This window comes from Shewanella sp. SP2S2-4, assembly GCF_031932025.1.
Lineage (GTDB): Bacteria > Pseudomonadota > Gammaproteobacteria > Enterobacterales > Shewanellaceae > Shewanella > Shewanella baltica.
Map to the genome: position 1 here is coordinate 57,672 of NZ_JAUOER010000005.1, position 57,671 is coordinate 115,342.

Consider the following 57,671-nt stretch of genomic DNA (forward strand, 5'->3'; position numbering starts at 1 on the left):
AATTTTAATTTTTTATTTATTTACTGTGTTTGCAATAAAAATCACTATTTCTAAATCAAAAACAATCCCGCCAACATGTTACATTTTAGTAAACCCATAGTTTCCTCATTTTTAAAATTCTTTTTATTCATAATGTTATACAGCACTTTTTACTGTTGACGTTAACGTAAAGCAATTATGATTTGTGTATGAATCATGAATTAATACCCATGTTTTATGCAAATTTTTGGTTTGACCTTTATTGAATCTCAGGCTAATTTGGGTGGTTCGGGTGCATATCTATAGAAAGTCTTTACATTTTCTCCCCGAGTAGTAATCAGTTGAGGTCTAGGGAGGTTTTTGTATGAGCTTATATCATCCCAGTTTTGAGCGGGACAATTGTGGTTTTGGGTTGATAGCACAGATGGATGGCGAAGCCAGCCACCGTATAGTGCGCACGGCAATCCATGGTCTAGATCGCATGAAGCACCGCGGTGGCATTGCCTCCGACGGTCGCACTGGCGACGGCTGCGGTTTATTAATGCAATTGCCAGTGCAATTTTTTGAAGCGATTGCCGCGGAAAATGATTGGCATTTGAGCCGTAAATTTGCCGTAGGTATGCTGTTTTTAAGTCAAGATGATGAACTGGCCGAACAAGCCAAGTTTATTCTTGAGCGCGAACTCGAGCGTGAAACCTTAAGTATTGCAGGCTGGCGCAAAGTACCGGTCAATCCCGATGTGTTAGGTGAAATCGGCAAGGCTAGCCTGCCACAAATCTACCAAGTGCTGATCAACGCCCCCATTGGCTGGCGTGAAAAAGACTTGGAACGCCGCCTTTATATGGCGCGTCGCCGCTTAGAGCAGCAAATCACCGACGATAAGGACTTCTATGTCGCGAGTTTGTCTGGCCAAGTTATCGTCTATAAAGGCTTGATGATGCCTGTAGACTTGCCCGCGTTTTATCCCGATCTCGCGGACATTCGCTTAAAAAGCTCTATCTGCCTATTCCATCAACGTTTCTCAACGAATACTTCTCCTAAATGGCCATTAGCTCAGCCGTTTAGATATTTAGCCCATAACGGCGAAATCAATACGATTACGGGTAACCGTCAATGGGCCCGCGCCCGTGCCTATAAGTTTAATTCACCACTACTGCCAGATTTGCAGCAGGCCGCTCCCTTTGTGAATGAAACAGGCTCAGACTCTTCATCTTTAGATAACATGCTGGAAATGCTGTTATCCGGTGGCATGGACTTATACCGTGCCATGCGTCTATTGATCCCGCCTGCTTGGCAAAGTAATCCAGAAATGGATGACGAACTAAAAGCCTTCTACGACTTTAACTCCATGCACATGGAGCCTTGGGATGGTCCGGCAGGTATTGTGATGACCAACGGTCGCCATGCCGCCTGCGCCGTTGACCGTAATGGTCTGCGTCCATCGCGTTATGTGATCACAAAAGATCGTATTTTGACCTTGGCCTCCGAAGTCGGTATTTGGGATTACGCCGCCGATGAAGTGATTGAAAAAGGCCGCGTTGGACCTGGTGAGCTGCTGGTACTCGATACCTTGAACGGCCGCCTGTACCAATCCTTTGAAATTGATAACGACTTGAAACGTCGCCACCCTTATAAAGAGTGGATGGCGAAGAACAGCCGTACTTTAACGCCAGCGGAAGATTTAGCCTCTGAACAACATGGTGCCAGCGAGTTAAGCCCTGAGCTTTTGCTGCAATACCAAAAACAATTTGGCTATACCCGTGAGGAATTAGAACAAGTCATTTGGGTATTGGCGAAGCAAGGTGAAGAAGCCACAGGTTCTATGGGCGACGATACGCCTATGGCGGTATTGTCGAAAAAGTCGCGTTCACTGTATGACTATTTTAGGCAAAAATTCGCTCAAGTGACTAACCCACCCATAGACCCATTACGTGAAAAACACGTTATGTCGTTGACCACTTGTATTGGCCGTGAGCAGAACCTCTTTAATGAAACGACGGGTAATGCCTACCGCGTCATGTTCAACTCACCCATCTTATTGTTCAGTGATTTTAATCAGTTACTGGGATTAGATAGCACTTACTACCGCGCCAACATTGTGGATTTGAATTACGAGCCACAGGAAGGATTAGAAAGTGCCATCCGCCGTATTACAGCCGAAGCCGAGCGTTTAGCCCGCAGCGGCACGACTTTACTTATCCTCTCGGACAGAGCCATAGGGAAAACGGCGCAAGTGATCCCTGCGGCCATGGCGGTCGGTGCTGTGCAACAAATGCTGGTGAATAAGAGCCTGCGCTGCGACACCAACATCATTGTTGAAACCGCATCGGCGCGAGATCCACATCACTTTGCCGTCTTGCTTGGCTTTGGTGCCACCGCGATTTATCCGTATTTAGTGTATGAATCAATTTCTGAACTGGCGAAACGTCATCAGTTAACCGACACCACAGCACTGATGCTGAATTTCCGTTACGGCATCGAAAAAGGCCTGCGTAAGATCATGTCCAAAATGGGCATCAGCACTGTCGGTTCCTACCGTTGTAGCCAACAGTTTGAAGCCATCGGCATCGCCAGCGACGTGATTGAGCTGTGCTTTAAGGGCGTGATCAGCCGTATCGAAGGCGTCAGTTTTGCTGAAATCGCCCAAGACCAAGCGATTCTGCACAAAGCGGCCTACCGCGCCCATGTGCCATTGCCACAAGGTGGCCTGCTGAAATACGTTGAAGGGGGTGAGTATCACTGCTTCAACCCTGATGTTGTCAACACTTTGCAGGCGTCATTGATCGACAAAAACTTCGCAACCTATAAAAAGTTTGCCGACCTCGTCGACAATCGTCCAATAGCCACGCTACGTGACTTAATCGGTATCAAGGGGGCGCAGGCATCAATTGATGTCGCTAACGTCGAAGGCGCAGCGGGCTTATATCAACGTTTTGACAGCGCGGCCATGAGTATCGGTGCCTTGAGCCCCGAAGCCCATGAAGCGCTGGCTATCGCGATGAACCGCTTAGGCGGCCGCTCGAACTCAGGTGAAGGTGGTGAGGATGCTCGCCGCTTTAATACTGAACGCAACTCTGCGATTAAACAGATTGCCTCGGCGCGCTTTGGCGTTACGGCGCACTACTTAGTCAACGCCGATGTATTGCAGATTAAAGTCGCCCAAGGGGCAAAACCCGGTGAAGGTGGCCAGTTACCCGGCCATAAAGTGAGTGTTGAAATCGCCGGACTGCGTCATGCGCGCCCTGGTGTAACCTTGATTTCACCGCCGCCGCACCACGATATTTACTCTATCGAAGATTTAGCCCAGCTGATTTTCGACTTGAAGCAAATCAACACGAAAGCGCTGATTTCAGTCAAACTTGTGTCTGAACCCGGCGTGGGCACGATCGCCACCGGCGTAGCTAAAGCCTATGCGGATATGATCACGATTTCAGGGTATGACGGCGGCACAGGTGCCAGCCCAATCACCTCAGTGAAGTATGCGGGGAGTCCATGGGAGCTAGGTTTAGCCGAAGTGCATCAATCGCTAGTGGAAAATGGTCTACGCCATAAAATTCGCCTGCAAGTCGATGGAGGCTTAAAAACCGGCACCGATGTGATTAAAGCCGCGTTATTAGGCGCCGAAAGCTTTGGTTTTGGTACTGTGCCTATGATCGCCCTAGGTTGTAAATACCTGCGTATTTGCCACTTGAACAACTGCGCGACTGGCGTAGCAACGCAAGATAAAAACCTGCGCGACAACCATTACCATGGTCTGCCAGAGCGAGTGATGACTTACTTTGAGTTTGTTGCACAGGAAGTTCGTGAATGGATGGCGACCTTAGGGGTGAACAAGTTTGAAGACTTAGTCGGTCGCAGCGAATGGTTATATGCCCTCGAAGGCCAAACCGCGAAGCAACAAGGCTTAGATCTGTCACCGATTTTGTATCAACCCAAGGTGCCAGCAACCTCGTCACGCACTTGGCAAGAAACTAATCCACCAGCGGATTTAGGGCTGCTTAACCAGCATTTATTAAACGAATGCCAAAGTGCTGTCGATAAGGGCGAGAGTTTCGATGCAGCTTACAGCATCAACAACACAGACCGTTCCGTTGGCGCGACGATGTCAGGCTATATCGCGAGCACACTCGGCGTCAAAGGCACCAAAGCGCCGGTCAAACTGAGCTTTAACGGCAGTGCCGGCCAAAGCTTTGGCGTGTGGAACAGCCCAGGCCTTGAGTTAAAACTCTGCGGCGATGCCAACGACTATGTGGGTAAAGGCATGTCTGGCGGCCAAATCGTCATCTACCCGCCAATTGGCAGCCCGTTCCAAAGTGAGCGCAGCGCCATTGTCGGTAACACGTGTCTTTACGGCGCGACGGGCGGCAAGTTCTTCGCCGCAGGTCAAGCGGGCGAGCGTTTTGCAGTCCGTAACTCTGGGGCGATTGCTGTGGTTGAAGGGCTTGGCGATAACGGCTGCGAATACATGACCAGCGGCATTGTAGTTGTCCTTGGTAAAACAGGGGTGAACTTCGGCGCTGGGATGACAGGCGGTTTTGCCTATGTGTTCGATCAATTCGGCCGCTTCAATCGCCGTGTGAATACTGAGCTTGTCGATACTCAAAAACTCGAATCACCGATCCATCAACAACATTTAAAAGGTCTGATTGAAGCCCACGTGGCCGAAACGGGCAGCGAACATGCCAAGATGATCTTAAGTGATTTTGGTAACTGGTTAGATTGCTTCGTATTAGTAAAACCTAAAAATATTGCCGTGGCCGATCTGCTCAAGTTAGAGAAATCGAGCCCAGAATTAGTTGTAAAAGCGGGGTAATGGCGCATGAGTAACGATTTTCAATTTATTGAAGTGGGTCGTAAAGACCCCGCTAAACACCCTGCGGCTAAACGTGCGACTCAGTTTATTGAGATTTATCAGCCTTTTGCTCAGCCTCAAGTGGCTGAGCAAGCGGACCGCTGTTTAGATTGCGGCAATCCTTATTGTGAGTGGAAGTGCCCGCTACACAATTATATTCCAAACTGGCTCAAGCTAGCGGAACAAGGCCGCATCATGGAAGCGGCAGATTTAGTGCATGAGACCAACACTCTGCCCGAAATCTGCGGCCGTGTTTGTCCACAGGACAGACTCTGTGAAGGTGCTTGTACTCTGAACGACGACTTTGGCGCTGTCACTATCGGTAATGTCGAAAAATACATTACCGACACAGCGATCGCCCAAGGCTGGCGCCCCGATATGAGCAAGGTCACGCCACGCCCTGAACGAGTGGCGATTGTCGGTGCGGGTCCTGCAGGTTTAGGCTGCGCGGATATTCTGTCTCGCAACGGTGTTAAAGCCGTGGTCTTTGATAAATATCCACAAATTGGTGGCCTGCTCACCTACGGCATTCCGTCTTTTAAACTCGACAAAGCCGTCATGGCGACCCGTCGCAGTGTATTAGAAGGCATGGGCATTGAGTTCAAACTCGGGGTTACTGTCGGTAAAGACATCCCATTTACTAAACTGCTCGAAGAATACGATGCAGTATTCCTTGGTATGGGCACCTATACCGCGATGAAAGCAGGCCTTGAGGGTGAAGATGCCCAAGGCGTATACCAAGCCCTGCCCTATTTGATTGGTAATACCCACCATTTAATGGGCACTCAAGATGCACAAACGCCCTACCTGAACCTTGAAGGTAAACGTGTGGTGGTATTAGGCGGTGGTGATACTGCGATGGATTGCGTACGCACAGCCGTTAGACAAGGTGCCAGCAGCGTAGTCTGTGCTTACCGCCGTGATGAGGCCAACATGCCGGGTTCACGCCGCGAAGTACAAAATGCGCGGGAGGAAGGGGTTAACTTCCTGTTTAACCGTCAACCTGTGGCGATTAAGACCCAAGATGGCAAAGTAGTTGGCATTGAATGCGTCGAAACCGCCATGGGCAAGGCCGATGCAAGTGGTCGTCAACGCGCCGAAGCGATTGCGGGTAGTGAACAGTTGCTCGAAGCCGATGCGATAATTATTGCTTTCGGTTTCCAACCTAGTCCAGCACCTTGGTTTGCCGACCATGGCATCGAGCTCGATCAATGGGGCCGAGTTAAAGCGAGTAAGTTAGACGGAAATCCTTTCCAAACCACCAACCCAAAAGTGTTTGCTGGTGGTGATATGGTACGCGGTTCTGACTTAGTCGTGACAGCCATTGCCGAAGGTCGCGATGCTGCTCAAGGTATTCTTAACTACTTAGACTAAGCGCTACAGCTTACAACGCCAATGTGTTGGTTTTATCGCTAAAAAACTGTTTTATCGCTGTCATTTAACAAGCTTTGCAATGGCTGGACTTAGGCAAACAAGTCCAGCCATTTGTTTGTGACTTGTCGCTATCGGTTGATGGAGAAATAGATATAAGCGCGCATCTTATGAGCGTACTTTTCCGTTAACCCTCCCGCATTTTACCGCGCCATTATTAAGCAATCCCAATCTCACCATAACGACTGCATAAAACTGTGTGGTATATTAGCCAGCATTCTCGTGTCCCACTCTTAAGTGTTGAATCAAAAAGGTCTCCCATGAAAATTGGAATTATTGGCGCAATGGAGCCAGAAGTCGCTCACCTTATAGCCGCCATGACAAACGCGACATCGCAAACCATTGCTGGTATTGAATTTATTGCTGGTACACTCGCAGGTAAAGACGTAGTCGTGACTCGCTCAGGCATAGGTAAAGTCGCCGCAAGTATTGCGACCACACTGCTCATCGAAAAATATGCGCCAGATGCGGTGATCAACACAGGTTCTGCCGGTGGCTTTGTCGATACGTTGGCCATTGGTGATATCGTGATTTCTTCTGAAGTACGTCACCATGATGTGGATGTCACCGCCTTTGGTTATGAAATTGGCCAAATGGCACAGCAACCCGCTGCGTTTATTCCTGCCGCACATTTAGTTGAAGCCGCCAACAAGGCCATTGCTCAGCTGGGTGAAGTCAAAGCGATTGAAGGGTTGATCTGTACTGGCGACAGCTTTATTTGCGATCCTGTTCGCACCCAAGCCATGCTCAAAAACTTCCCGACTATGGCCGCCTGTGAGATGGAAGGCGCGGCAATTGCTCAAGTTTGTCATCAGTTTGGTGTGCCATTTGTGGTTATCCGCTCTTTATCGGATAACGCCAACAATGACTCGCCAGTGGATTTTGATTCTTATATTGTCAAAGCGGGTTACCACTCGGCGTTGATGGTGATGCTGCTACTTGAGCAACTGAATCCTGACTCAGTAAAATAATCACTTAAGCGGAAAGTACCGAATGCACACCTCTTTTTATCAACAACTTGTCGAGATAGATGGCGCTTTGTTTGAAGGCTTTTTGGTACTTTTTTTTGCTTTGTTATTGGCGCGCTTAGCACCATTGCCACGGGAAATGCAGCCGCTTATTTGGTTTAGCCATTTAGCCAAGCAACTCGCAGCCAAAGTGAATCGCCCTGAACGCTCTCCAAGCCAACAAGCCACAGCAGGCTTTTTAGCTATGTTGCTGTTACTGTTCCCGTTTTGGGCCATTATCACCTTTTTGCTCGAACTGGCCGCCTTTCCATGGTTTTTCGAATTTTTAGTGCTTTATCTGTGTTTAACCGATGCAGGGTTTAGCCAAGTCGCCGATGAAATCGCTAAGGCCTTAAAACGTGGAGACAATGCCAGCGCAAAAAAGCTGTTACAGCCTTGGGTGCTGCGCGATACCGATAGTTTGTCGGAAATCGGCCTAGCCAAAGCCACCATAGAAAAACTCGCCACAGCGCCTATTTACGGCACAGCATCGACCATTTTCTTTTTCGCTATCGCCGGAGCACCGCTAGTGCTGGCGGTGCGCATGCTCAAACAACTCGAATTAAGCTGGCCGCCCATTCAACCAAAGTATCAACATTTTTGCAGTACTGTGAATGGTGTATCCATTATCTTGCTGGCGATTCCGGCTTGGTTGTGGAGCCTGTCGCTCGCCATTCAAGGCGGGCCTAAGGCGTTTGCAAAACTTTTTAGAGCCCCTAAAAATCATCACGCTATTCGAGGTTATGTTCTCAGTGTGAATCTCGTGGCCAGTATTTTGAGAATCGAACTCGGTGGACCACAGAAGTTTGCTGGCGTGCGTATTAATGTGGACAAACTACGTTATGGTCCGCAGCCAACCAGTGATGACATCACGCCTGCAATCAAGCTGACCTCACGTGCCTGTGCTATCTGGTTTAGCTTTATCATTATACTGCCCTTGTTATGGGCAAGTTTACGTTGGTTACAAAGCCTGTGATATGATGCCGCATTATCTCAACGTGAAGTTAAAGGCTGACTATCTTGCTCGAAAACATGCATGTTTCATTAACAACACCTGCGTTGTTATTTCCTGCTATCTCATTGTTACTATTAGCTTATACTAATCGTTTTTTTGCCCTCGCGGCATTAATACGGAGCTTAAGCAGTGGTGAGAAACCCGTTCATAAAGATCAAATCAAAAACCTGAGTCAACGCATTTCCATTATTCGTCGTATGCAAGAAGCGGGCGTATCTAGCTTTGCCCTGTGCGTACTGTGCATGATTTTCATCTATGTCGGCTTTAATAAAACTGGCTCAGTGATTTTTGGCGCTAGCCTGCTATTACTGCTCTATTCACTGATTTTATCTGTGATTGAAATCCGCATCTCTGTGGACGCATTAAATATCCATATCAAAGAGATGAGTAAATGAGCCAGTGGATCTACTTTTTTGATTTATGGGGTACCGCTGTATTTGCACTTTCTGGCGCACTCGCCGCTGGACGCCATAGAATGGACCCCTTTGGTGTCATAGTGCTCGCCTCGGTTACCGCTGTGGGCGGTGGCAGTATTCGGGATGCCTTGATTGGCGCGACGCCTGTGTTTTGGATCCGCGATCCCAATTACATCATAGTGATCCTCGCAACTGTGCTCGCCTGTTTGCTGTTAGTGCGTCGACCTCGTAAGGTGCCCGAATATATTTTGCCGGTCGCCGATGCCTTTGGATTAGCCTTGTTTACTGTGATTGGTGCCGAAAAAGCCCTCAATATGGGCTTAAGTGGCATGATTGCCGTGGTTATGGGCTTGATCACAGGCGTGGGAGGAGGCATTATTCGAGACTTACTGTGCAGACAAGTTCCTATGGTGTTACGTACAGAAGTCTATGCCACAGCTTCAATCATTGGTGGTATCGGCTATACCGTGAGTTTAGCCTACGGTATGGGCGAGAAAACGGCGCTGTTTCTGGCGATGACCAGTGCCCTATTTATCCGCTTAAGCGCCATCAAGTGGCATCTGTCGTTACCGGCCTTTGATCTCAAAACCAAGAGGGAATAGTTTGCGAATATTGTGTCTTATTTTGTGCCTCATTTTTGTTCCAGCCCTCAATCCTGCAGCGGCGCAAGCCAACTCAGGTGAAATGCCGCAAGAACAGCTGTTAGCCGTAAAGTATATGAATGCACTAACCGAACACGACTATAAGACACTACGAAAATTCTATAACCGCGACAGTATCTTCTTCGACAAAACCGCTAACCGTAAATACACCGGCGGCCGCTTCATCATCGACTTTCTTGAGCGCGCCCATGAGGGCGTACTCGAGTACGACTTCAACATAGAACATATGTATAACGCTGGCTCTTTGGTAGTAATGATAGGTAACTATCACTTCAAAGGGCCGGGCGAGCAATTCGGCAAACCTGGCAAAATCATCGACATCGCTATTCCTGGCGTCACTAGCCTTAAACTCGATATGCTCAACCATAGGGTGACTGAGCATGTGGATCTTATCGATTACCAGACCATGTCTGATCAATTAGCGATGCAGTAGTCACAAAATTTCCCCGTCTTTGAAACTTGATCCCTAAAAACGGGTCGAAACTAACAATGAGTCAATACCACTGCGTATTTCACCTTAGCTAGGTTGACAGAGTCGTTTCGTTTCAATGAGGTTTGTATGAAGTTTTTTGGATTGATAGCCCTACTCGCCCTTAATGGCTTAATGCTGGCACCAAAAGCACAGGCCTTACAGCCCATTATCGTGTCCTACGCCGTTCAGCCCGTCAGTCATTTTAATCAGCAGCTGCGTGTCGCTCAGGCGCAACATCAACCTTGGTCGGAAGACCCAAGTCAGATCAGCAGCCAATACGCAGGCAACAAATTTACCTTAGTGCGAACCCAAACCAATAAAGACAGCATTTTGACCTATCAGGTGAGCGAGCTCTCCAAGCAACATCCACAAATGCTGTTGATTATTTCCTTAAAGCAGAATGCAAAACAATGGCAGGTGAGTTCGGCGCAACTGGCGTGGAAATGCAGCGATGGGCAACACTTTGGCACCGACAGATGTAATATCGCCGAGCATGAAGCCAACACAGCGCCTTAATCTTATGGGGTGAAACAGATTTAAAAACAAAGAGCGCCCTAAGGCGCTCTTTTTGTTCGATTAACGACTTTTCATTTAACAGACAATGTCTTAAACCAAAGTCACTTTGGCAAACTTGCGTTTACCGACTTGGAATACCGCGACAGTACCAGCAGACAAAGTCATACGGCTATCGTCCAGCTTTTCGCCGTCCATCTTCACCGCGCCTTGCTTGATCATCCGCATGGCTTCTGAAGTCGACGCCACTAAATCAGCATCTTTCAACAGATTTGCAATCGCAATACCTTCACCCGCCACTAACTCGATTTCTTCGATATCGTCGGGGATCATGCCCTTAGCACGGTCAACAAAAGCTTGATGCGCGCTTTCTGCAGACGCTTCATCGTGGAAACGTGTGATGATTTCTTTAGCCAAGGCAATTTTAATGTCGCGTGGGTTAGACCCATTGGCCACATCTTGCTTAAACTGCTCAATTTCAGCCAGTGGACGGAATGATAGCAGCTCAAAGTAGCGCCACATTAAATCGTCCGAAATCGACATCAGCTTGCCAAACATTTCGTTGGCAGGTTCGCTCACGCCAATATAGTTGTGCGCCGACTTAGACATTTTCTTCACGCCGTCTAAACCTTCGAGCAGCGGCATCATGATCACAGCTTGTGGCTTTTGGCCTTCCGCTTTTTGCAGTTCACGGCCCATTAATAGGTTGAACTTTTGATCTGTACCACCCAGCTCAACATCGGCCTGCAGCGCAACTGAGTCATAACCTTGCAGTAAAGGATACATAAACTCATGGATAGCAATAGATTGGCCCGAGGCATAACGCTTCTTAAAGTCATCGCGCTCCATCATACGAGCCACAGTTTGCTTGGAAGCAAGGCGGATCATCCCCGCTGCGCCCAATGGCTCTAGCCAGCTTGAGTTAAATTCGATACGGGTTTTAACTGGATCAAGTATCTTATAAACCTGTTCTTTATAGGTTTCGGCGTTCGCTAATACTTGCTCACGGGTTAACGGTGGACGCGTACTGTTTTTACCGCTTGGGTCACCCACCATACCAGTAAAGTCACCGATCAAGAAAATGACTTCATGACCTAACTCTTGGAATAACCTTAATTTATTTAAGATTACTGTGTGTCCAAGATGGATGTCCGGAGCGGTAGGATCGGCGCCTAACTTAATACGGAGTGGACGTCCTTCTTTGAGTTTTTCAAGCAGATCCGCTTCGAGTAAAATCTCATCGGTACCACGTCTAATTTCTGCTAATACTTGGTCTAAATCAGCCATCTCGGCAGGGACTCCTAAGGCCATGATCATAAAATGAAGAGACTTATGTTACTTGTTAGCCACCACAATTGAAAGTGTGTACACTAACGGGATTATTTAAGTCTCTGGTTATTGGTATCGGCGTCAATGGGAAAGGTTATAACGTTATTTAAATTGTTGCCTAAAAAGCATCAAATTCTCCTCAGCATTCTTTCAGTTATCACCATGATAACCATGCTACTCCCTTCTGAAGAAGCGCAAGCTTCAAGACAAACCACTAGCATTGATGACCAAGCTCAAATCAACACCCGTTATGATGTGCCTTTAGCGTTTCGCTCGCCTGAACGTCCTGAGTTATTAGAGGGCCAAACAGACAATGCGGCCACCAATGCTGCGCCATTATCGTCAACCGACGTGCTTGCCGCGGGTGATGCTAATAATCCAGCGACAGAATCCCTCGAAAGTGCCCATCACAGGGACGTCGAACATTTTAACGTGAAAAACGGTGACACCTTAGCCGCAGTATTTGATCGCGCAGGATTAACCAGTAAAGACGTGTATGAAATCACCCAACTCCCCTTGGCCAAACAAAACTTACTTAAGATTATGCCAGGCGAAGAAATCGTGATTTCAAAGGATGTTAATGGTGATTTGACCGAAGTGCGTTATCGCGTCAATGCAATTTCAACCTTAGTGATTACTAAGAATCAAGAGCAATACCAAGAAAAAATCTCTGAGAAGGATGTGGAAATTCGCAGCCATTTCACCAGCGCTAAGATTAAGAGCAACTTCTGGAACGCCGCCGTCGATGCAGGCATGAGTGCAAATCAGATCATGCAATTATCGACCGTATTTGGCTGGGACATCGACTTCGCCTTAGATTTACGCGAAGGCGACAACTTTGCCATTATTTATGAGCAAGAATATGCCGATGGTGAATTTTTGCGTAACGGCAATATCTTAGCCGCAGAATTTGTTAACCAAGATGAGCGCTATACCGCCATTCGCTATACCGACGGCAACTATTATTCCGAAAATGGCACTAGCATGCGTAAAGCCTTCTTACGCTCACCAGTCGATTTTAAATATGTCAGTTCCAACTTTAATCCAAGGCGTTTACACCCAGTAACGGGCCAAGTAAAAGCCCATCGTGGTGTGGATTATGTCGCCGCCATTGGCACACCCATTAAAGCGGCGGGGAGCGGACGCGTCATCGAAGCGGGCTACAATCAATTCAACGGTAACTATGTGTTTATCAAACACAACGATACCTATACCACCAAATATCTTCACCTCACGAAGCGCAACGTCAGCAAAGGAGCCAGCGTTAAGCAAGGGCAAATCATAGGTACATTAGGTAAAACGGGGCGCGTCACGGGTGCGCATTTGCATTACGAATTTATCGTCAATGGCGTCCACCGCAACCCAAGAACCATAACGCTACCTAAAGCCGAATCAATTGCGAGAAAAGAAAAACATCAATTTGATGCACTCAGCCAGCAATTGATGACTACACTTTCGCAAAACAAGCAAACGCAATTGGCAATGCAATAACGACGGACGGATTCCTCCCAATGAAAAACGCTTATTATATTGGACTGATGTCAGGCACCAGCATGGACGGTGTCGATGCCGTATTGGTCGACTTTTCTGGCGCGCAGCCGCAGCTTATCGCCAGCCATACCGAAGCCATACCGAGCCATTTGCTCAAAGGCCTACAGCGCCTTTGCTTACCCAGTACAGATGAAATTAACCGCCTCGGCCGTTTAGATCGTAATGTAGGTCAACTGTTTGCCTTAGCAGTCAATAATCTGCTGAGCAAATGCACCATTGCCAAAGAAGAGGTTATCGCCATTGGAAGCCATGGCCAAACCGTGCGCCACATGCCAAACCTTGAAGTGGGTTTTACCCTGCAAATTGGCGATCCAAACACTATAGCAACTGAAACCGGTATCGATGTGATTGCCGATTTTCGCCGTAAAGATATTGCCCTAGGTGGCCAAGGCGCGCCCTTAGTGCCCGCATTCCACCAGCAAACCTTTGCTGAAGTTGGCAAAAAACGCATTATTTTAAATATTGGCGGCATAGCTAACATTACTTATTTACCGGGCAACAGTGACCAAGTGCTGGGCTTCGACACGGGACCTGGCAATACCTTGGTAGACGCCTGGATCCAGCAGGTGAAAAGTGAGCCCTTCGATAGAGATGGCGAATGGGCGGCATCGGGCAAAACCGACCAAGGCCTGTTAATGCAACTGCTTTCGCACCCGTATTTCTCCCTTGCTTACCCTAAAAGCACTGGGCGAGAGCTATTTAACCAAGCTTGGTTAGAACAGCAATTATCGCCTTTTAATCATTTAGATGAAGAAGATATCCAATCGACGTTATTGGATTTAACCTGCCACAGCATAGCCCAAGACATTATTAAACTATCCAATGAAGGGGAATTGTTCGTCTGTGGTGGCGGCGCGTTCAATGGCCAACTGATGCAACGTCTTGCCGCCTTATTACCAGGTTATAAGCTGGATACTACCTCGGCCCTTGGCGTCGACCCTAAATGGGCCGAAGGCATCGCCTTCGCCTGGCTCGCCATGCGTAACCACTTAGGCTTACCCGCCAACCTCCCAGCTGTCACAGGCGCCTCCCGCGAAGCTGTACTCGGCGGAAGATTTAGCGCTAAGTAATCCTTAAAGCAACTTATTTAAGTAACTTATGCTTAAGCAAGATGATATCCCGTTGTGGGAAGCCATCGAGCGTCATCACTAAGCGGTTTGACTCTTGGATATACGTCATAGAGCCAAAACCGCTTAAGCTCGAACGGGGAACCCTTAGGAGTGATGTCAGCTGTTGATTGCTCGCCTCCCAAAAATTCAGCCGCTGCTCGTTACCATTACTCGATTTAAAATACACCCCGTTTGCCGTAAGCACCCAGTTATTACCTGCACGGAATACTTTGCTAGGAATTAACTCTCGAACCTGCTCAGGCTGCGTTAAATCAATCTGCCAGAGTCCATTCACCCCATAACGGCTAAATACAAATTCGTTAGCCGATTTCGCAAATCCCACAGCCATAGTCAGAGGACTGATCACTCTTGGTGTACTGTTATCTAAATAAAACTCCGTGATGCCATCGCTGGTCGATGCTAATACGGCAGTGCCCTGCCAATTCCAACTGGGGCGACCGTGATTGTGATAACTCGAGGCTAAGGCAGTAATATTTTTATTGGCTAAATCTAAAATAAAAATGCGATTACCTTCATTGCGATCATCGGGGGCGATAAAAGCTATTTTAGAGCCATCGGGAGACCAACGCGGGTAAGCTACGCGCGACTTGAGATGAGTATGTTGCTCAAGTTTTTTGCCGTTTATATCTGACGCCCAAATCTCGTTATAGCCAGTCTCACTAGAGACAAATACTATCCGTTTCGCCTCGGGGGAATAATCGGGATTTCGGTGGCTGATACTAGAATACAGGAGCGGAAACAAACTGCCAGATACCGACTCCCCAAGGGAAAAATACGCCATTTGGAATTGACGACGATACTGGTGATAAACAAGCTCACCTTCCGCTGATACACTGCTGGGATAACTCATTCCCTCTACATCGAGAGATTGAATATGCGTGGTTGCAATATCGATAGTAAAACCGTTGCGACTGCCGGAATCTTCGGTGGCAAAAACCAGCGACTGGCTATCAGGTGTCCAACTCAAGCCGCGAATATCTTCTAGTCCGTGGGTTAAGCGTTTCTCACTGGCACTGGCTAAATCCCGAATAAAAATATCTTCCGAGATATTACTAAAGCGTCTCGCTATTGCCAGCCAACGACCATCAGGACTGAAGGCTAAATCTCGGTCTTCATAGTTACAGTGCACTTCGCAGGATAATCTTTCAGCCTTAGCGTCAGGTTGCACCAAAGACAAACGGTAGATACCACCCACCTTACCCGCCTCAAGGGAGGAAACATACGCAAGATATTGGCCGTCAGCAGAAATATCTATTGCCGCCATATCGGTCGAGCAAGGCGCTAAGGCGAGGGTTTCATTGGTTGCAAGGGTTAACTGAGTAATTTGGCACTCTCCCGTTCCCTGAGTTCGGGAGGCAAAAAACAACTTAGTGTCATCTAAACTCCACACTGCGCGAAGCTCTGCCGATGTGGAAGGCGTTAACTGACGGGCGGGGATGTCTTCACGTTTAAAATCTTTAAGATACAGACTAGAAGTAACGCCAGGACGACTCGCACCATACACTAACCAACGCCTATCGTGGGATAACCTAGGATAACGCTCCGATCCCGGATCTCTGGTCAGCACTGTCATTTGGGTCTCTGTCATCCGCTGTTTATCTTGGTACAGGTGCACGCCAATCAATAGACCAACAGTCACAATGACCGCCCCCATCAATATCACCATAAAATGCAGTCGTCGCATCGTATGCTGTAACTTCGCCTCAGTGATTTGGAGTTTATCGATGTCGGTGTCATCAGAAATGTCGTAGACAGGGGGCAATAAGAGGCGGTACCCAGCCTTACGCACGGTTTCAATCACACCACCATCCTGTTCGAGTGGCGACAATTGCTGCCGTAAATGCCAAATCGCATTAGTGAGTGCCTTAGTTCCTACGTAAACATTGCCCTCCCACACTTTTTCGATCAACTCATCACGGGTCACCACATTAGGATGACGCAAGGCAAGATAGCTAAGCACTTCAATAAACTTAGGTTGAAGTGACACCTTAGCGGCTTCATGTTGGGACGTTTCATCCGCCTGCGTTTGAAATGAAATTGAGTTATCGGAAGGGTCGATGCGACAACTTCCTAAGCAAAAACTCAACTTATTCTTATCCTTCATTTTTCTCACACCTGAGTTATTGATCTTTTTATGGTTAGGGTAATGAGTGCATCATTCGGTTAGATACTACCTAAGACTTAGCCCAGTTAGCAAACGAATGAATTAAACTAACTATATAAAATTCAAAATATTAGCTCGTATAAAATCTAAAATAGAGATTTAAACAATATAGAATCGAGTCGAGGCGGGTTGCGACAAAGCAACAGATTGCTTACAACTGCATGACCAATAAAAACTTATGCGTCAACGTCTTACTCCTGTTACAAATTATCTGTGCGGGAGTTATGCACTTTGTTAGGGACCCAAACATGCTTCGTTTAGCCTTGATTTGCATCGGGATGATGTTATGTCCAATTTTTACCCCACAGACCTTAGCACAAGACTACCAAAAACCTTCCTCTGCATTGCAGCAAACCATTAACCACAGTACCAGCCTCACGACACGACTCTCAAACGATCATCAATGGCTGGCATTAATCAGCCCGATTTCGGCGCCGAGCATTGCCACGTTGGCCCAGCCAGAGCAAAAGCTGGCAGGATTACGTATCGCCGCCGAGCAATATTTACCCAGCCGTATTAGCAAACGCTACCACCAACTCAGGCTAATTAATATTCAAAACAATCAGCAGCGAATGATTAGCTTGCCCGGCGGCCATGATATTACTGAGCTGCAGTTTTCCCCCGACAGTCGCTATCTGTCCTATGTGAGCATAACGCCAGAGGGCGGTTACTTATATGTTTACAACCTCGCTCAAGATAGCCACAAGCGCCTGTCAGACAACAGATTGAATGGCACGATTAGCCTTGATTATCAGTGGGCTAACAATAACAGTCTACTCGCTCGCTTTGTGTTAGCCTCCAATGCCAACACAAGCATGGCTCAGGCCGTTTACGCACCGAAAACCAAGGAAACCTCAGGCAAACAAAGCCCGCAGCGCACCTATCAGGACTTATTGAAAACCAGCGCTGACAAACAACGCTTTAGCCAACTGACGACCAGTCAATTGGCCCGAGTGGATTTAGATGGCAAGCTGACAACTATCGCCGCGCCGGGTATTTTTGAGGACTTTTCGGTGTCACCCGATGGGCGCTATATTTTAACCCATCAGCTCACCGCGCCCTTCTCAACCCAAGTAAAGTATTATGATTTTCCAACCTTAACAGAGATTTATAATCTTGATGGCCAACGCATAACGCAACTGCACCAAAGCCAGAGTGGAGAATCTAAGCCCCAAGGAAGAGACTCAGTGCTCCCAGGCCCACGCCAGTTCCATTGGGTTCAAGGGCGAAGCGCAACCTTAGCCTTTACCGAGGCTCTAGATCAGGGCGATAGCCAGCTGGAGGCGCCGCTACGGGACAGTCTATGGCAACTCGACGCGCCCTTTACCCAAAAGGCCAAACTCATCGCCAAAACCCCTTGGCGGATCATCGATATCGACTGGGCGGAGAACAACATCGCCTTAGTGACCCAGCGCAATAGCAAAGCACAGTTACTGCGACTGAGTAGCCTAGATACCCGCCTTGGAGAAAGTAGGCTACAGACGTTGAACGAGCGTAATCTGCGCGATAAATATCAAGAACTTGGAATATTCTCCAGAGAATACACCCAAGGCAAAGGGCATGTGATCCGCCTGCAGCCGACGCAAACCGCAGGGCTTATTCACTACGGCCAAGGGGCATCGCCACAGGGGGATAAGCCTTTCTTAAAGCGCACCTCATTACTGACGGGTGAGTCGTCACTGCTTTGGCAATCGCCAGCCCAGCAATTAGAGTCGGTGCGCTACGTGCTCAGTCTTGAGCCCTTACAACTGATTATCAACCGTGAAAGCCCGACTGAAGCCCCAAGCCTTGTCTTAATCGATGGCGCCAAAGAAAGTGTGCTCTACCAACAGGCCGATGAACTGAGTGCGTATCGGGGAATGCAGAAGCAGCTTATCACCTACAAAAGAGCCGATGGCGTGCCCCTGTCTGGCACTCTCTACTTACCCGCCAATTACACCAAGGAGCAAGGCACCCTACCCGTGTTAATGTGGGCCTATCCGCGGGAATTTAACGATCCCGACATCGCGGGCCAAATTAACTTTAGCGCCAATCAATATCCCAGCATCAGCCCTATGGGCCCAATCCCATTAGTCGCCGAAGGCTTTGCGGTGTTTGATAAAGTCTCTATGCCCATCATCGCTCAAGGGGATAAAGAGCCCAATGACAGCTTTCGCGAGCAACTCATTGCCAACGCACAGGCGGCTGTCGATACCTTGGTGGATTTAGGCATTGCCGATCGTAAACAAATCGCCGTAGGCGGGCATTCCTACGGGGCATTTATGGTGGCAAATCTGCTAGCCCATACGGATTTATTCTACGCAGGTATCGCCCGTAGTGGGGCTTATAATCGCAGCCTAACGCCATTCGGTTTTCAAAATGAAGAACGCACCTACTGGCAAGCTAATGATATTTATCAGCAAATGTCACCATTTAATTATGCGGATAAGATCAAATCGCCTTTACTGCTTATGCATGGCGAAATGGATCAAAATTCAGGTACATTCCCGCTGCAATCTGAGCGCCTGTTTGATGCGATTCAAGGGGGGGGCGGCAAAGCGAGATTAGTCGTCCTTCCCTTTGAAGGACACAGTTATACAGCTAAGGAGTCCTTAGAACACTTATTATGGGAACAAAGCCAGTTCTTAAAGGCGAATTTACCCTCCAAGTAACTTGTCATTCAATGCTGTAATGAATCGATAAGTTCGCATTACCGCTTAACATATTGCCAAGATAGCTCCCAACGATACCCTAGCGGCATACATACTCGCCGCTAAGGGTAATATCAGTTCATACCATCAAGCCTGTAAAAACATTAGCTTAAAGTGTATTGTTGAACCTACACCATTTTGCCCCCAGCCCCAACTTAGCTGACCTGCCGAACTCGCTTAGCTAAAACTTTTGCGTAAACTCCCCGTTAAAACCGCTTAATACCAATCGAATTAAATATCTGTTCATTCAGCGGAAATTCAACGCGCTTTAGACAAGGCGAAGGCTTGAAGGCATAGTGGTGCTCTGTCGAAAGCCTTAAACGCAGTATAAATCGCGTTGCCATACAGTGAACATCAGCCGCCCTTTGGGAGCCACACAGGCATCCCACTCCGGTGTTGCATTGACTTAAAAGGGAATAACCATTTCTGCGTCAATGCGCCTTGGGTTGAAATGCCAGTGAGGCTCTGAACTGATTAGAGATTTAATGTGATTGGTATAACTATCTGAAGGAACCATAGCCAACAACTGTTCCTTTCTTGCTTAAGCCATTTAATTGCCAATAAAAAAACCGCATGCAGGGAGCCACATGCGGTTTAACCAACTTAAGTTAACTGACCTTTAGAACTTAAGCTCTGCACCTAGGTAGGCATAACGCCCTACACCACCGCCGTAGGCACTGCTGTAGTTACCATTACCAGTTTCAATTAAGTCGCCACCATCAGCCACCCAAGGTCCTTGGTTGTCGAAAATATTACGTACACCACTATATAAACGTAATTCAGCCTGACTCACGTCCATGGTGTAAGACACTGATAAATCATGGGTAATATACGAGCCATAGAACAGGAAGGCTGGCGTTTCAGGGTTTGCAACTGCACTGGCATCACCTGCATCGAGTTTGGCCTGGTTCTTGGCTTTCTCCACATTCCATTCTTCAACTCTATCGTGACTATCAACCATAGCGCTCTTATACTTCGCGCTCCAACGCACACGCCAATCATCGTTACTCCAGCTTAATGAAAGCGTGCCTCGGTCTTCAAAAATCCCGCTGGAAAGTTCACCAACATAATCATCTTCAACTAAACCATCGACGTTATAGTAGCTTGAACTGTATTCCAATACATGAGTCCAGTTGGTTTTTAAGCTGAGTTCACCGTATCCGTCCAATTGCCACTCGTAGGCCATAGCGAAATCGATACCACGAGTAACGATGTCATTCAGGTTCCGTTCCTGCTGAATAATCTGGGTGATTTGGCCCTCAGTATCGCGAGTGATAGCCTGACAGTACTCATTATCGGCTCCATAGGGATTACTCGAGTTATAACACTCAGCCAGAATATCCTCATTGCTTAATGAACCAATCGCATCAGCAACTTTAATATCGTAGTAATCAACCGCTAGGTTAAAACCTTCAAGGAAGGCTGGCGCCATGGTAAAGCCTAAGGTATAGGTATCTGCGGTTTCTTCGGTCAGGTTTTCATTACCCGCGTTAGGAGAATACTTTGAACCACTTACCGCTTTGAAAATGCCAGTGCTAGCAATGGCCGCTGCAATACCAGGATCGAGACGGCAGCTATCATGCCCAGCGCCTGTTGAGGTTGCCGTTACACCATTACAAATATCGCGAATACTGTCGTAATCACCACGGGGTGGAGAGATAAGTTCAGTGATATTCGGCGCACGTTGTGAACGTGAGTAGTTTGCTCGTAAAGCATAGTTGGCAATGGGTTCCCACAGTATGCCGGTACGGTAGCTCGACATTAAATCAATGTTTTTCTGACTGTAATCCGCAAGACGCAAGGACACATCCACATCCAGCTTATTAGCGAAGCTCATATCCCTTAACAAGGGTAGATTCGCCTCACCAAAGGCTTCCCATACGGTGACATCACCTTCGAAGGGAGGAACGTCGTTAAAGGTGATCGCATCGCCACGCATCGTCTTATCGGTATCCACAGCCTGCGTATCACGGCGATACTCCATACCGAATGCCGATTGCACGCCACCCGCAGGCAATTCAAACAATTCGCCGGAGATAAATCCTAGGGCATTAAATTGCGTGATATCCGTGTTGATGTAGGGATTGGCGCGGATATAGTCCGCCCCTTCTTTGCTGATTGAGCCTTCTCCAAAGATATTGACGGGCACACAGCCTTCAGCTCTGGCTTCTTCGCTGGCACATTGAATAGTCACACCATCGGCTGCATATTCGGCATCGAGCGCATATTTCAGGCGACGAATGCTGATCTCATTGCTACGGCGTTGACGCTGTTCGAACTGACCATAACCTACTGACGCATCCCAGGTCCAAGTTTCAAACAAATCTCCCTGTAAACCCGCCCAAGTACGCAGCGTAGTACGCTCGTTATCACTTTCAACAGGCCCTACTTCTTCGAAACGACGATCCCAACTAATACTCTTACCCGCTGTCGCGGCGATCTCTGCTGGTACATAAGGATTATTCGGTGAAATACTGCCCGCAGAAATTTTCCCTGGTAATCCGGTGATGGGATCGATGTACAACTCAGCATCGTTATAGTCTTGACCTTCAGCATCGGTACGACGAAACGCGGTGTTACGGCTAAATTGCACTTGCGCATTTGCGCGCACACTTTCACTAAGGTCATAGTTTACTTTGACTGCAGCAGCTAAAGTATCCTCAGGAACTTTTAATAAACCCGTGGTAAAGCCGTTATAACCATCACGCCCTTCTTTAAAGCCAGCTTTAAGTTCAGTGCCGTCGTACCACCAAGCATCAGAGTTAAAGCGGCCGCCAACGATGTCGTTGCTGCGTGATCGCCAATCGTCAGGAGTGATATCGCGCATACACTTATCACCATCGACTGTGTTCATGGCATTGCACATTTGCTTTAGATCGTAGGCAAAGTTTGATTCATACAGGGCTCGCTCCCTGTCTGTGGCGAATAACCCATGCTGTTTATCATAGGTAGCACTGGCGTAAATGTAACCTTTATCACTATTAAAATCAGCACCATAGCCAGCATCAACTGTGGTTTCTCGGCCACCACCTTCTGTCGTTTCACCACCACGGGCATTAATCTCAAACCCAGTCTTGTTTTGCTGGGTGATAATATTGACCACACCCGCAATCGCATCGGAACCATACACAGCCGACGCCCCACCGGTAATGATTTCGACCTTATCGACCATCGCCGCCGGAATCGTACTTAAACTGACGTAGTTACCACTGTAACTGTTAGAAACAACCCGACGACCATCAATCAGGGTTAAAGTACGATCCGTACCTAAGTTACGTAGGTCAATGGTTGATAGGCCGGTATTTTGCACACTCGATTGGCTATTGGTGCTGCTAACCCCTTCGGCCAAGGCCGGAATTTGGTCAACTAAAATATCCGCCAATGAGCCAATACCGCTATCGGCAATATCCTTGGCATCTAAGCCCTGTAAAGGCGTACTTAATGAAAAACTATCTCGCTTAATCCGCGACCCCGTTACAGTGACCTTTTCTATGCCATCATTTTTATCTGCGGCTGCGGTTTCAGTTCGAGTCGCATTTTCCTTAACTGCTTTCACTTCTATCGGTTCGGCAGCCCATGCTACCGAAGGAACAATACCAAACATTGATGCTTGTATTGCTAGGGTCAATAGTTTCTTCTTCATCCTTCCCACCTTCACTTTGAGACATCGCAAACCATTTTTGTTGTTGTTTGGCACTGTTACTTGAATTAATCCAAAAGCCTTAGTCAGCGATTTTTCTTCAAGGACTTTGGTCTAATCATGGCTAGCAACACAGAAACACATAATTAACATTCAAGTAACTCAACCCTTTTACTTTGCCTAGTAATGAGCGACAACGAAATACCCCTCGTTTATTTCCCCGTTTTATATCTATTAAATATCTATTTATTTATTTTCAATAACTTATAAGAACAACTCAACGGCTTGATACGCAAGAGGTGAGGGAAAAGCAATCCCTCAATCACCAGGTTGCCATCTATACAATCTATGCAGGTAAAAAAACAAAAATGGCTAATACCCCAGAAAATCCGCTCATTGACGCAATAAGCCATGATCAAAAATGCACAATATGAAAACCCATCTATGCTTGATCACAGTTATGCCATGTAAACGAACTAAAGTGATTGTTAACTAAGCAGTAAAGACACAACACTCTGATTGTGATGGCCAGCTTTGGCATGAACAATCTGGGCGTGCAAAACTTTAATTAAGGGAATGGTTATTTATCTAGCTAAACTTAACCAGCGAGATAAACAAGGGTTTATGTAATGGCGTCAAAAGCCACACAGACATAAATCGACTAAATAGGAAATCAATCAATGAATATGTCACAAAAAATGGCGGCGGAATTTCTTGGCACCTTATGGTTAGTCCTTGGAGGCTGTGGCAGTGCGGTAATTGCCGCTGCATTTCCCGAGGTGGGCATAGGCTTACTCGGTGTCGCGCTCGCATTTGGCTTAACAGTTCTCACTATGGCCTTTGCGATTGGCCATATTTCAGGTTGCCACCTTAACCCAGCGGTGTCATTCGGCCTTTGGGCTGGCGGACGTTTTCCAGCGGCAGAATTATTGCCCTATATCATAGCCCAAGTCGCGGGCGGGATTGCAGGCGCGGGTATCTTGTATCTTATTGCTTCTGGTCAGGAAGGATTTTCACTTGCGGGTGGATTTGCCTCTAACGGTTTTGGTGAACATTCACCGGGTGGCTACAGCATGCTGTCGGTCATGATTTGCGAAATCGTTATGACACTGTTCTTTTTGATCATTATTTTAGGTGCCACCGATGAACGCGCGCCAAAAGGGTTTGCCCCGATTGCCATAGGTCTAGGCTTAACCTTGATCCACCTTATCAGTATTCCAGTGTCCAATACTTCGGTAAATCCTGCGCGCAGTACAGGTCCTGCGTTATTTGTCGGTGACTGGGCGGTATCGCAGCTCTGGTTATTCTGGGTAGCCCCGATTGTCGGCGCCATTTTGGCAGGCTTTATCTATCGCTACTTCCGCGCGGCAGAATAAACATCGAAGATCTAACACAACAGCGCCCTCTTGGCGCTGTTGTTCTTTTTCTAATCCCGCTCTAATGTTACCATTTAGCCAACTGGTGAATTTGCTGTGCCCTAGGTTTTTACATTAGAGACACAACAGGCTTCGCCCTATTCAAGCAAAAGAGATATTTTTCATGAGCAAGACTGTTAAAACCCTCGCTGAGACAGCAGCAATGACACCAGAAGCCCGTTACGATTACCTCGTTGAGCAAGTCAAAGAACATAAAGTTCTTTGGACATTACAAGACCAAGACGGTTGCGTAATGCTGACCACTGAAGAAGAAGATTGCATTCCAATGTGGCCAACCGAAGAAGCGGCTGAATCTTGGGCTGTGGATGAATGGAGCGATTGCCAAACATTAGCGATCCCATTCGATGAATTTCACGAAAGATGGGTGCCAGGCATGGAAGATGACGACCTGTTCGTTGCCGTGTTCCCAGTATTAGATGATTTAGGTGTGGTTATCCCACCTTATGAGTTAGATCAACGATTAGCACCTAAGCAAAGCCATTAATCTCAATCGCTAAGCGAGAATGTCTATGAGCGAGCAAGAATCGGCTATACCGACACCTAAGGCTGACGCGGCCGTGAGTTCACGTTTACCCAAACGACTGATTGCCCTGCTGCTAGTGTATGTTGTTGCGTCCGTGAGCGGCTTAGTCGCTAAACAAGGCGTGTTATTTTGTCTACTGACACTCTTGATGGTGATTGCCATTATTGGTCGACAAAAGGCGGCGCTTATCATGCTGCGTGGCTACACAGTCGTGCAGCTTGGCTTGATTAGCATGCTGCCAGTGATCATGTACGATCCCGGCAATTTAGTGGTAGGCCCGACGACGGTGCATTTAGGTGAATGGCAGGGCAAACTGCCTGACTATGTGATTTTTATCGCGTTAATCATCTTGTCATTACTGCAAGTCTGGGTCGCTTTTGATAAAAAGGTAAAGGCGTGGTTTAAACCTAAGCTTAACCTGAACATCATGAGTTAAGTTCGTGGCATACTGAATTTTGCCCAACAAAAAGCCGTCATTGCGACGGCTTTTTTGATCTCACTTCACACCTTAAAGGCGCTAAGTGAGCAGTCTTTATAGAGAAACTCTTTACACAGAGAAACTGGCACCACAGCCACAAGTTGTGGTTGCGTTAGGGTTTTTCACAAAGAAGCGAGAACCTTCGAGTCCTGAAGTGTAATCCACTTCACCACCGACTAAATATTGTAGGCTCATAGGATCGACAACTAAGAGGACGCCTTGTTTTTCTATCGTAAAATCGCCATCATTGACCTTTTCATCAAAGGTAAAGCCGTACTGAAATCCAGAACAACCACCACCAGTCACATAGACTCGTAGCTTAAGTGCAGGATTTTGCTCTTCTTCCAGCAAACCTTTCACCTTAGCGGCTGCCGCATCGGTAAATTGGATTGGCATTGCTGTATCAGCTTGATCAGTCATTACTACCTCTTACATCAGTTTTCTGGGGCAAATTATCCTTTACCTGACTATTTTGTTCAAGTATTACCCGCGGTTCTTTTTCACCCTGTAATAACTCAGGGGCACTATAGACATGTTCTGTCTGCGAATTCTTGGTCCAGCGGCTCGAAGGCACCAGCACTTTGACTTTCACTTGCTGTAAACTAAAGCCTGCAGGAACAGTGACCTTAGTATCTATGACCTGAAAATAGCGAAAATCAAATTCCAACTTAGAACCCGTGAGTTTGTTCACACTCAAGCTAACGGATTTACCCTCCTGCACGCCAATTAATGTCAATTCGACTCGACCTTGAATCGCTTGCTTGCGCTTTTGCAGCTGAGTTAATACCAGTTTGAGATTGTACTCATCGGCTAAAACGCCCGGCGTCATTTCAAGTCCGTGGATGGCGACACCTTCGGCATTATCATCCGGTGTCATAATGCTACGGTAAAACGCCAACTCATGTTCCAATTCTTTTTGCTTTTTCATCTGCTGGCCAAACATATCTTGCATTTGGGCGTTAGCCTCACGCTCGACGGACAGCTCTAGATTTCGGGTCGCTAGTAATTGGGTCTGTGTTTCTAATTCAGCACTCAAGCGTTGGGCTTTGCTGCTGATGTGTTTAACCACGGGCTCATCACTGCTTAGTAGCAGAAAACTTATCCAAGCCCCAAAAAGAATAGAAACTAACACTAAAAGCGATAAATACACTGAAGATGGACGATACTTGAGATCCATCACTTGCAGCCGATCTAGCCAACGATGATAATTTGGCATTAGGTAACAGCCCCTTATATAAAATACAATCAACTCAAGAACGAGTTCGATACAATACAACTCAGGCCAATGCAGTGCAATTAACGATAAATAAAGTCGCTATTCAACATGCCATAGTCACAGCCAAAAAGTATTTAACCAATGAGCTACGTGACCATTTATCCCAAGCGAGGATCAGTGCACAACTGTGCATACTGGCACTGCTGTTTGCCATTTTCGCATCCTGCGTGATCTTACTGTTTCGACTCTTGCTCGTTTGGGCCAATCATTACACCCAAATACAGGCGCTGGATTTTACGGGGAACGTTGCCGACTGGCGAGCCCTGTTACCACTTTTAGGCGCAATATTAATTTGGATTGTGGCTAAGCTAGGCTCCAAACGTTATAAGCGTATGGGAATAGCCTATGTGTTACATAGAGTTAAACTGCACTACGGTAAAATTCCGTTGCAATCTGCCGTAGGGCAATTTTTTCAAGCATTATTCGCCCTCGGCACCAATTTCTCCGTCGGCCGTGAAGGCCCTGCTATTCATCTGGGCGCTGTCAGTGCCAGTTTTCTCGCCGAAAAATTCAATCTTCCCGATAATAGTGTGCGTATTATGTGCGCCAGTGGCATTGCCGCAGGGATTGCCGCGACCTTTAACGCGCCCTTGGCGGCAGTGATTTTTGTCCTCGAAGTGATTGTCCGCGAATATAAAGTCCATTACTTCTTCCCGATTATGCTCTCCGCAATTTGTGGCGCGGTTTCAAGCCAATTAGTGTTTGGTAATGTGCACGAATTTGACCGTATTCAAGTGATCCACATTCCCTTAGATCACTACCCTATTCTCGCCATCGGCGGCGTGGTATTGGGCTGCGCTGCGGCGCTGTTTAATTACTCACTCTTAAAAGTCACCGCGACGGGGCAAAACTGGCCACTCATCTACCGACTATTATTGGCGGGCAGCGTCACCACACTAATCGGTCTAGTATTACCGCAAGCCCTTGGCACGGGCGATCTCGCCATTAGCGAAGCCATTAGTCAACATCCAAGCCTATTGCTATTAATCGCCCTATTATTTGCCAAAATCATTGCCACTATTGCGGCGATTGGCTTAGGTATCCCCGGCGGTTTGATTGGTCCACTCTATGGTATCGGCGCGCTGCTCGGGGCGATTTTGGCGCTGATCAGTGCCATCTTATTCCCATCGATCGCCCCTTATGTAGGGCTTTACACTGTGATCGGCATGACGGCCATGATGGGCGTGTGCTTAAGCGCGCCGCTGGCGGCGTTAGTCGCCCTGCTAGAAATGACCAATGATGCCAGTATTATCCTGCCGGCGATGTTTGTGACTATTCCCGCATTTTTAATTGCCTATCAAGGTTTTAAGACTAACTCTATTTTCTTTAAACAATTAGAAATCATGGGGCTAGGCTATAAAGTTGCGCCAGTAAATTTAGCGCTGCAGAAAAAAGGCGTGCGAGCCTTGATGGATAAACGCTTTGTTATCGTCAATAACAACGATGAATTGTTACTCGAAGTGCTTAAACGGGCCGAAGGTCGACCTGTGCTAGTTCGCAATGCCGATGGCGTTATCGAAATGCTCAGCCTTGAAATGCAATCCTACGATGACAGTACCACGCTATCGCGCCATCCCATGCAAGGCTTAAGCGACAGCACTACGCTCAATGAAGCCTATTTACTCTTGTCACCCAAGCGCAGCGGTGAGGTGTTTATCTATCAAGATACGCCCGATAACGTGGTTGGAGTGATCAGTTGGTCGAACCTGCAACAGGAAATTCGCTTAGGCCAAGCCTAACGTCAATTTAAAATCTGATAGTGATGCAAAACCTAGTATTGATGCCAAACCTAAGGTGGCAGATTAAAAGCTTTGGGCTTCATCGCAAAAATCTAACACAGTGGCAATGTGGCTATTTCGTTGCCCCAGTGCTTCTGCTACAATCGCGCCTCAGCCACCCTACATAACATCAGGGCAGATAAGCGCGAGACCGCAGCTTAAAATGCCCCCTAGCAAATTGGAAAACAGGCTGATGAATCAGTTCGAAGGATCCCATATCCTCTCCGTAAACCAGTTAGATCTTGACTCAATCCAAACTATTTTTAATGTCGCTAGCCGCATGATGCCCTATGCACTTCGAGAGAAGCGCAATAATGTGCTCGATGGTGCCATTTTAGGTAACCTGTTTTTCGAACCTAGTACCCGTACCCGCGTGAGTTTTGGCTGTGCCTTTAACTTGCTCGGCGGCCATGTACGTGAAACCACAGGTATGGCGTCATCGTCTTTATCTAAGGGTGAGTCCCTGTACGATACGGCGCGGGTGTTATCTACTTATTCTGATGTGATTGCCATGCGCCATCCTGACTCTTATTCAGTAAAAGAGTTTGCCGAAGGCAGCCGTGTACCTGTGATCAACGGTGGCGATGGTTCGAACGAACATCCGACCCAAGCTTTACTCGATTTATACACTATCCAAAAAGAACTCAAGTGTGCCGGCCGCGGTATCGATGGCATGCACATAGCGATGGTCGGCGACTTAAAATTTGGCCGTACAGTGCATTCACTATCACGCTTACTCTGCATGTATAAGAACATCAGTTTCACGCTAATTTCACCCGCTGAATTAGCGATGCCTGATTATGTGATCTCCGACATTGAAAATGCTGGCCATAGCATCAAAATAACCGACCAGCTTGAAGGCCATTTAGATAAAGCAGATATTCTGTATCTCACTCGCATTCAGGAAGAGCGCTTCCCTTCGCAGGAAGAAGCAAATAAGTATCGCGGCAAGTTCCGCTTAAATCGCAGTATTTACACTCAGCATTGCAAATCTAACACTGTCATTATGCATCCGCTTCCAAGGGATTCACGCGCGCAAGCCAATGAGTTAGATAATGATTTGAACAGCCACCCTAATCTCGCCATCTTCAGACAGGCGGATAATGGGCTGTTAATTCGCATGGCTTTGTTTGCATTGACACTCGGCGTTGATCATCAACTCGAGAAATATGAGTGTCCGGTTAATTGGTATTCACGTAAAGCCGATCGCTAGTTGGCTACAGACTTTAAGGACTAAACATGACCCGTTCCGAAGCGCTATTTGAACAGGCTAAAAAAACCATCCCCGGCGGCGTTAACTCTCCGGTTCGTGCATTTAATGGTGTCGGCGGTTCGCCCCTGTTTATTGAAAAAGCAAACGGCGCTTATATCTACGATGCCGATGGCAAAGCCTATATCGACTATGTCGGTTCTTGGGGCCCGATGATCCTCGGCCACAATCACCCTAAAATCCGTGCTGCGGTATTAGCGGCAGTGGAAAATGGCCTGTCTTTTGGTGCGCCAACTGAGCTTGAAGTGCAAATGGCCGAGAAAGTCATCTCTATGGTGCCTTCTATCGAGCAAGTTCGTATGGTGAGCTCTGGTACAGAAGCTACGATGAGCGCCATTCGTTTAGCACGCGGTTTTACTAATCGTGACAAGATCTTAAAATTCGAAGGTTGTTACCACGGCCATGCGGATTGCCTGTTAGTTAAGGCTGGTTCTGGCGCACTAACTTTAGGCCAACCTAGCTCACCCGGTATTCCAGAAGATTTCGCCAAGCACACCTTAACGGCTGTGTATAACGACTTAGATTCTGTCAGAACCCTGTTCGAGCAGTATCCAACTGAGATTTCTTGCATCATTATCGAGCCCGTTGCTGGCAACATGAACTGTATTCCACCTATCCCAGGTTTCCTTCAAGGTCTGCGTGACATTTGTGACGAGTTCGGTGCCTTAATGATCATCGACGAAGTGATGACAGGGTTCCGCGTATCACAAAGCGGCGCTCAAGGTTACTACGGCGTCACACCTGACTTGACCACGCTTGGTAAAGTGATTGGTGGCGGTATGCCAGTGGGTGCCTTCGGTGGCCGTAAAGATGTGATGCAGTTTATCGCGCCTACGGGTCCGGTTTACCAAGCGGGAACGTTATCTGGTAACCCAATTGCGATGTCAGCAGGTTTGGCGCAAATGGACGCCCTATGTGAAGCAGGTCTATACGAAGAGTTGAGCGCGAAAACCAAACGTATCGCCGAAGGTTTTAAAGCGGCAGCTGACAAGCACGGTATTCCAATGGCGATCAACTATGTTGGCGGCATGTTCGGTTTCTTCTTCACAGAACAAGCGGAGATCACCCGTTTCGACCAAGTCACAAAATGCAATATCGAGCAGTTCCGTACTTTCTACCACGGCATGTTAGATGAAGGCGTGTACTTGGCCCCGAGCGCCTATGAAGCTGGTTTCTTGTCGATGGCCCATGGCGAAGAAGAACTGCGCTTGACCTTAGAAGCGGCTGACCGTGTATTAGCGAGCATGAAAGCGGCAAGCTAAACCTAGATTTTAGGGTTGCTACACCTTAAAAATAACCAAGGGACGCAATAGCGTCCCTTTGTTTTTATTAAATTTAATTAGCTTTACTTAGATTCAGTAAGCTTTATTTAGCGCTAGTAGCTATCGGACTTTTTAGAACCTAAAGCCGATTTAAATATGATCACCGCCACAACCAGCTGTATGGTCAAATTGATATGCTCAATGGCGAGCTCAGGCTGACTCATCACACCCAGCGCAATAAGCTGCTTGCCCGAATACGTTAACCAAACCAGTGAGCCTAAAAGCAAAAGGCTCCGAATAACAAATGTCATTTACCTCTACTCCAAAAACACAACATCCGGTGTTAACACAACATACTGTGCCTAGATAAGAAAACAGCCACAAGATAGCGCTCGCTTTGTATCCAGTCAAGATTTTGGCAAAGACATTTTTGTGACACGCTAATCGATTAAGCCATTAGAGTTCAGTAACAAAGGAAAGTGTGGAAAAGCAACACGACTCAGGCCGCTGCATTCATGAATATCTTGCTGAACAAAAATTAATTGAAGGATCGACAAACTGACTGCTTAGACTTTAATCGTAGATCTCACTTTTAACCTAGTAATCAAATCAAAAAATACAGTTAATAAAACTGATAAATATAAATATTGCGATATATAAAACCAGTTTACTACCAAAAAGCATGAGATAAACATCACAAAGCAGCAGCAAATTGAGTCACCGCTAACAGTTGCGTTCTTTAGCCCATTATGTTCTGATCCGCACGCGCTAACACGGCTGGCTTAATTCAGCCTTGATATGCTCAATCTTTAGGTTGACTCAAGTCGCCCTACGACATTAAAACAGCAGTTGGAATTGCAGTTATGTTAAATACCTTTCTCATCATACTGGCCGTGCTCGCATTGCTCAGTATTATTTTCGAAGAAGTGACCCACCTTAATAAAGCAAAAACCACCTTATTCTTTGGCTGTATTTCTTGGGTAGCGCTGTTTATGGCTGCTGGAGAACCGGCCCACGAGAAACTCGTTGCCCATCAACTCAATGAAAATTTGCTCGAAATTGCCACACTCTGGCTCTTTCTGATGTCGACCATGACCTTCGTAGCGTATTTGAACGCTAAAGGCATGATCCAAATCATGGTGCAAAAGCTGTTCCCGCAGAAAGTGTCGGTGCGCATGTTGATGATCCAAGTTGCCCTGTTTGCACTCGTGCTCTCGGCATTTTGTGATAACGTCACTGCGACGTTAGTGTCATTAGGTTTATTAACCACCTTTAAACTCGACAAACAAATGCGCCGCAGAATGGCAGTGTTGATTATCTTCGCAGTGAACTCAGGCGGTGTCGCTTTGATCACCGGCGATGTGACAACATTGATGATCTTCTTAGGCGGCCATGTGCATATGTCCGAACTGCTGATGTTGTTTATCCCATCGGCCGTGAGCGTGATTTTGTTGGCAACCCTGTTCTCACTCAAAGCCGAAGGCGTGGTGAGCACGACCCCAATCAAACACACCTATCAAACCGTTGATGTCATGATTGCCCTCGTGTTCTTCTGCACGATTTTGATGACCATGTTACTGAACATATTGTTTGGCATCCCGCCAGTGCTGACCTTCCTAACGGGTCTGTCAATCATGTTCCTGATTGGCCACACCACGCGTAGCGATAAAGAAGAAATTAAAATCCTTGAGTATATTCGCCAAGTTGAATACGACACCCTGTTGTTCTTCTTAGGTATTTTACTGCTCGTGGGTATGCTTAAAGAAATCGGCACCTTAGACATGCTGACCGAAGCTTATACTATGTTTAATCCAAACATCTCTAACTTCGTCACAGGTATCGGCTCAGCCTTGATTGATAACGTGCCATTAACAGCGGCATTGTTAAAAGCAAGCCCGGTCCTGAATACTCCAGAATGGCTTGGCTTAACCTATAGCGTTGGCGTAGGTGGCTCACTGCTGATTATCGGTTCAGCATCGGGTATTGTAGCCATGAGTAAAGTGAAAGAACTGACGTTTGTGAGTTACTTAAAATACGTTCCAGCACTTTTCCTTTGCTACAGTGTCGGTTACGCACTGACCCTATTCTTAGCCTACAGACTGTTTGATTAAGTTGAGATTCATTAAGATCAAAAAAGGCGCCTAGGGCGCCTTTTTCATTTTTACTCTTTAGCTATGGCTAGCACATTTTTAGCTATGGCTAGCACAAATAACCGCTAGCATGGCTCATAGTGCCAGAGTCAATTTCGTATAACCTGGTTAGATTGCAGGTACTTTAAACTGAGTACCTTGAATATCTAACACTATGTCACGTGGACGAATGGAGATAATCTTCAGCTTACCCGCAATCATATCCCCTTCCTGTAACTCTGCACCGTCCACATTCAGCCACCTTTGGGTCGGATCGCTGGAATAAACATGGGCGACAATATTAAATTCTGGCACTTGTAATTGCAGCCCGGCAGGTAGTTGACCGTATTTCGGGATATCATCTGCAGCCGTTTTAGGAATAGGATCTAATTTTGCTTCAGTGACATTCGTCTCCGCCGCATTGGTGTATTCCACATCCTTTAACGCACTTTGAAAGGAAGCCACTAACTTATCTTCATCGCGACTTTTGTTGGTTTCTAAACCGACATCTTCCGCCGCAGCACTCACTTGCTGACGCAGCGCCTCAAGACTCGCAAGACCCGACTCATTGGCATTAGCGCCCAACATCATAGGTTGCTGTGTTTGCGTGTCTGTAGACATAGACGCAACTTCGCGACTTGCTGCGTCCACTTGGGCTGACGTCGACATATAGTCTCCGTAGCTGGAATCACTATTACTCGGATCGCTGTTGTTAGGAACACTATTTTTAGGAACATTGTAACTGTGAGCAGCATTGCTGTTCATATTCGCGCTAGAAGCCTGAGGCGAGTTTGCTACAGCCCCGCCCTGATATTGCGATGATGCAGTCAACTCGGGCAAAGTCTGTGCCCGAGGCAGCGCCACTTTTCCTGCGAGCCGAACACCTGTATTAGCACTGCCCTCAGATTGCAACTGAGCAACCGATTCTGTCGAGGCAGTCTGAAGCTCAATTTTAGCCACTATCGAAGCTGGTAATGAAGATGCAGTTGGTGGCAATACCTTTGCCACTGCCATATTGTTAGTTGAAGCATGTTCGGTTGAAATGTGTCGAGTTTGATCCCAAACACTTAATCCCCAAGCGACGCCAATTCCGGCGGCGACTGCGACGACAAGTAAAGACAGTTTACCTATCGGCACGCCTGATTTACGTGGCTGCGGGTAATTAGCCCTTGGCGTCATCACCGCATCGGGTAAAGGCGATTGTTGCTGTTGTTTATTACGGGTCACGGCATCGAGTAAAATGGACATCAGCTGCGCGCCCCATTATCGGTTAAACGTGGACCTTGCTGACTTAAATACAAATTTAATCTCACTAATGTCTGATTTCCGGCAATACCATCGGCTTTTAAGCCATGCTGACTTTGGAAGCTTTTAAGATCATTTTCCAGTTGCACATCGAATTGATTGACCCTGCGAGTATTGCGATTATTCACATGGGCTAAGGCATTCTCTAACCATTGCAGTTGACCTGGACTCGATTTTTGACTGATATCCATCATAGGTAAATTAGGTGCTTGCCATAGGATTTCGAAGGTGCCACTGAAATGTTGATTGAACCAAGCTCTATCAACCCAAAGTTGTTGTTCACCTAACTGCATCAGCAACTGCTCGCCATCTACCGCAATCACAGCGCCATAAAAATCCTGTTGGTTATCATCAACCAAATACACCACGGCTGGATAATTAAGCCGAGTCAGTGACATCCAGTTACCCTGCTGCTGATAACAAGACAATCCTTGCTCAACCGCAGATTGGCAGGCGGTTAAACCTTTATACGGTACTTTGCCCCACACGCTAAACAAACCCGCAAAGGCGGTATCGATATCGCGACTCTGATTAATCGCATCATTAAGTAAGCGCTGATTGGGATCTGGAATAGACACCTGACTGCTTTGCTGATCTACGGGTTGTACTAACTTGCTGATCCCTTCGGTCGCACTCAAAGCTTGAATGTTTGATGCAGCAACATTTGCTGACGTTGACTCAAGGGCCATACTAGACGCTGACGCGGCATTGACAGGCTTATCGGTAAATAGCCAATAAGAAACACCAAAAGCGACAAATAACGCCGCTGCGGTCGCTGTCGGCCAAAGATATCGATTCTGAGTCGGCTCCTCTTCACCTAATACTTCAGCCGCAGCTTGTCTCACCATATGATGATCTATGGGCACCCGCGATTGCGCATAGCCCGCCATCAGCGAGCGTTCACATAAGAGGTTAATTAATCGAGGGATGCCGCCACTGTACTTCTGCAACACCTTAACAGCCTTGCGGGTAAACAAAGGTTCAAATCGTCCCGCGACTTGCAAGCGATGCAACACATAAAGCGCGATTTCATCTTCATTTAGCGGTAATAAATGGTAGCGAGCGGTGATCCGCTGGGCTAACTGACGCAGCTCTTGGCGCTTCAATAACAGCTGTAATTCTGGCTGACCGATTAAAATGACCTGCAATAACTTCTTAGTGTCCGTCTCAAGATTAGTCAGAAGGCGCAGTTGCTCCAGCACTTCAGGGCGTAAATGCTGCGCTTCATCGATGATGAGCACGGTATTACGACCTTTGCTGTGATTGTCCAATAAAAAACGACTCAAGTGGTCTGTCAACTGCTTGAGTGTGGGATTGTCCCCGTAGGAAATCTTAAGTTCATCGCAAAGCGTGGCGAGTAACTCGAGCTCTGTTAGCGACGGATTAAGGATAAATGCGGTGTCGGTATTATCGGGCAATTGCCCAAGTAAACAGCGAGATACCGTCGTTTTACCCGTGCCAACTTCCCCTGTTAACAACACAAAGCCGCCCGTTTCCCCTAACCCGTAGGTTAAATGGGCCAACGCCTCTCTGTGCCTATCACTCAAAAACAAATAATGGGGATTGGGTGCAATCGAAAAAGGGTTATCGCTGAGTCCGTAAAAGGCCTTGTACATACCACCAATCATCCTAATTTAAAAATAACGCCCCACGTTAAAGCGTCCCAATGTTATTGTCAAAATATCCGCAACATCAATGTGACACATAAGTGAGCAAATATCTCGCGACGACTTTATCTATCACCTTAATGGGCATGATAAGCTATGTTTATGACACATTAGCCGAATCTTGCCTGTGAAAATATATCTCGTCGGCGGAGCTGTGCGTGACAGCCTGCTCAATCTCCCTATCAAGGACAAAGATTACCTCGTCGTTGGTGCGACTCCAGAACAAATGTTGCAACTGGGATACCGTCAAGTCGGTAAAGATTTCCCAGTATTTCTGCATCCTAAAAACCAACAAGAATATGCGTTAGCCCGAACAGAACGAAAAATTGGACTAGGTTATGGTGGTTTTAGCTGCCATGCCAGTCCCGATGTGACTCTAGAACAAGACTTGTTACGCCGAGATCTGACCATCAATGCTATCGCCCAAGATGAAAAGGGCAACTTATACGATCCTTTTAATGGCATTGAGGATATTAACGCGCGCCTATTGCGCCATGTATCGGATGCTTTCGTTGAAGATCCACTTCGTGTATTGCGTGTCGCCCGTTTTGCCGCAAGGTTTCATGCCTTAGGATTTCACATTGCCGCAGAAACTCTGGCACTAATGCGCCAAATTAGCGCAAGCGATGAACTTAACGCGTTAACAGCAGAGCGAGTCTGGCAAGAAGTCGATAAAAGTTTAGGCGGACCTCATCCAGAGATCTTTTTTGAGGTCCTGCACCAATGTGGCGCCCTTGAAGTGCTCTTTCCCGAGATATTTGCCTTATTTGGCGTCCCTCAACCTGAGAAATGGCATCCTGAAATAGATACAGGCGTGCATACATTAATGGTCCTCGCCCAAGCTGCGCTTCTGACAGAGGACAAAAGCGTTCGGTTTGCCGCTCTCGTACATGATTTAGGAAAAGCCCTCAGCCCAAAAGAGCATTTACCTAAACATCACGGTCACGGCCAAAAGGGCTTGCCACTGATAAAAGCACTCTGTGCACGTTTACGAGTGCCGAACGAAACGCGCGATCTGGCGTTACTGGTCAGTGACCAACATCAGAGCGTCCATCAGGCCTTCGAGCTTAGAGCCGAAACTATCGTAAAAATATTCGATAAAGCTGACTTTTGGCGTAAGCCAGAGGGCTTAACACAACTTATATTAACTTGCACCGCAGATATGCGCGGCCGCACAGGATTTGAAAACACTACTTATCCTCAAGGCGAGTATTTATCTCAATGCTTCCTTGCCGCCAATAATGTCGATATCGCCGCTATCATTGCCGCAGGTTTTCAAGGCGCAGAGATAAAGCAGGCATTAAATTTACGGCGAATTGAAGCCGTCAGTCAGTTTAAGCTAAAAGTGCAAACTACATTGGGGAAGGATGGACGATAATTTGTAAAGACTTTGTAAGTGCCGCATCACTTTATAGTGAAAAATAGCCTTCTTTACGATTAGAAATGGCGATATAACATATAAAAAAAGCTTTTAAAAAAAATTTATATGCCTATAGTGGTTAAACACATTAATATTCGTAGCAAATTAAAATAGCTATGTCATAATTAGGCAGTTTCGCTTACAAAGTAACGAAACATTCAAATCCAACCTATTTTAAGGGATTTTTTACAATGAACAAAAAAGTACTGATGATTGCTGGTTTAGCAATGACTGCCCTACTAGGTGGTTGCGCGAACACTACTGCTCTGGAAGAAAGCGTTGCAACTCTGGGCAACAAAGTTGATCAATTGTCAGCTGATGTTGGTTCTCTGAAATCAGAGCAAAGCAAACTGTCTGCAGACGTTAAAGATGCAAAAGCAGCATCTATGGACGCACAAGCAGAAGCTAAACGCGCAAACGACCGTTTAGACAACGTTGCTTCTCGTTACAAGAAGTAATGAAAGGTAATTTAGCTTACTGTTTAGTAAGTTAAGACAAAAGGCTTAAGAAAGATGAAAGCGTTAAGCACATCAATCTAAGCCTTTTTTTATGCCTGTTATTCAAGGTATTGATACTCAAGATTACCAATCTACTAATACCCAAATACTAAATTGACTTTAAATCTCCAAACGCATCTTTAAAGATCCCCCCCAATCTCCTTAAAAAGTTAACTTTTGTATGCGCCTGTATAAACGGATCCCATTCGTCTTTTAATTAAAACCTTCGTTATTAATCTAAGCTTCTCATTTAAACTTTTAAGTATTCTTAAAAGTCAGTCTCGTTTATCTTAAAAATGGTTTTTTATAAAATAATAATATTTCTCTTTTAAAGAAAAGCTATTGACAAAAACCGAGGCTACATGGGAAACAAAGGCAATAAGAAGGTTGTATTTGTCACAGAACAAATAGGCCTAAAGTTAAAAATAATAACAGCTTCGGCCCATACAACATAAAAACAACATAAAAACGTCAAACAGAATCATAGACTTGAGTAATATAGCCTTTTAAAGCATCTAAAACCATCGAACTAAGCCTATGAATTGGCTTAAAATTAACCGCATCAACTGCAGATTTTAACCTATACCGATTCAACCACGCGTTTATGTGCTAAGACTAATACATAGTCAATTTCTAGCAACTCAAAATGATTAGCTTGAATATCGTGCTTCATCTTGTCAGTTGCACGCCACGCATAAGGCGCCATATCCAATAGCGTTAATGCTTGCTCACCGGTAACAGATAAAGTGAAGCTCAATGCCTGAGTGTCTTTTACCGATAATGCAGAGGGCAAATTCACTTTGAAAGGTTTTTCAGCCAAGTCAGGATAAATATATTCCCTGAGTTGCCATAGGTGTCGTGGCCCAGGCATAACCAGTAACATGGTCCCATCATCTTTCAATATCCTAACAGACTCTTTTCCCTTTAACGGCCGATCAATAACAGTAATAAAATCCACACAATTATCGATAAAGGGTAATTTCTTAGAAGAGCTTAAACACAAGATCCCAGGAGTCTGCGCCTTCGCTGCAGCAAAAATAGCATTTTCTGCGTCCGCTACGCCCACATACTGGACGTTTAGCGGATTTTCGACCTCAGCCAGCTTGGAAGCTAAAGCACGCAAGAAGAAGCCCTCAGCGCATTCATAATCCAATAAACAAGCATCAGGCTTGATAGATCCAGTGATTATCTCAGCCAGTTTATCGATCAAAGGCGAAAAGATGCCTGATTCGAGCAGAAAACGCTTAGCTCTAACTTGCTCGCGCGAATCACCAGTCGGCTTTTGGCGTTGTGGTTTAGTAAAAACCCAATAGCCTTGCTCATTCCGATCGAAGTGATGCTTATTGACACAATAAAAACCTTGGGAGGCTTTGTGTTGTTTTAACGCAAGTCCGCAGGTTGGACACTGATATTCGAGACCCATATAAAGCTCCAAAAATAAGTTAAGCTTCAGAAAATGAGGAAGCTCCAAAAACAAAAATCGGGTACATGACCCGATTCTATTATTTATTATCTCACTATGATGACTAAACTCGCGTGGCTAGAAGAAGATAAATCCACACAAGACTGCACCGAGTGCTAAACGATAGATCACAAACGGGGTCATTCCCATGCGGCTGATGATTTTTAAGAAGTAATGAATACAGGCATAAGCGGCAACAAACGAAATCAGAGTTCCTAGGATTAACGCTTGATAATCAATCGGAAGCTCACTTTTCGCCAGATCTTTACCCACTAAAATCGCCGCACCTAAACTCACAGGAACTGACATTAAGAATGAAAAGCGGGCCGCTGCATCACGACTTAAGCCTAACATTAGCGCCGCTGTCATAGTGGCACCAGAGCGCGAAGTCCCTGGGATCAAGGCCAATGCCTGCGCGAAACCAATTAACAAGGCTTTACGCCAGCCCGTCTGATAAACCGTTAAATCGCGGCGCGACATCTTATCGGCCCACCACAACAATAAACCAAATACGACGGTAGTGACCGCGATGACCTCAGCATTACGTAGGTGAGTCGCGATAAAATCCTTTGCCAGAAAACCAAAAAACACCGCTGGCAAGGTCGCCAGAATAATCCACCACGCCAGCTTGCTGTCTTCGGATTGTTGACCTCTGAAAATGCTCGCAATCCAAGCATTAAACATAGTCCATAACTCGTGTCTGAAATAAATTACCACAGCAAATAACGAACCTGTATTCACCGCCACATCGAAGGATAAACCTTGATCTTCCCAACCTAAAAGCTGTGCGGGTAAAATTAAGTGGGCAGAACTAGAAATAGGTAAAAACTCGGTTAGCCCTTGAATAAGCGCTAAAATAATGACCTGAAACGTATCCATGACAATCCTATCAATAAATTAAAACGTCAGCCCTGGGGGCCATTCAAACGTCACAGGCCAAAGTCGCTGTGAATCTTTGTCATACTCTTGCCACAAACTTGCATAGCTTTTATCTACCACGGGATGAATCAATTCCGGCGCTAACTCGGCTAATGGCCATAACACAAAGGCATTATTGACTATCTCAGCACGGGGCAGCACAACAGGCGTTTGGCATACCACATGGTCATAAAGCAGCAGATCCAAATCTAAGGTTCTTGGGCTAAATTTCTTTGCCCCGGCAAGCCGGCCGTGATTCTGCTCGATTTGCTTAAACTGTGCAACTACCGCCGCTATATTAAGATCCGTTTCAGCGCTAGCAACCATATTCAAAAAATTAGTGCCACTAAAACCTACCGCTTCACTTTCATACATAGAAGAGAGGCGCAGCGGCCCGAAACACGCTCGCAGCGATGTTAATCCTGCTTGCAGATGCTGTTCAGGCTCGATATTGCTACCCAGACTGATATAAATACGTGCCATGCTAATGTCCGATTTATCTGAAGATAAACACTATTTCTCAATCAACAGCGCAGTTGATCAAGTACTAATCTAACGTGAACGTTCAATCTCGACGCCAACCGAAGCTGCAGTTGCTACCGCGCCTGGCTTCATCACGACAACTTTCACCCAAGTCACGTTAAATTCTTGAAGTAGGCAATCGGCCACTCGCTCGGCAACCGTTTCGATTAACTCGATTGGATGCTCAGTAACAAGTTGGGTTAATCGATTGGAAACTGTCTCATAGCACAGCGCATATTGATAATCATCCGTCGCTGCGGCAGGTTTATTATCCCACGCCATGTCTAAGTCTAATAACAGGCTCTGATGGATTTTCTTTTCCCACTCATAGACACCAATCACAGTATCAATGCGCAATTGCCGTATAAGTACCTTATCCATGCTTTCTCCAACTAACTGACTACTATGAGGTCTGATAAGCTAAAAGCGATCCTAGCTGTATAATCCGCAATCTTCTGACAGATAACTAATTTACTTTCTACTCGAGCCAATCCACAGTAGGATAACTCCCTAAAAGGATTTGCTCATTCAGAAAATATCTCAGCCCCAACTAGGCGAGTTATCGCACAAACCTATAGCGGGATTGACAACTGAGTCAGCTTTTTAAATTGTTGCGCGATAATACCTTAAGACGCGTAAGGAAACCAATGTGAGTCCATTAACACAGACACTTTTGATGATTTTGGCCGCCTACTTGGCGGGTTCAATCTCAAGTGCCGTGCTGGTTTGTAGGATGAGAGGTCTACCCGATCCAAGATTGCAAGGTTCAGGTAATCCAGGCGCCACCAATGTACTAAGAATTGGCGGCGCGAGTTCGGCTGCCATGGTGCTGTTTTTCGACATGCTCAAAGGTGCCGTGCCTTCTTATTTAGCTTATCTCATGGGCATAGATGCAGTGTCACTCGGGCTTATCGCCATCGCCGCATGCCTTGGACATATTTATCCGGTATTTTTTGGCTTTAAAGGCGGTAAAGGTGTCGCAACCGCCTTTGGCGCTATGGCTCCCATCGGCGATGATTTAGCGATTTGCTTAATGGCATCTTGGGTTATCTTGCTGTTAATTAGCCGCTACTCGTCCCTTGCCGCGATTCTTACCGCTTTACTGGCGCCCCTTTATACTTGGTGGCTAGATGACAGATTTACTATTCCCGTTGCCATGTTGTCGACACTTATCATCATTCGCCATAAAGACAATATTCAGCGCTTACTCAAGGGTGAAGAATCTAAAGTGTCACGCAAGAAGCGCCCTAAAAAATCCTAAGATGACATTACGCCCAATAAAATTACCCCAATAAAAAACTGCGCTATAAGCGCAGCTTTTTTGTTTCAACATAACCTATCAACATCAAAGGCGTTTTATGCCACAGGCGGCAAGGTATCTAACGGCCATCTTGGCTGACCTTTTACCGCCAAATCTTCGTGCTGTCCCGCCTTTAAACGCTGCAATCCTGCAAAGGCAATCATGGCGCCGTTATCGGTACAAAACTCACCACGGGGATAAAACACTTGTCCACCAAGCGAGCTCATCATTTCAGCCAAGGTTTCTCTTAAGCGCGTATTCGCACTGACGCCACCGGCAATCACTAAGCGGTTATAGCCTGTTTGCTTCAGTGCACGGCGGCATTTAATCGCTAGCGTATCAACCACAGCTTCTTCAAAAGCACGAGCAATATTGGCTCGAGTCTGTTCATCGTCAGGTTCGGCAGCAATGGTATTAGCGGTAAAAGTTTTTAGACCCGAAAAGCTAAAATCGAGTCCAGGTCTATCGGTCATAGGCCGCGGAAACTTATACCCTGCAGGTAAACCTTTAGCAGCAAGCTTTGCTAAACGCGGACCGCCGGGATAATCCAGCCCCATTAGCTTAGCTGTTTTATCAAACGCTTCACCCGCAGCATCATCAACAGACTCGCCTAATACTTCATAGCGGCCAATTCCATCGACTTTAACCAACATAGAATGGCCACCAGAGACCAATAAGGCCACAAAGGGGAACTCGGGTGCGTCATCTTCAAGCATAGGCGCCAGTAGATGTCCTTCCATATGGTGAACACCGATTGCAGGCTTGCCCCAAGCAAACGCCAGTGACCGCCCCACACAGGCGCCGACAAGTAAAGCACCAATTAAACCTGGGCCCTTGGTGTAGGCAATCCCATCGAGATCAGCCATTTCAGTATTCGCATCTTTCAGCGCTTGACGAATAAGCGGCACAATTTTGCGCACATGGTCACGTGATGCCAGTTCAGGCACCACACCACCATAGTCAGCATGCAGCTTAACCTGACTGTATAAAGTGTGCGATAATAAGCCCAGTTCATCGTCATAGACGGCGATACCTGTCTCGTCACAAGATGTTTCAATACCTAGAACCCGCATGGTGTCTCATCAATTGCTAACTAAAAGGGCGCTAATTCTACCTGCAAGTGCTCGATTACTCCAGCCGCACAAGCCATATTGAGTACACTATAGGACTGAGCTCAGTTTTAGGGCTTTACAAGCCTAGGTGTCTCGGTATAAAATTCCGCACCATTTTAAATAGACTTGGTTCGAGCAATTGAACCAGAACAACCTACACCTAAGGGGTGATGGCGTATGCCAATTATTAAAGTACGTGAAAACGAACCATTCGACGTAGCTCTGCGTCGTTTCAAGCGCTCTTGTGAAAAAGCTGGTATTTTAGCCGACGTGCGTGCTCGTGAATTCTACGAGAAGCCAACTACTGCACGTAAGCGCGCAAAAGCAGCTGCAGTTAAACGTTTAGCTAAGAAGCTTTCTCGCGAAAACGCACGTCGCGTACGTTTATATTAATCTCATATGAGCCTAATTGATCAGCTAAAAGACCACATGAAGCAGGCCATGATCGCCAAAGAGAAGGCGCGCTTGAGCACTATTCGTATGGCATTAGCCGCCATCAAACAGATTGAAGTGGATACCCGCGAATCTCTGACTGATGAACAGGTTATAGCGGTCTTAACCAAAATGGTGAAACAACGTCGTGACTCGATTGCTCAGTTTGAAGCAGCGGGTCGTAACGAGTTGGCCGACGTGGAAGCAGCAGAGATTCAAGTTATTGAAGCTTTCCTGCCTACCCCTCTTACAGAGGCGGAAGTCGCGGCGCTCATCGATGCAACTATTGTAGAAGTAGGTGCATCCGCCATGGCGGATATGGGCAAAGTAATGGGAGCATTGAAATCTAAAGTGCAAGGACGTGCAGACATGGGCGCTATCGGCGCTATGATCCGTGCAAAATTGCAATAATTAGCGTTTCACTGTATGAACAAGCCGTGCCTATGCGCGGCTTGTTTGTTTAAATTCGCGCAAGGCGGGATTTTAAGCACTCAATGGCAATACCTCGTGATTTTATCAATGAGCTAATCGCTCGCACTGACATAGTCGAACTTATCGATCGTAAGGTGCCCTTGAAAAAGGCGGGTAAGAACTACTCGGCCTGTTGTCCTTTTCATAGCGAAAAATCACCTTCGTTTACCGTCAGCCGTGATAAACAGTTCTATCATTGCTTTGGCTGCGGTGCTCACGGCAACGCCATCGATTTTGTGATGGAGTATGACCGACTCGATTTTATTGATGCCATTGAAGATTTGGCGGGCCAGCTTGGATTAGAGGTTCCCAGAGAACAAGGCACAGGCAAGCGACATGATGACGGTTTAAGTCGTGACTTATACCAACTCATGGAAGAAGCGAGCCTTTACTTTCAAAACCAACTTAGACAACACCAAGATAAACAAAAAGTTATCGATTATCTTGCCTATCGCGGTTTATCCGATGATGTAGTGGAACATTTTGGTATTGGCTTTGCGCCAGACGGTTGGGACGGCTTATTGGGCCGCTATCGTCAGAATCAGGATGCGCAGGATAAATTACTCACTGCGGGTATGTTAATTAGTAACGACAGTGGTAAACGTTACGACAGATTTCGTGACCGCCTGATGTTTCCTATCCGCGAAAGGCGCGGACGAGTCATTGGTTTTGGCGGCAGAGTTTTAGGTGATGGCACACCCAAATACTTGAATTCTCCAGAAACGCCCATATTTCATAAGGGCAATGAGCTTTATGGTCTTTATGAACTAAAACAACGCCATCGCGATCCAGACAAAGTACTGATCGTTGAAGGCTATATGGATGTGGTGGCATTGGCGCAATTTGGTGTCGATTATGCCGTCGCGTCATTAGGCACTTCGACTACAGCGGAGCAATTTCAGCTTTTGCTGCGCAGCGCTAAAGAAGTGGTTTGCTGTTACGACGGTGACAGAGCGGGTACTGAAGCGGCTTGGCGCGCACTAGAAACGGCATTGCCATTATTAAAGCCAGGCGATCAAGTGCGATTTATGTTCCTGCCTCAGGCCGAAGATCCTGATTCTATGGTACGTAAAATTGGTAAAGATGCATTTGAAACCTTAATGGATTCAGCCATAGCACTACCTGAGTTTCTGTTTGATACATTAGCGACAAAATACGGTACAGATAAAGGCAACTTAGCGAAACAAGCTTTTATCTTAATTGAAAAAATTCAAGACACTGTGCTGCAAAACTTACTGCTTGAGAACTTAGCTCACAAGTTAGGAATGAACAGCTCAGAAGATATGAAAAAGAAGCTAGGCTTTAGCGTGAAACAAGCTAAACCAATGGCAAATAATGGATTAAAAGGACGCGGTACACCCTTGCGACTCGCCATCGCATTGCTAGTACAACATCCTAAACTGGGTATGGGTTTACCCCCACAACCCGCACTCGCCCACTTACAGATGCCAGGCATAGAATTGCTGCCACTGTTATTGGAGATGACTCGAGAGCAAACGTTAAACAGCGCACAACTACTTGAACAATTCAGAGAGCACCCTTATAGCGGCACTCTGCATAAATTGGCCCAATGGGACCATCAAGTGGCGGATGAAAACTTGCTCGAAAAGTTTAAACAAACCCTGGTTTGGTTGAACAATCAATATATTGAACAACGATATCAGGAATTGAGTCTAAAACAGACTCATACTAAAGAAGAGAAGATGCAGCTCTCGAAGCTGATCTCAGTCATGAAAGGGTTGAACTGAGGCAAAAATGTCCTCATTCACTGTCCCAGTGACTAGCACAGACATGTGCACACGGCTATAATTGACGATTTGCGCGGCACTTAGCTTATGCTAAGTGTCCGTCGTTGTAACAGTTTCCCAACTTGGATGATATCTATGGATCATACTCCGCAGTCGCAACTTAAGCTGTTGCTTGCCAAAGGTAAAGAGCAAGGTTACTTAACCTATGCAGAAGTGAACGATCACTTACCTGCAGACATGGTCGATTCTGACCAGATCGAAGATATTATCCAGATGATAAATGACATGGGTATCCGGGTATTCGAAGAAGCCCCAGATGCCGATGACATGATGATGTCGGAAGACAACACAGACGAAGATGCCGCTGAAGAAGCCGCTGCCGCACTCGCAACAGTAGAAAGCGAACTTGGCCGCACAACCGATCCAGTGCGCATGTACATGCGTGAAATGGGTACCGTTGAGCTTCTGACCCGCGAAGGCGAAATTGTTATCGCCAAACGCATCGAAGAAGGCATCAACACAGTTCAAAGTTCAGTCGCCGAGTACCCGCAAGCGATCGCGATGATCCTTGAGCAATTCGACCAATTTGAAGCCGACGAACTGCGCCTATCTGATATTATCTCTGGATTTGTTAACCCGGACGAAGAAGACGTCGCACCGACAGCAACTCACATCGGCTCAGAATTATCTGAAGAAGAGCTGGACGATGAAGATGACGAAGATGATGACGAAGACAGTGAAGATGAAGAAGAAGGCAACAAAGGGCCTGATCCTGAAGAAGCACGCGAAAGATTCGCTCAACTGAGAACCGCCTACGAAAGTGCACTGAAAATTATCGAAGCTAAGGGCCGTGAACACCCAGAATCGGTAAAAGCACTATTCGAAATTGGTGAAATCTTCAAAGAATTCCGCTTAGTACCTAAACAGTTTGACCGTTTAGTAAAAAGCATGCGCACTATGATGGATCGCGTGCGTGTTCAAGAACGTTTAGTGTTAAAACTATGCGTTGAACAAGCCAAAATGCCGAAGAAAAATTTTGTTAAATTCTTCACTGGCAACGAAACCAACCTCGATTGGTTCAACACTGAAAAAGCCTCAACTAAACCTTATGCCGAAGGCCTAAGAATGGTTGAAGACGACGTGATCCGTTGTCGTACTAAGCTTGCAGCAGTTGAAGAAGAAACTGGCTTAGCGATTTCAGCCATTAAAGACATCAACCGTCGTATGTCAATCGGTGAAGCTAAAGCCCGCCGTGCGAAGAAAGAAATGGTTGAAGCAAACTTACGTCTGGTAATTTCTATCGCGAAGAAATACACCAACCGTGGTCTGCAATTCTTGGACTTAATCCAAGAAGGTAACATTGGCTTGATGAAGGCCGTGGATAAATTCGAATACCGTCGTGGTTACAAGTTCTCGACCTATGCAACTTGGTGGATCCGTCAGGCGATTACTCGTTCTATTGCCGACCAAGCGCGTACCATTCGAATTCCAGTACACATGATCGAAACGATCAACAAGCTGAACCGTATATCTCGCCAAATGCTACAGGAAATGGGCCGCGAGCCTTCACCTGAAGAACTGGCTGAGCGTATGATGATGCCGGAAGATAAGATCCGTAAGGTACTGAAAATCGCCAAAGAACCTATCTCCATGGAAACTCCAATCGGTGACGATGAAGATTCGCATTTAGGTGATTTTATCGAGGATACGACCCTCGAACTACCACTGGACTCAGCGACCAGCGAAAGCTTGAAAAACGCCACACACGAAGTGTTAGCAGGTCTAACCGCCCGTGAAGCGAAAGTACTGCGTATGCGTTTTGGTATCGATATGAACACTGACCACACTCTTGAAGAAGTGGGTAAGCAGTTCGACGTAACCCGTGAACGTATTCGTCAGATTGAAGCTAAGGCACTGCGCAAACTGCGTCACCCTTCACGCTCAGAAATCTTAAAATCATTCCTAGATGAATAGGCCGTTAGCAGCCTAAAGTCAGCTAAGTAAGATTTGAAGCCCTGCCTATTCAGGGCTTTTTATTGCCTCTCATACGCTAATATCGACATCAGCACAGTATCGAAGCCCTAAATTTAGGCGACGATTACATTTAAGTTGATTAACAGATAACCAATTGAATCAGTTGTGTGTATTTCAAGCCAAAACACGGGTGACAAGCGTAAGTAAGCTTAGTATACTTCCACCCGCTTCAGGTAATGACGATTACCTTAAGTCGGCCCCTTAGCTCAGTTGGTTAGAGCACACGACTCATAATCGTTAGGTCCACGGTTCAAGTCCGTGAGGGGCCACCACCCGATTCAACGAAAAAGCCCATTGAAAAATGGGCTTTTTTGTATCTAAAAAATTTATCCTGCTAATCACAGTATAATCACCATGCATATACAGCTGGCTCGCTGACTATTTTATGGCTTCTGCCTATGTATTGTTAGTTAACATCACCATAAAGATAGGCCCTTTGGTCAGTGTTTAACCAGCAACACAATCAAAGAGCCTAATTAAAATCAATGCGCTAATTCAGTAAACCTCTGCGTGCTAGGTTTTTAACTTACCTAACTGCTCATGCTGCTGCTTCACTAAGTTTGCTAAAACTACACTGCTTTGCTGTGCTTCACCCGCAAGACGTGCAAGTTCAGAAGCCGAATCAGAAATCCCGGTGATATTGCGATTAACCTCTTCAGTCACCGCACTCTGCTCTTCTGCGGCGGCGGCAATATGGGTCACTTGGCCCGAAATTTCCCCAATCTGACTCACCATTGAATTCAATGAGTTTAACGCTTGCTCAGTTTGAGATACGGCCATTTGTGCCCGCTCAGCGCCTTTATCTATGATGCCAGAAGCGCTTTGGACCTCTTTTTGCAGTGCGTCGATAAGGGTACTAATGTCGTTCGTCGAGCTCTGAGTCTTAGATGCTAGCGCGCGGACTTCGTCAGCAACCACAGCAAAGCCTCGTCCCTGCTCACCCGCCCTTGCAGCTTCAATCGCCGCATTGAGTGCCAACAGGTTAGTCTGTGCGGCAATGGAGCTTATCACCTCAAGGATACGACTGATGTTCATACTGCTTTCAGCCACTTTACTCACCGCCAGCTTAGCCTCCATAGACTCCTGAGACATAGTCGCGACAAAACCCATTGCCTTAGTCAGGCTCTCTTCGCTATGACGAATATTGCGCGACATAGCTTCAGTTTCAGCCGCCGTTTGCTCTGATGCCTTAGCAACCTCAAGTGCAGTAGCACTCATTTGGTTCACAGCCGTTACTACACTCTCAATTTCACCGTACTGGCGATTCACGCTGTCACGGGTGAGCTGCGCAATTTTGGCAGAGGCTTGGCTTTCCTCCTGAGAGCGGCTCGCAAGCGTTTTCAGTTCGGCAATCAAATTTTTAAGTTTATAAATAAAGGAATTGAAACCTTTCGCTAGCGCAATCAATTCAGCATGGGAATCAACCTCAATCGATTGCGTTAAATCGCCATCGGCACTCGCAAGGTGCTCTACCCGGCCTTGGATCATTCTCAATGGTGAGATAATGCTACGGATCACTAAGCTAATGGTAATTACAGCGGCAATCGATACCACAATACCCACGATCAGCAGCAAACTGCCTAAGGAAGTCGCCATTTCATCCATATCATTATTAAGCTCAATCGAGCTTTTATACGCCTGTGCAGTCGGTACTTGGATAACCAAGGACCACTCGGCATTCGCTAGCGGGATCTTAATGGGGTAGGCAACAATAATTTCATCATCGTTAACCATGTAGCCGGAATTCTTGTGCAACGAGATAATTTGCGAGGCGAGAGTTGGATTTATCGACTCAGCTAATGGACGCGCCTTTTTACTGTAATGACTTGCCGCGACCACTAAACCACGGGTACTCAGCAAAGTGACTTTTGCTTGTCCATCGTAGAGGCTTTTGGATAACTTATCGATAAGGGTTTGAAACACTGGCAAGTTTACATCTACACCGACTATGCCGATAAATTGCTTATGTTTAAGCACGGGCACAGTCAACGAGGTCATTAATGCTTTGTTGCCTGGAGTGATCTCGTATAAGTACGGCTCCATTAAACAGGGCTTTAAGGTTTCTTTACCACATAAATACCATTCAGCATCACGGATCCCAAACTCATTTAAGCTAGTGAGGTACTTTTCTGCCGAATCTTCAACTTGGTTATGCTCCACAGTGCCATCGTCGTTACGGGTGTAATAGACCTCTAGAGCGCCAGATGTCGCCACACTGTGACTGACATTAACATTCAAAAACTCACTGTCGAGCCCATCATAACCATTAGGTTCGAACTGGGCATACATGGAAGAGACTTGCGCATTTTTCTTCAGCACTGCCGCTACTGCGAGTTCTAAGCGGTCACGTTTTAAGGGTAATTCCTCGGCAGTACTTTCAAGCATACCCGCAAAAGAAAAAGGGATACGATAAGCTTCATTAATAAATCCGGCGACCATTTCGCCATATTCACCTGCGCGGGCTTCGAGTTTATCCCGCGTTTCCGTTTGTAGGGTATTTTGAACTTGATCCGACAATTGTGCGTTTTGAGCCGACAGCGTCCACCATAAACTGATAGATAAAATAGCCACTATCGATAAAAATAATGCTGATGTAATCCACAACAACTTAGTACTGATGGACAAATGCTTCATCTAGTAAACTCCCAAGAGAACGACAATAGCGTAATTATTATGATCTAATTCATTTTTATACTTTCTACCCAGCATTAAAAATAGCACTTAGCGTAAGAATTACCAGCACTTAAGATAAAGAGTTGCTAATGAAATGTAAAACTTTAGAATGACAAAATCAAAAAAAGGCCAAATTCAAATAAATGAATTCGGCCTTAAATATCAAACACTATTTCAAATTAAGGTTAAAGTTAGCGTCCCCACAACCAAGCGGCACCACGTACGCCCGATGAAGCCCCATAACAGTTTTTAACAACCGGAGTGTGACACTCACGGCCAACCACATATAGCGGTAAAACTTTTGGCAATTCAGTGTAAATGGCATCGATGTTGGACACTCCGCCGCCAAGGACGATTACATCAGGATCCATCATATTGATCACATGGGCCAATGAGCGGGCTAAACGATCGATAAAGCGATCAAAAGCTTGAGTTGCCAGCGGATCGCCCGCTTGCATCATTTGAGCGATTTCAATACCGCTGTCAGCAACGCCACCTGCTGCGCGAAAATCGCGTACAAAACCCGTCCCTGAGATAAACGTCTCGATGCAGTCTCTGTTACCACAAAAACACGTCGTGGTATTAAATTCATCGGCTTTCATCCAAGGTAAAGGATTATGACCCCACTCACCACCTATACCATTACCACCATCATGCACTTGGCCTTTGATGGCGATACCTGCACCACATCCAGTACCAATAATGGCGCCAAAGACCACTGACTTGCCAGCAGCTGCGCCATCGACCGCTTCTGATACGGCAAAACAGTTAGCATCATTAGCGATTTTCACCTTACGGTTTAATCGAGCGCCTAGATCCACATCGAGGGGATGGCCATTGATCCACGTTGAATTAGCATTTTTAACTAGGCCAGTAAAAGGAGAAATCACCCCAGGAATACCTATGCCTATTGTGGCGGTTTGTTGCAGGCTCTCTTCGACTTCTGTCACGAGTGCGACTAATGCATCGACTGTTGCAACATATTCTCTTGGCGTTGGGATGCGTTTACGAAACACTTCTTTACCATCGTCATCCAATGCGACTAACTCGATTTTTGTGCCGCCAAGATCGATACCAATTCGTAACATCAACTTACTCCATCTCAATATATTTAACGCAAAGCGGCTCAGTGAAGCTCGGCTCTACTGCCTGATGCCATACACTGTAATTGAAAACTGCCTCAGGTCAAAAACAACATTAGCCCCTGTCAAAGTAAAGGCTGTTTATTACAACAAACAATGAAGGCGCAGTCGTCATGTAAACGAGCCAACTGCGCCTTGGGATTTTACATTACGGACACTCGACTGACGCCATACTCGCCGTTTTTGGCTTTAAGGTGATATCGCTAAAACTGATATCCACAGCGCCCGATGATGACAATATGAAAGGCGAGATAATTTTACCAAAATCAATCCCCTGCCCCTGATAGCAAGTGAGATCTATGTTTAGTTCACTCCAAGTATCAAGGCTTAACGCGCTTAGCTGAGTGCTGATGTCCACATTGGCTCGACAATCGCCTTCGCAGGTCATGCCAACATTAACAGGCGCTTTAATCGATGAACCGACTTTGACCTGCATACTCAACACTGACTCGCTCGCCAGATAAGCCCGTAAGTCTTCAGGGAAGTTCCCCTGCAAACTCACAAAACCAAGCGCCTTACCGTTGAAGCTGACATGGCGAGCATCTTCTTGTACTTGTTTATCAAAGGTTTTGATCGTGACAACATCATTCGACTGCACGCTGCTGGCGATAGGTTCCATCGAAACCTTTTCACCTTCAACACTGCCAATCAGCATCTTCCAAGGCGCCTTAACGGCACGCTCGAATAACGGCTTCTGGCTGAGTTGCACTTGTTCACTGAAATTATCTTCAGACAAACTATTCGATAATATCGCAGGCGCAGTACTATTTGCCTTATCCGCATAGCTCAGGCCATAGCCATAGGGAAGTAATGGCGAATAATCACTGTCGTGAACATTCACTTGAGTTTGCTGCGGTGTCGACGGCCATGAGAAAGACAATTTACCAGTAAAGTCATACTGAACATCACCATTAGCTTGAGTGAATAACACTTCACTAATCCCTGCCCCTTCAGTACCAGGCAACCAAGCGGCGACAAAGGCGTCAGAGGCATTAAGCTCAGGATTGACCCACAAAGGTCTGCCGCTAATAAACACAGAGACCACAGGAACCCCTGCGGCTTTGAGCTTTTGTAATAAAGCTAAGTCACGCTTATTCCCCCTTTGATATTCAAGATTATCGATATCTCCATTGCCCTCGGCATAGGGCTCTTCACCAAATACCACAATCGCCACATCGGGTTTATTCGCAGTATCAAACTGACCATCAATACTCAGCACAGCGTTACCACCACTGGCAGAAACCGCTTTTGCTATGCCGGCATAAATCGATGTCGCTCCAGGGAAATCTGCATTTTGATTATCTGTACCCTGCCAAGTAATAGACCAACCACCCGATTGCTTGCCAATATTATCGGCGGCATCACCCGCGACGAGTACTTTAGCTTTGGGCGATAGCGGCAGTAAATGCTGATTATTTTTCAATAATACCAATGATTCACGCACCGCTTGGCGCGCAACGTCTCTGTGGCTAGCTTGTCCAATTAACTCGGTTTTACCCGATAAAGGACGCTTAGCTGGACTTGGCTTTTCAAATAATCCCGCCCGAATTTTAACGCGCAGGATACGACTCACGGCATCATCAATCCGCGCTTGGCTGATCAAACCCGACTTAACTTGCGCGATAGTGTTTTCATATAAGGGTTTCCATGCGGCCGTAGGCACCATAAATACATCTAAGCCCGCATTAACGGCCTGAGGACAGGATTCGTTACTGCAACCTTCAACCTGCCCATGACCATTCCAATCGCCAACGACAAAGCCATCAAAGCCCATGCGAGTCTTAAGTACATCGGTCAATAAATAAGGATTACCGTGATTTTTAGCGCCGTGCCAGCTATTAAATGAGGCCATTACCGTTTGCGCGCCCGCAGTTAACCCGCCGACATAACCTTGGGCATGAATGTCAAACAAGGCTTGTTCGGATGCGATATTATCGCCCTGATCATCCCCGCCTTCGGTCCCACCATCCCCTAAGAAATGTTTTACCGTAGCGATAACATGCTGATCTGATAAGAAGTCTTTATCATTGCCCCCTTGTAATCCTTCGACAATTGCGTGCGAATAGGATTTAACGATGACAGGATCTTCTGAATACCCCTCGTAGGTTCGTCCCCAGCGGTCATCACGCACCACAGCGACAGTCGGCGCAAATACCCAATCAATTCCCGTCACCATGACTTCTTTGGCAGTAATCGCAGCAATTTGCTGAATAAGCTCAGGATGATGGGCCGCACCTAACCCTATGTTATGTGGGAACAGTGTTGCGCCAATCACATTGTTGTGACCATGAACCGCATCCGTGCCCCACATGGTTGGAATACTGATGCCATCGAGCGAGTCATCCATTGAAGCTTGAAACATAGCGTCGGCTAAGGCAATCCAATCTGCCGGCGTCGCATGTTTATCTTGGTTCGGGTAAGAACCGCCACCATTCAAATAAGAGCCGAAACCGTATTTGCGCATATCTTCGACCGTGATATCGCGGATCTCAGGTTGGATCATCTGCGCAACTTTCTGCTCTAGCGTCATTTTTGCCAATAAATCTGCGACGCGTTTTTCAACATCTTCTTGATTTTTATGGGGGATAGTTAACTGCGGCCAAATATTAATATCGGTAGACTTACCATTGATACTGTAACCATTGGGGCTATTAGGTGAGCTAGATGCGGCCACATCACTAGGCTTAACAGACTGACTGTCAGCTGCTTTTATCTGCTCTGTTTTGCTGCATCCGCTTAAACTGGCGCAGGTCAGCACAGCCAATAAACTCAAACTAAAGATTTTAGGTCTCAATGCGATAACGCTCATAATTCTCGCCCTCAAAAAATAAAATGTCTTAATACACACGCCGTGTGCGCATCCATGTGTTTAATCGTCGTGTTTTAATTAATTTAAAATCTTGGTCTTGGGGCATCAGAGCCCTTAGCCCCGTAATAGGCGATAAAACCATAACAAAGTAGCGGTAAGATAAAGGCCAATTGGATACCAAAATGATCGGCTAACATACCTTGAAATAAGGGCACAATCGCGCCGCCCACAATCGCCAAACATAAAATGCCTGAACCTTGGCTAGTGTGTTGTTCAAGATCTTGTAATGCCAGGCTGAAAATGGTCGGGAACATAATAGAGTTACATAACCCAACTAACAGTAAGGCCCACATCGCCATCGCCCCGGTACTGAACATGGCTAAAGCCACCAGCAGGCAAGCACAAATCGCATTAAAGGCTAATACTTTGCCGGCTTTGATTTTTTGCATCACAGCCGCGCCGATAAAGCGCCCAACCATAGCGCCACCAAAATAGTAAGCAATATAGTGCGCGGCTTCGGCGTGGGTGTAACCGCCAATATCGGGCTGAACTAAAAAGCTAATCAGAAAACTGCCAATGGCGACTTCTGCGCCCACATACACAAAAATCCCCACGCTACCGAGAACAAGATGCGGAAATTGCCATGCACTGCCCAGCACTTTAGCACTGCTCGCAGGCAGTTTTTTACCTAAAAAAGGCAGCTTTAACAGTATAAAAATCACCGCCAGCACAAATAAACTGGCCGCTAAAATCAAATAGGGAACTTGTACTGTGCTCGCTTGGGCCGCAGCGCTGACTACAAGGTCAGGAGCAGCCTTACCCGTCATTTGATGTGAAGTCGATAAAATCAACCAACTACCAAAAAACGGAGCAACTGTGGTGCCAAAGGAATTAAACGCTTGGGTCAGAGTGAGTCTCGATGAGGCGGTTTTCGCAGGTCCCAGCACGCTGACGTAGGGATTAGCTGCCACTTGTAGAATGGTAATGCCAGAGGCTAAAACAAAAAAAGCGCCTAGGAACATCCAATACGAAGCGAAACTCGCCGAAGGATAGAACAATAAGCAGCCTAAACACGCAATACCAAGCCCAGTGACTATGCCTTTTTGATAACCAATCTTACCCACAAGTGCACCCGCTGGGATTGAGACAATAAAGTAAGCCCCAAAAAAACAAAACTGCACCAACATGGCTTGGGCGTAATTCAGCTCAAACATGTTTTTTAAATAAGGTATTAAGATATCGTTAAGACAAGTAATGAATCCCCACATGAAAAACAACGATGTTAATGCCACTAAAGCGAACTTAAAGTTGCCACTCTGGTGCACACTCCTTGTTGCCTCACTCACTGCACTCGCCTCAGTTTCATTTGCAATAGCCATGTTTGCCCTATTCTCCCCAACCGATTATCTAGATAAAAACGTTTAATCTTCTTAGTCAAAATGGCGTGATTAATTTATCCAAATCTCATATTGACCTTTGTATGATTAGTCACTAACCTCGATGTAAGCGCTTTCATTGTTAACATGTCGATAACCAAAGTCAATATTTTTAGTGACAGTCGGCAAGCATCTTTACTCTCTTTATCTTGAACTCTGTGTTTTAAATCGCAGGCATGAATTCAAAAATATAATTAAGTGACTGAATATATGAAAATATCTTTACCCAAAAACTCAAGACTCCAAAGCGAAGCGTTTACTTTTGGTGTTGCGACCGCTTCCTTTCAAATCGAAGGTGGCGTGGACTCTCGCCAAACCTGTATTTGGGATACCTTTTGTGCAAAACCAGATAAAATCCGTGATGCCTCCAATGGCGATGTCGCCTGCAACCACCTGAATCTATGGCAAGAAGATATCGCCTTAATCGCGTCACTCGGGGTTGATGCTTATCGCTTTTCCATCGCATGGGGACGGGTCTTAAATCAAGATGGCAGCATTAATCAGCAGGGAGTTGATTTCTACCTTGGCATTCTAGATGAACTAAAACGTAGAAATATCAAAGCATTTGTCACGCTTTACCATTGGGATCTTCCTCAACATATTGAGGATCAAGGCGGCTGGTTAAACCGAGATACCGCTTACCTTTTCAAAGACTATGCTGACAAAATAAGCCAAGCCTTCGGCGACCGAGTGTATTCCTACGCCACTTTAAACGAACCCTTCTGCAGCTCATATTTAGGCTATGAGGCAGGCATTCACGCCCCTGGTTTAATGAAAAAAGCCTATGGCCGTCAATCGGCTCACCACTTATTGCTCGCCCACGGCTTAGCGATGCAAGTGCTGCAAAAGAACAGCCCTAACAGCATGAATGGCATAGTTCTTAACTTCACGCCTTGCTACGCATTAACCCAAAGTGCTGTCGATATTCAGGCCGCAAAGCAAGCCGATGATTACTTTAACCAGTGGTATATCAAGCCCATTTTCGATGCGGCATACCCAGACCTTCTCACAGCATTAGCACCAGAAGACAGACCGGAAATTCACGACGGCGACCTTGAGCTTATCAGTCAACCAATTGATTTTTTAGGGGTTAACTTTTATACCCGCGCCGTATATCAGGCCGATGCAGAACAAGGATTTGTGCAAGTTGATTTACCTGGGGTACCTAAAACCGACATAGGCTGGGAGATCCATCCACAGGCCTTTACCGATTTACTGGTTTCTTTAAATCAAACCTATGATTTACCGCCTATTTTCATCACAGAAAATGGCGCCGCTATGGACGATAAATGCATTGATGGGCGTGTCGATGACTTCGATAGGCTCAGCTATTACCAGCACCATTTAACCGCAGTAGACAATGCCATAGTACAAGGTGTTAACATTCAGGGTTACTTTGCCTGGAGCTTGATGGATAATTTTGAGTGGGCGGAAGGCTACTTAAAACGTTTTGGCATTGTCTATGTGGATTATGCCAGTCAAACCCGAACGATAAAGGCCAGTGGTCACGCTTACAGCGACTTGATTCGCTCAAGGGCCCACTTAACCAATAACAATAATAAATAAGGCTAAAGCCATGATTAGCATAAAAGAAAAAATAGCCTATGGGCTTGGCGACACCGCCAGCAACATCGTTTTTCAAACCGTTATGCTGTTTCTTACCTTTTTTTACACCGACATCTTTGGCATTTCACCCGCCTTTGTCGGCACCATGTTTCTA

General features: G+C 46.4%; 44 protein-coding genes and 1 tRNA gene (1 of these 45 only partly in view). 28 read left to right on the forward strand and 17 right to left on the reverse strand.

Features of this window, described 5'->3' with window-relative positions; translation table 11 throughout:
- Nucleotides 1-343 precede the first annotated feature (343 nt).
- The 8 genes from gltB to Q4Q54_RS06005 all read left to right on the forward strand — a co-directional run bounded on the left by gltB (nucleotide 344) and on the right by Q4Q54_RS06005 (nucleotide 10,350).
- Entirely contained in the window at nucleotides 344-4,792 is a 4,449-nt protein-coding gene (gltB, locus tag Q4Q54_RS05970; protein ID WP_311987964.1) for a glutamate synthase large subunit, read from the forward strand.
- A gap of 6 nt (nucleotides 4,793-4,798) precedes the next feature.
- The gene (locus Q4Q54_RS05975) at nucleotides 4,799-6,205 is read left to right on the forward strand and encodes an FAD-dependent oxidoreductase (protein WP_311987965.1); all 1,407 of its coding nucleotides are present in this window, start codon (nucleotides 4,799-4,801) and stop codon (nucleotides 6,203-6,205) included.
- Nucleotides 6,206-6,522: 317 nt separating this feature from the next.
- Nucleotides 6,523-7,233: a 5'-methylthioadenosine/adenosylhomocysteine nucleosidase gene (locus Q4Q54_RS05980; protein WP_259582913.1), complete on the forward strand. Its 711-nt coding sequence runs from the start codon at nucleotides 6,523-6,525 to the stop codon at nucleotides 7,231-7,233.
- 22 nt (nucleotides 7,234-7,255) lie between these two features.
- Entirely contained in the window at nucleotides 7,256-8,245 is a 990-nt protein-coding gene (locus tag Q4Q54_RS05985) for a cobalamin biosynthesis protein (RefSeq protein ID WP_106649835.1), read from the forward strand.
- A gap of 56 nt (nucleotides 8,246-8,301) precedes the next feature.
- Nucleotides 8,302-8,679, forward strand: a complete 378-nt coding sequence (locus Q4Q54_RS05990) for a DUF2721 domain-containing protein (RefSeq protein WP_126493519.1) — start codon at nucleotides 8,302-8,304, stop codon at nucleotides 8,677-8,679.
- Entirely contained in the window at nucleotides 8,676-9,302 is a 627-nt protein-coding gene (locus Q4Q54_RS05995; RefSeq protein WP_006080751.1) for a trimeric intracellular cation channel family protein, read from the forward strand. Before Q4Q54_RS05990 ends, Q4Q54_RS05995 begins: the two co-directional genes overlap by 4 nt.
- Nucleotide 9,303: 1 nt before the next feature.
- A complete protein-coding gene (locus Q4Q54_RS06000) occupies nucleotides 9,304-9,795 on the forward strand; it encodes a nuclear transport factor 2 family protein (protein WP_012088589.1) in 492 nt (163 codons plus the stop codon).
- A gap of 126 nt (nucleotides 9,796-9,921) precedes the next feature.
- Nucleotides 9,922-10,350 carry a hypothetical protein gene (locus Q4Q54_RS06005; RefSeq protein WP_012088588.1) on the forward strand — a complete coding sequence of 143 codons (429 nt, stop codon included), beginning with the start codon at nucleotides 9,922-9,924 and terminating at the stop codon, nucleotides 10,348-10,350.
- Between the two features lie 90 nt (nucleotides 10,351-10,440).
- Here Q4Q54_RS06005 and tyrS read toward each other — a convergent pair whose 3' ends face one another.
- Nucleotides 10,441-11,634: a tyrosine--tRNA ligase gene (gene tyrS / locus Q4Q54_RS06010; RefSeq protein ID WP_012088587.1), complete on the reverse strand. Its 1,194-nt coding sequence runs from the start codon at nucleotides 11,632-11,634 to the stop codon at nucleotides 10,441-10,443.
- A gap of 126 nt (nucleotides 11,635-11,760) precedes the next feature.
- On the opposite strand from tyrS, the gene Q4Q54_RS06015 reads away from it, so the two are divergent.
- A complete protein-coding gene (locus tag Q4Q54_RS06015) occupies nucleotides 11,761-13,167 on the forward strand; it encodes a peptidoglycan DD-metalloendopeptidase family protein (RefSeq protein WP_311987966.1) in 1,407 nt (468 codons plus the stop codon).
- 20 nt (nucleotides 13,168-13,187) lie between these two features.
- The gene (locus tag Q4Q54_RS06020) at nucleotides 13,188-14,297 is read left to right on the forward strand and encodes an anhydro-N-acetylmuramic acid kinase (protein ID WP_012088585.1); all 1,110 of its coding nucleotides are present in this window, start codon (nucleotides 13,188-13,190) and stop codon (nucleotides 14,295-14,297) included.
- 13 nt (nucleotides 14,298-14,310) lie between these two features.
- Here the strand turns inward: Q4Q54_RS06020 and Q4Q54_RS06025 are convergent, their stop codons facing one another.
- On the reverse strand, nucleotides 14,311-16,461 hold the full coding sequence (locus Q4Q54_RS06025; RefSeq protein ID WP_311889467.1) for a winged helix-turn-helix domain-containing protein: 2,151 nt from the start codon (nucleotides 16,459-16,461) through the stop codon (nucleotides 14,311-14,313).
- 308 nt (nucleotides 16,462-16,769) lie between these two features.
- Here Q4Q54_RS06025 and Q4Q54_RS06030 point away from each other — a divergent pair, with 308 nt between their 5' ends.
- Nucleotides 16,770-19,172 carry a prolyl oligopeptidase family serine peptidase gene (locus tag Q4Q54_RS06030; protein ID WP_311987967.1) on the forward strand — a complete coding sequence of 801 codons (2,403 nt, stop codon included), beginning with the start codon at nucleotides 16,770-16,772 and terminating at the stop codon, nucleotides 19,170-19,172.
- 658 nt (nucleotides 19,173-19,830) lie between these two features.
- On the opposite strand, the gene Q4Q54_RS06035 is transcribed toward Q4Q54_RS06030, so the two are convergent.
- The gene (locus tag Q4Q54_RS06035; protein WP_311987968.1) at nucleotides 19,831-22,854 is read right to left on the reverse strand and encodes a TonB-dependent receptor domain-containing protein; all 3,024 of its coding nucleotides are present in this window, start codon (nucleotides 22,852-22,854) and stop codon (nucleotides 19,831-19,833) included.
- Nucleotides 22,855-23,531: 677 nt separating this feature from the next.
- On the opposite strand from Q4Q54_RS06035, the gene aqpZ reads away from it, so the two are divergent.
- The 3 genes from aqpZ to Q4Q54_RS06050 all read left to right on the forward strand — a co-directional run bounded on the left by aqpZ (nucleotide 23,532) and on the right by Q4Q54_RS06050 (nucleotide 25,246).
- Entirely contained in the window at nucleotides 23,532-24,227 is a 696-nt protein-coding gene (aqpZ, locus tag Q4Q54_RS06040) for an aquaporin Z (RefSeq protein ID WP_006080745.1), read from the forward strand.
- A 163-nt stretch (nucleotides 24,228-24,390) separates the two neighbouring features.
- Entirely contained in the window at nucleotides 24,391-24,771 is a 381-nt protein-coding gene (locus tag Q4Q54_RS06045; protein WP_006080744.1) for a DUF2750 domain-containing protein, read from the forward strand.
- 25 nt (nucleotides 24,772-24,796) lie between these two features.
- Entirely contained in the window at nucleotides 24,797-25,246 is a 450-nt protein-coding gene (locus tag Q4Q54_RS06050; protein WP_006080743.1) for a hypothetical protein, read from the forward strand.
- A gap of 111 nt (nucleotides 25,247-25,357) precedes the next feature.
- Here Q4Q54_RS06050 and erpA read toward each other — a convergent pair whose 3' ends face one another.
- Together erpA and Q4Q54_RS06060 are read right to left on the reverse strand one after the other, a co-directional pair.
- Nucleotides 25,358-25,708, reverse strand: coding sequence for an iron-sulfur cluster insertion protein ErpA (erpA, locus tag Q4Q54_RS06055; protein WP_006080742.1), 351 nt, complete (start codon nucleotides 25,706-25,708; stop codon nucleotides 25,358-25,360).
- Nucleotides 25,701-26,504, reverse strand: a complete 804-nt coding sequence (locus tag Q4Q54_RS06060; protein WP_011846148.1) for a DUF6776 family protein — start codon at nucleotides 26,502-26,504, stop codon at nucleotides 25,701-25,703. Before Q4Q54_RS06060 ends, erpA begins: the two co-directional genes overlap by 8 nt.
- Before the next feature lie 74 nt (nucleotides 26,505-26,578).
- Here Q4Q54_RS06060 and Q4Q54_RS06065 point away from each other — a divergent pair, with 74 nt between their 5' ends.
- The 3 genes from Q4Q54_RS06065 (at nucleotide 26,579) to hemL (ending at nucleotide 30,874) form a co-directional block, all read left to right on the forward strand.
- On the forward strand, nucleotides 26,579-28,303 hold the full coding sequence (locus tag Q4Q54_RS06065) for a chloride channel protein (RefSeq protein WP_006080740.1): 1,725 nt from the start codon (nucleotides 26,579-26,581) through the stop codon (nucleotides 28,301-28,303).
- 232 nt (nucleotides 28,304-28,535) lie between these two features.
- Nucleotides 28,536-29,555: an aspartate carbamoyltransferase gene (locus tag Q4Q54_RS06070; protein ID WP_006080739.1), complete on the forward strand. Its 1,020-nt coding sequence runs from the start codon at nucleotides 28,536-28,538 to the stop codon at nucleotides 29,553-29,555.
- Between the two features lie 26 nt (nucleotides 29,556-29,581).
- Nucleotides 29,582-30,874 carry a glutamate-1-semialdehyde 2,1-aminomutase gene (gene hemL, locus Q4Q54_RS06075; protein ID WP_311987969.1) on the forward strand — a complete coding sequence of 431 codons (1,293 nt, stop codon included), beginning with the start codon at nucleotides 29,582-29,584 and terminating at the stop codon, nucleotides 30,872-30,874.
- Nucleotides 30,875-30,987: 113 nt separating this feature from the next.
- Here hemL and Q4Q54_RS06080 read toward each other — a convergent pair whose 3' ends face one another.
- Nucleotides 30,988-31,185, reverse strand: a complete 198-nt coding sequence (locus Q4Q54_RS06080) for a hypothetical protein (protein WP_311891822.1) — start codon at nucleotides 31,183-31,185, stop codon at nucleotides 30,988-30,990.
- 552 nt (nucleotides 31,186-31,737) lie between these two features.
- Here Q4Q54_RS06080 and nhaD point away from each other — a divergent pair.
- A complete protein-coding gene (nhaD, locus tag Q4Q54_RS06085) occupies nucleotides 31,738-32,985 on the forward strand; it encodes a sodium:proton antiporter NhaD (RefSeq protein ID WP_311891823.1) in 1,248 nt (415 codons plus the stop codon).
- A gap of 147 nt (nucleotides 32,986-33,132) precedes the next feature.
- On the opposite strand, the gene Q4Q54_RS06090 is transcribed toward nhaD, so the two are convergent.
- Entirely contained in the window at nucleotides 33,133-34,251 is a 1,119-nt protein-coding gene (locus Q4Q54_RS06090; protein ID WP_311987970.1) for a general secretion pathway protein GspB, read from the reverse strand.
- Nucleotides 34,251-35,924, reverse strand: a complete 1,674-nt coding sequence (locus Q4Q54_RS06095; protein WP_011846145.1) for an ExeA family protein — start codon at nucleotides 35,922-35,924, stop codon at nucleotides 34,251-34,253. The genes Q4Q54_RS06090 and Q4Q54_RS06095 overlap by 1 nt, the downstream gene beginning before the upstream one ends.
- A 178-nt stretch (nucleotides 35,925-36,102) precedes the next feature.
- Between Q4Q54_RS06095 and Q4Q54_RS06100 the strand changes: the two genes are divergently transcribed.
- Complete coding sequence (locus Q4Q54_RS06100; RefSeq protein ID WP_311987971.1) at nucleotides 36,103-37,353, forward strand: multifunctional CCA addition/repair protein; 1,251 nt, start codon at nucleotides 36,103-36,105, stop codon at nucleotides 37,351-37,353.
- A 233-nt stretch (nucleotides 37,354-37,586) separates the two neighbouring features.
- The gene (locus tag Q4Q54_RS06105) at nucleotides 37,587-37,853 is read left to right on the forward strand and encodes an Lpp/OprI family alanine-zipper lipoprotein (RefSeq protein ID WP_006080732.1); all 267 of its coding nucleotides are present in this window, start codon (nucleotides 37,587-37,589) and stop codon (nucleotides 37,851-37,853) included.
- 619 nt (nucleotides 37,854-38,472) lie between these two features.
- Here Q4Q54_RS06105 and Q4Q54_RS06110 read toward each other — a convergent pair.
- The 4 genes from Q4Q54_RS06110 to folB form a co-directional block, all read right to left on the reverse strand.
- A complete protein-coding gene (locus tag Q4Q54_RS06110) occupies nucleotides 38,473-39,315 on the reverse strand; it encodes a putative RNA methyltransferase (RefSeq protein WP_311987972.1) in 843 nt (280 codons plus the stop codon).
- 117 nt (nucleotides 39,316-39,432) lie between these two features.
- Nucleotides 39,433-40,233, reverse strand: coding sequence for an undecaprenyl-diphosphate phosphatase (locus Q4Q54_RS06115; RefSeq protein ID WP_006080730.1), 801 nt, complete (start codon nucleotides 40,231-40,233; stop codon nucleotides 39,433-39,435).
- 18 nt (nucleotides 40,234-40,251) lie between these two features.
- Nucleotides 40,252-40,755, reverse strand: a complete 504-nt coding sequence (folK, locus tag Q4Q54_RS06120; protein ID WP_006080729.1) for a 2-amino-4-hydroxy-6-hydroxymethyldihydropteridine diphosphokinase — start codon at nucleotides 40,753-40,755, stop codon at nucleotides 40,252-40,254.
- A 69-nt stretch (nucleotides 40,756-40,824) separates the two neighbouring features.
- Entirely contained in the window at nucleotides 40,825-41,175 is a 351-nt protein-coding gene (folB, locus tag Q4Q54_RS06125) for a dihydroneopterin aldolase (protein WP_006080728.1), read from the reverse strand.
- Between the two features lie 268 nt (nucleotides 41,176-41,443).
- On the opposite strand from folB, the gene plsY reads away from it, so the two are divergent.
- Nucleotides 41,444-42,055: a glycerol-3-phosphate 1-O-acyltransferase PlsY gene (gene plsY / locus Q4Q54_RS06130; protein WP_106649814.1), complete on the forward strand. Its 612-nt coding sequence runs from the start codon at nucleotides 41,444-41,446 to the stop codon at nucleotides 42,053-42,055.
- A gap of 95 nt (nucleotides 42,056-42,150) precedes the next feature.
- Here the strand turns inward: plsY and tsaD are convergent, their stop codons facing one another.
- On the reverse strand, nucleotides 42,151-43,167 hold the full coding sequence (gene tsaD / locus Q4Q54_RS06135; RefSeq protein ID WP_311987973.1) for a tRNA (adenosine(37)-N6)-threonylcarbamoyltransferase complex transferase subunit TsaD: 1,017 nt from the start codon (nucleotides 43,165-43,167) through the stop codon (nucleotides 42,151-42,153).
- A gap of 216 nt (nucleotides 43,168-43,383) precedes the next feature.
- Between tsaD and rpsU the strand changes: the two genes are divergently transcribed.
- From rpsU to Q4Q54_RS06160, 5 genes are all read left to right on the forward strand, one after another.
- Nucleotides 43,384-43,599, forward strand: a complete 216-nt coding sequence (rpsU, locus tag Q4Q54_RS06140; RefSeq protein WP_006080725.1) for a 30S ribosomal protein S21 — start codon at nucleotides 43,384-43,386, stop codon at nucleotides 43,597-43,599.
- 6 nt (nucleotides 43,600-43,605) lie between these two features.
- On the forward strand, nucleotides 43,606-44,049 hold the full coding sequence (locus Q4Q54_RS06145) for a GatB/YqeY domain-containing protein (protein ID WP_006080724.1): 444 nt from the start codon (nucleotides 43,606-43,608) through the stop codon (nucleotides 44,047-44,049).
- 83 nt (nucleotides 44,050-44,132) lie between these two features.
- Nucleotides 44,133-45,857 carry a DNA primase gene (gene dnaG, locus Q4Q54_RS06150; protein ID WP_311987974.1) on the forward strand — a complete coding sequence of 575 codons (1,725 nt, stop codon included), beginning with the start codon at nucleotides 44,133-44,135 and terminating at the stop codon, nucleotides 45,855-45,857.
- A gap of 135 nt (nucleotides 45,858-45,992) precedes the next feature.
- Nucleotides 45,993-47,831, forward strand: coding sequence for an RNA polymerase sigma factor RpoD (gene rpoD, locus Q4Q54_RS06155; RefSeq protein ID WP_106649811.1), 1,839 nt, complete (start codon nucleotides 45,993-45,995; stop codon nucleotides 47,829-47,831).
- 255 nt (nucleotides 47,832-48,086) lie between these two features.
- A tRNA-Ile gene (locus Q4Q54_RS06160) sits at nucleotides 48,087-48,163 on the forward strand.
- A gap of 241 nt (nucleotides 48,164-48,404) precedes the next feature.
- Here the strand turns inward: Q4Q54_RS06160 and Q4Q54_RS06165 are convergent.
- The 4 genes from Q4Q54_RS06165 to Q4Q54_RS06180 all read right to left on the reverse strand — a co-directional run bounded on the left by Q4Q54_RS06165 (nucleotide 48,405) and on the right by Q4Q54_RS06180 (nucleotide 55,894).
- Complete coding sequence (locus Q4Q54_RS06165; protein WP_006085035.1) at nucleotides 48,405-50,525, reverse strand: methyl-accepting chemotaxis protein; 2,121 nt, start codon at nucleotides 50,523-50,525, stop codon at nucleotides 48,405-48,407.
- A gap of 230 nt (nucleotides 50,526-50,755) precedes the next feature.
- Nucleotides 50,756-51,652: a fructokinase gene (gene mak / locus Q4Q54_RS06170; protein WP_006080720.1), complete on the reverse strand. Its 897-nt coding sequence runs from the start codon at nucleotides 51,650-51,652 to the stop codon at nucleotides 50,756-50,758.
- A 202-nt stretch (nucleotides 51,653-51,854) separates the two neighbouring features.
- Nucleotides 51,855-54,515, reverse strand: coding sequence for an exo 1,3/1,4-beta-D-glucan glucohydrolase (locus Q4Q54_RS06175; protein ID WP_311987975.1), 2,661 nt, complete (start codon nucleotides 54,513-54,515; stop codon nucleotides 51,855-51,857).
- 83 nt (nucleotides 54,516-54,598) lie between these two features.
- Nucleotides 54,599-55,894: a sugar MFS transporter gene (locus Q4Q54_RS06180; protein ID WP_311987976.1), complete on the reverse strand. Its 1,296-nt coding sequence runs from the start codon at nucleotides 55,892-55,894 to the stop codon at nucleotides 54,599-54,601.
- A gap of 267 nt (nucleotides 55,895-56,161) precedes the next feature.
- Here Q4Q54_RS06180 and Q4Q54_RS06185 point away from each other — a divergent pair, with 267 nt between their 5' ends.
- Together Q4Q54_RS06185 and Q4Q54_RS06190 are read left to right on the forward strand one after the other, a co-directional pair.
- Nucleotides 56,162-57,517: a GH1 family beta-glucosidase gene (locus Q4Q54_RS06185; protein ID WP_311987977.1), complete on the forward strand. Its 1,356-nt coding sequence runs from the start codon at nucleotides 56,162-56,164 to the stop codon at nucleotides 57,515-57,517.
- 10 nt (nucleotides 57,518-57,527) lie between these two features.
- On the forward strand, nucleotides 57,528-57,671 hold the beginning of the coding sequence (locus Q4Q54_RS06190; protein ID WP_311987978.1) for a glycoside-pentoside-hexuronide (GPH):cation symporter. The gene runs 1,182 nt beyond the window's last position; only the first 144 of its 1,326 coding nucleotides appear in the window; its start codon is at nucleotides 57,528-57,530; its stop codon lies beyond the right edge, outside the window.

Excerpts from the sequence above, each read along its gene's own strand:
- gltB (WP_311987964.1), top strand. The coding sequence starts at position 344 with ATGAGCTTATATCATCCCAGTTTTGAGCGGGACAATTGTGGTTTTGGG.
- Q4Q54_RS05975 (WP_311987965.1), top strand. The coding sequence starts at position 4,799 with ATGAGTAACGATTTTCAATTTATTGAAGTGGGTCGTAAAGACCCCGCT.
- Q4Q54_RS05980 (WP_259582913.1), top strand. The coding sequence starts at position 6,523 with ATGAAAATTGGAATTATTGGCGCAATGGAGCCAGAAGTCGCTCACCTT.
- Q4Q54_RS05985 (WP_106649835.1), top strand. The coding sequence starts at position 7,256 with ATGCACACCTCTTTTTATCAACAACTTGTCGAGATAGATGGCGCTTTG.
- Q4Q54_RS05990 (WP_126493519.1), top strand. The coding sequence starts at position 8,302 with ATGCATGTTTCATTAACAACACCTGCGTTGTTATTTCCTGCTATCTCA.
- Q4Q54_RS05995 (WP_006080751.1), top strand. The coding sequence starts at position 8,676 with ATGAGCCAGTGGATCTACTTTTTTGATTTATGGGGTACCGCTGTATTT.
- Q4Q54_RS06005 (WP_012088588.1), top strand. The coding sequence starts at position 9,922 with ATGAAGTTTTTTGGATTGATAGCCCTACTCGCCCTTAATGGCTTAATG.
- tyrS (WP_012088587.1), bottom strand. The coding sequence starts at position 11,634 with ATGGCTGATTTAGACCAAGTATTAGCAGAAATTAGACGTGGTACCGAT.
- Q4Q54_RS06015 (WP_311987966.1), top strand. The coding sequence starts at position 11,761 with ATGGGAAAGGTTATAACGTTATTTAAATTGTTGCCTAAAAAGCATCAA.
- Q4Q54_RS06020 (WP_012088585.1), top strand. The coding sequence starts at position 13,188 with ATGAAAAACGCTTATTATATTGGACTGATGTCAGGCACCAGCATGGAC.
- Q4Q54_RS06025 (WP_311889467.1), bottom strand. The coding sequence starts at position 16,461 with ATGAAGGATAAGAATAAGTTGAGTTTTTGCTTAGGAAGTTGTCGCATC.
- Q4Q54_RS06030 (WP_311987967.1), top strand. The coding sequence starts at position 16,770 with ATGCTTCGTTTAGCCTTGATTTGCATCGGGATGATGTTATGTCCAATT.
- Q4Q54_RS06035 (WP_311987968.1), bottom strand. The coding sequence starts at position 22,854 with ATGAAGAAGAAACTATTGACCCTAGCAATACAAGCATCAATGTTTGGT.
- aqpZ (WP_006080745.1), top strand. The coding sequence starts at position 23,532 with ATGAATATGTCACAAAAAATGGCGGCGGAATTTCTTGGCACCTTATGG.
- Q4Q54_RS06045 (WP_006080744.1), top strand. The coding sequence starts at position 24,391 with ATGAGCAAGACTGTTAAAACCCTCGCTGAGACAGCAGCAATGACACCA.
- Q4Q54_RS06050 (WP_006080743.1), top strand. The coding sequence starts at position 24,797 with ATGAGCGAGCAAGAATCGGCTATACCGACACCTAAGGCTGACGCGGCC.
- erpA (WP_006080742.1), bottom strand. The coding sequence starts at position 25,708 with ATGACTGATCAAGCTGATACAGCAATGCCAATCCAATTTACCGATGCG.
- Q4Q54_RS06060 (WP_011846148.1), bottom strand. The coding sequence starts at position 26,504 with ATGCCAAATTATCATCGTTGGCTAGATCGGCTGCAAGTGATGGATCTC.
- Q4Q54_RS06070 (WP_006080739.1), top strand. The coding sequence starts at position 28,536 with ATGAATCAGTTCGAAGGATCCCATATCCTCTCCGTAAACCAGTTAGAT.
- hemL (WP_311987969.1), top strand. The coding sequence starts at position 29,582 with ATGACCCGTTCCGAAGCGCTATTTGAACAGGCTAAAAAAACCATCCCC.
- Q4Q54_RS06080 (WP_311891822.1), bottom strand. The coding sequence starts at position 31,185 with ATGACATTTGTTATTCGGAGCCTTTTGCTTTTAGGCTCACTGGTTTGG.
- nhaD (WP_311891823.1), top strand. The coding sequence starts at position 31,738 with ATGTTAAATACCTTTCTCATCATACTGGCCGTGCTCGCATTGCTCAGT.
- Q4Q54_RS06090 (WP_311987970.1), bottom strand. The coding sequence starts at position 34,251 with ATGTCCATTTTACTCGATGCCGTGACCCGTAATAAACAACAGCAACAA.
- Q4Q54_RS06095 (WP_011846145.1), bottom strand. The coding sequence starts at position 35,924 with ATGTACAAGGCCTTTTACGGACTCAGCGATAACCCTTTTTCGATTGCA.
- Q4Q54_RS06105 (WP_006080732.1), top strand. The coding sequence starts at position 37,587 with ATGAACAAAAAAGTACTGATGATTGCTGGTTTAGCAATGACTGCCCTA.
- Q4Q54_RS06110 (WP_311987972.1), bottom strand. The coding sequence starts at position 39,315 with ATGGGTCTCGAATATCAGTGTCCAACCTGCGGACTTGCGTTAAAACAA.
- Q4Q54_RS06115 (WP_006080730.1), bottom strand. The coding sequence starts at position 40,233 with ATGGATACGTTTCAGGTCATTATTTTAGCGCTTATTCAAGGGCTAACC.
- folK (WP_006080729.1), bottom strand. The coding sequence starts at position 40,755 with ATGGCACGTATTTATATCAGTCTGGGTAGCAATATCGAGCCTGAACAG.
- folB (WP_006080728.1), bottom strand. The coding sequence starts at position 41,175 with ATGGATAAGGTACTTATACGGCAATTGCGCATTGATACTGTGATTGGT.
- tsaD (WP_311987973.1), bottom strand. The coding sequence starts at position 43,167 with ATGCGGGTTCTAGGTATTGAAACATCTTGTGACGAGACAGGTATCGCC.
- rpsU (WP_006080725.1), top strand. The coding sequence starts at position 43,384 with ATGCCAATTATTAAAGTACGTGAAAACGAACCATTCGACGTAGCTCTG.
- Q4Q54_RS06145 (WP_006080724.1), top strand. The coding sequence starts at position 43,606 with ATGAGCCTAATTGATCAGCTAAAAGACCACATGAAGCAGGCCATGATC.
- dnaG (WP_311987974.1), top strand. The coding sequence starts at position 44,133 with ATGGCAATACCTCGTGATTTTATCAATGAGCTAATCGCTCGCACTGAC.
- rpoD (WP_106649811.1), top strand. The coding sequence starts at position 45,993 with ATGGATCATACTCCGCAGTCGCAACTTAAGCTGTTGCTTGCCAAAGGT.
- Q4Q54_RS06165 (WP_006085035.1), bottom strand. The coding sequence starts at position 50,525 with ATGAAGCATTTGTCCATCAGTACTAAGTTGTTGTGGATTACATCAGCA.
- mak (WP_006080720.1), bottom strand. The coding sequence starts at position 51,652 with ATGTTACGAATTGGTATCGATCTTGGCGGCACAAAAATCGAGTTAGTC.
- Q4Q54_RS06175 (WP_311987975.1), bottom strand. The coding sequence starts at position 54,515 with ATGAGCGTTATCGCATTGAGACCTAAAATCTTTAGTTTGAGTTTATTG.
- Q4Q54_RS06180 (WP_311987976.1), bottom strand. The coding sequence starts at position 55,894 with ATGGCTATTGCAAATGAAACTGAGGCGAGTGCAGTGAGTGAGGCAACA.
- Q4Q54_RS06185 (WP_311987977.1), top strand. The coding sequence starts at position 56,162 with ATGAAAATATCTTTACCCAAAAACTCAAGACTCCAAAGCGAAGCGTTT.